51 protein-coding genes (2 of these 51 cut by a window edge) are annotated in these 57,440 nt (G+C 60.6%); 30 read left to right on the forward strand and 21 right to left on the reverse strand.

The genetic code is table 11. The features are described from left to right. Both BN4575_RS00505 and BN4575_RS00510 read left to right on the forward strand, forming a co-directional pair. Positions 1 to 184 carry the 3' end of a hypothetical protein gene (locus BN4575_RS00505; protein WP_068976705.1) on the forward strand. It extends 1,160 nt beyond the left edge of the window, so 184 of the gene's 1,344 nt are visible here — the last part of the coding sequence; its start codon lies beyond the left edge, outside the window; it ends in the stop codon at positions 182 to 184. Next, a complete protein-coding gene (locus BN4575_RS00510; RefSeq protein WP_068976706.1) occupies positions 181 to 522 on the forward strand; it encodes an RT0821/Lpp0805 family surface protein in 342 nt (113 codons plus the stop codon). Before BN4575_RS00505 ends, BN4575_RS00510 begins: the two co-directional genes overlap by 4 nt. A gap of 86 nt (positions 523 to 608) precedes the next feature. Here the strand turns inward: BN4575_RS00510 and BN4575_RS00515 are convergent, their stop codons facing one another. Further along, positions 609 to 2,324, reverse strand: coding sequence for an NAD-dependent malic enzyme (locus tag BN4575_RS00515; RefSeq protein WP_068976707.1), 1,716 nt, complete (start codon positions 2,322 to 2,324; stop codon positions 609 to 611). Positions 2,325 to 2,600: 276 nt separating this feature from the next. Here BN4575_RS00515 and BN4575_RS00520 point away from each other — a divergent pair, with 276 nt between their 5' ends. After that, the gene (locus BN4575_RS00520; protein WP_068976708.1) at positions 2,601 to 3,365 is read left to right on the forward strand and encodes a substrate-binding periplasmic protein; all 765 of its coding nucleotides are present in this window, start codon (positions 2,601 to 2,603) and stop codon (positions 3,363 to 3,365) included. Positions 3,366 to 3,449: 84 nt separating this feature from the next. Here BN4575_RS00520 and BN4575_RS00525 read toward each other — a convergent pair whose 3' ends face one another. Next, positions 3,450 to 3,860: a DNA breaking-rejoining protein gene (locus BN4575_RS00525; protein ID WP_068976709.1), complete on the reverse strand. Its 411-nt coding sequence runs from the start codon at positions 3,858 to 3,860 to the stop codon at positions 3,450 to 3,452. Between the two features lie 201 nt (positions 3,861 to 4,061). Between BN4575_RS00525 and BN4575_RS00530 the strand changes: the two genes are divergently transcribed. Next, complete coding sequence (locus BN4575_RS00530) at positions 4,062 to 5,192, forward strand: hybrid sensor histidine kinase/response regulator (protein ID WP_068976897.1); 1,131 nt, start codon at positions 4,062 to 4,064, stop codon at positions 5,190 to 5,192. Between the two features lie 96 nt (positions 5,193 to 5,288). Here BN4575_RS00530 and BN4575_RS00535 read toward each other — a convergent pair whose 3' ends face one another. The 10 genes from BN4575_RS00535 to BN4575_RS21580 form a co-directional block, all read right to left on the reverse strand. Beyond that, complete coding sequence (locus BN4575_RS00535) at positions 5,289 to 6,260, reverse strand: formate dehydrogenase subunit gamma (protein WP_068976710.1); 972 nt, start codon at positions 6,258 to 6,260, stop codon at positions 5,289 to 5,291. After that, positions 6,257 to 6,880 (reverse strand): formate dehydrogenase FDH3 subunit beta, encoded by a 624-nt coding sequence (gene fdh3B / locus BN4575_RS00540; protein ID WP_042020245.1) that lies wholly within the window; start codon positions 6,878 to 6,880, stop codon positions 6,257 to 6,259. Before fdh3B ends, BN4575_RS00535 begins: the two co-directional genes overlap by 4 nt. A 4-nt stretch (positions 6,881 to 6,884) precedes the next feature. After that, positions 6,885 to 9,761, reverse strand: a complete 2,877-nt coding sequence (locus BN4575_RS00545) for a formate dehydrogenase subunit alpha (protein ID WP_068976711.1) — start codon at positions 9,759 to 9,761, stop codon at positions 6,885 to 6,887. 23 nt (positions 9,762 to 9,784) lie between these two features. After that, complete coding sequence (locus BN4575_RS00550) at positions 9,785 to 9,988, reverse strand: transcriptional initiation protein Tat (RefSeq protein ID WP_021229865.1); 204 nt, start codon at positions 9,986 to 9,988, stop codon at positions 9,785 to 9,787. A gap of 131 nt (positions 9,989 to 10,119) precedes the next feature. Further along, entirely contained in the window at positions 10,120 to 10,737 is a 618-nt protein-coding gene (locus tag BN4575_RS00555; RefSeq protein ID WP_068976712.1) for a TorD/DmsD family molecular chaperone, read from the reverse strand. 10 nt (positions 10,738 to 10,747) lie between these two features. Then, a complete protein-coding gene (locus tag BN4575_RS00560; protein ID WP_068976713.1) occupies positions 10,748 to 12,493 on the reverse strand; it encodes a 4Fe-4S dicluster domain-containing protein in 1,746 nt (581 codons plus the stop codon). Between the two features lie 103 nt (positions 12,494 to 12,596). Next, positions 12,597 to 13,190: a DUF3306 domain-containing protein gene (locus BN4575_RS00565; RefSeq protein WP_068976714.1), complete on the reverse strand. Its 594-nt coding sequence runs from the start codon at positions 13,188 to 13,190 to the stop codon at positions 12,597 to 12,599. Further along, positions 13,183 to 13,785, reverse strand: a complete 603-nt coding sequence (locus tag BN4575_RS00570) for a DUF3305 domain-containing protein (protein WP_068976715.1) — start codon at positions 13,783 to 13,785, stop codon at positions 13,183 to 13,185. Before BN4575_RS00570 ends, BN4575_RS00565 begins: the two co-directional genes overlap by 8 nt. 546 nt (positions 13,786 to 14,331) lie before the next feature. Further along, positions 14,332 to 14,700 carry a hypothetical protein gene (locus BN4575_RS00575; protein WP_068976716.1) on the reverse strand — a complete coding sequence of 123 codons (369 nt, stop codon included), beginning with the start codon at positions 14,698 to 14,700 and terminating at the stop codon, positions 14,332 to 14,334. A gap of 2 nt (positions 14,701 to 14,702) precedes the next feature. Then, positions 14,703 to 15,149: a hypothetical protein gene (locus BN4575_RS21580; protein ID WP_141689678.1), complete on the reverse strand. Its 447-nt coding sequence runs from the start codon at positions 15,147 to 15,149 to the stop codon at positions 14,703 to 14,705. Between the two features lie 280 nt (positions 15,150 to 15,429). Here BN4575_RS21580 and BN4575_RS00580 point away from each other — a divergent pair, with 280 nt between their 5' ends. Together BN4575_RS00580 and BN4575_RS00585 are read left to right on the forward strand one after the other, a co-directional pair. After that, positions 15,430 to 16,287: a formate dehydrogenase accessory sulfurtransferase FdhD gene (locus BN4575_RS00580; RefSeq protein ID WP_068976717.1), complete on the forward strand. Its 858-nt coding sequence runs from the start codon at positions 15,430 to 15,432 to the stop codon at positions 16,285 to 16,287. 89 nt (positions 16,288 to 16,376) lie between these two features. After that, a complete protein-coding gene (locus tag BN4575_RS00585; protein ID WP_013723539.1) occupies positions 16,377 to 17,243 on the forward strand; it encodes a helix-turn-helix transcriptional regulator in 867 nt (288 codons plus the stop codon). Between the two features lie 80 nt (positions 17,244 to 17,323). Here BN4575_RS00585 and BN4575_RS00590 read toward each other — a convergent pair whose 3' ends face one another. Both BN4575_RS00590 and BN4575_RS00595 read right to left on the reverse strand, forming a co-directional pair. Further along, on the reverse strand, positions 17,324 to 19,426 hold the full coding sequence (locus tag BN4575_RS00590; protein WP_083220971.1) for a sensor histidine kinase: 2,103 nt from the start codon (positions 19,424 to 19,426) through the stop codon (positions 17,324 to 17,326). 25 nt (positions 19,427 to 19,451) lie between these two features. Next, positions 19,452 to 20,807 (reverse strand): sigma-54-dependent transcriptional regulator, encoded by a 1,356-nt coding sequence (locus tag BN4575_RS00595; RefSeq protein WP_068976718.1) that lies wholly within the window; start codon positions 20,805 to 20,807, stop codon positions 19,452 to 19,454. Between the two features lie 255 nt (positions 20,808 to 21,062). Here BN4575_RS00595 and BN4575_RS00600 point away from each other — a divergent pair, with 255 nt between their 5' ends. The 6 genes from BN4575_RS00600 to BN4575_RS00625 all read left to right on the forward strand — a co-directional run bounded on the left by BN4575_RS00600 (position 21,063) and on the right by BN4575_RS00625 (position 26,908). Beyond that, positions 21,063 to 21,905, forward strand: coding sequence for a substrate-binding domain-containing protein (locus BN4575_RS00600; protein WP_068976719.1), 843 nt, complete (start codon positions 21,063 to 21,065; stop codon positions 21,903 to 21,905). Between the two features lie 64 nt (positions 21,906 to 21,969). Then, positions 21,970 to 22,671 (forward strand): ABC transporter permease, encoded by a 702-nt coding sequence (locus BN4575_RS00605; RefSeq protein WP_005347674.1) that lies wholly within the window; start codon positions 21,970 to 21,972, stop codon positions 22,669 to 22,671. Positions 22,672 to 22,705: 34 nt separating this feature from the next. Continuing rightward, on the forward strand, positions 22,706 to 23,401 hold the full coding sequence (locus tag BN4575_RS00610) for an energy-coupling factor ABC transporter ATP-binding protein (protein WP_042020232.1): 696 nt from the start codon (positions 22,706 to 22,708) through the stop codon (positions 23,399 to 23,401). Next, a complete protein-coding gene (mobA, locus tag BN4575_RS00615) occupies positions 23,373 to 24,017 on the forward strand; it encodes a molybdenum cofactor guanylyltransferase MobA (protein ID WP_068976720.1) in 645 nt (214 codons plus the stop codon). Before BN4575_RS00610 ends, mobA begins: the two co-directional genes overlap by 29 nt. Beyond that, a complete protein-coding gene (locus BN4575_RS00620; protein WP_068976721.1) occupies positions 24,014 to 25,774 on the forward strand; it encodes a bifunctional molybdopterin-guanine dinucleotide biosynthesis adaptor protein MobB/molybdopterin molybdotransferase MoeA in 1,761 nt (586 codons plus the stop codon). The genes mobA and BN4575_RS00620 overlap by 4 nt, the downstream gene beginning before the upstream one ends. A 75-nt stretch (positions 25,775 to 25,849) precedes the next feature. Beyond that, on the forward strand, positions 25,850 to 26,908 hold the full coding sequence (locus BN4575_RS00625) for an FUSC family protein (RefSeq protein ID WP_042020228.1): 1,059 nt from the start codon (positions 25,850 to 25,852) through the stop codon (positions 26,906 to 26,908). Between the two features lie 64 nt (positions 26,909 to 26,972). Here the strand turns inward: BN4575_RS00625 and BN4575_RS00630 are convergent, their stop codons facing one another. Continuing rightward, on the reverse strand, positions 26,973 to 27,515 hold the full coding sequence (locus tag BN4575_RS00630) for a DUF3332 domain-containing protein (RefSeq protein ID WP_042020227.1): 543 nt from the start codon (positions 27,513 to 27,515) through the stop codon (positions 26,973 to 26,975). Between the two features lie 181 nt (positions 27,516 to 27,696). After that, entirely contained in the window at positions 27,697 to 28,998 is a 1,302-nt protein-coding gene (locus tag BN4575_RS00635; protein WP_068976722.1) for a methyl-accepting chemotaxis protein, read from the reverse strand. Positions 28,999 to 29,489: 491 nt separating this feature from the next. On the opposite strand from BN4575_RS00635, the gene BN4575_RS00640 reads away from it, so the two are divergent. The 13 genes from BN4575_RS00640 (at position 29,490) to BN4575_RS00700 (ending at position 43,645) form a co-directional block, all read left to right on the forward strand. Beyond that, the gene (locus BN4575_RS00640) at positions 29,490 to 31,397 is read left to right on the forward strand and encodes a PTS fructose transporter subunit IIABC (protein WP_068976723.1); all 1,908 of its coding nucleotides are present in this window, start codon (positions 29,490 to 29,492) and stop codon (positions 31,395 to 31,397) included. 566 nt (positions 31,398 to 31,963) lie between these two features. Continuing rightward, positions 31,964 to 33,370, forward strand: a complete 1,407-nt coding sequence (uhpT, locus tag BN4575_RS00645) for a hexose-6-phosphate:phosphate antiporter (protein WP_042020224.1) — start codon at positions 31,964 to 31,966, stop codon at positions 33,368 to 33,370. Between the two features lie 218 nt (positions 33,371 to 33,588). After that, positions 33,589 to 33,894: a PTS fructose transporter subunit IIB gene (locus BN4575_RS00650; RefSeq protein ID WP_068976724.1), complete on the forward strand. Its 306-nt coding sequence runs from the start codon at positions 33,589 to 33,591 to the stop codon at positions 33,892 to 33,894. Then, the gene (locus BN4575_RS00655) at positions 33,894 to 34,661 is read left to right on the forward strand and encodes a PTS sugar transporter subunit IIA (RefSeq protein WP_068976725.1); all 768 of its coding nucleotides are present in this window, start codon (positions 33,894 to 33,896) and stop codon (positions 34,659 to 34,661) included. The genes BN4575_RS00650 and BN4575_RS00655 overlap by 1 nt, the downstream gene beginning before the upstream one ends. A gap of 104 nt (positions 34,662 to 34,765) precedes the next feature. Continuing rightward, the gene (gene rluE / locus BN4575_RS00660) at positions 34,766 to 35,689 is read left to right on the forward strand and encodes a 23S rRNA pseudouridine(2457) synthase RluE (RefSeq protein ID WP_068976726.1); all 924 of its coding nucleotides are present in this window, start codon (positions 34,766 to 34,768) and stop codon (positions 35,687 to 35,689) included. Then, positions 35,689 to 36,180 carry an NUDIX hydrolase gene (locus BN4575_RS00665; protein WP_068976727.1) on the forward strand — a complete coding sequence of 164 codons (492 nt, stop codon included), beginning with the start codon at positions 35,689 to 35,691 and terminating at the stop codon, positions 36,178 to 36,180. The genes rluE and BN4575_RS00665 overlap by 1 nt, the downstream gene beginning before the upstream one ends. A 157-nt stretch (positions 36,181 to 36,337) precedes the next feature. Then, positions 36,338 to 37,444, forward strand: a complete 1,107-nt coding sequence (mnmA, locus tag BN4575_RS00670) for a tRNA 2-thiouridine(34) synthase MnmA (protein WP_068976728.1) — start codon at positions 36,338 to 36,340, stop codon at positions 37,442 to 37,444. 23 nt (positions 37,445 to 37,467) lie between these two features. Continuing rightward, on the forward strand, positions 37,468 to 38,082 hold the full coding sequence (gene hflD / locus BN4575_RS00675) for a high frequency lysogenization protein HflD (RefSeq protein ID WP_005334622.1): 615 nt from the start codon (positions 37,468 to 37,470) through the stop codon (positions 38,080 to 38,082). 129 nt (positions 38,083 to 38,211) lie between these two features. Continuing rightward, positions 38,212 to 39,582, forward strand: coding sequence for an adenylosuccinate lyase (gene purB / locus BN4575_RS00680; RefSeq protein ID WP_068976729.1), 1,371 nt, complete (start codon positions 38,212 to 38,214; stop codon positions 39,580 to 39,582). A 165-nt stretch (positions 39,583 to 39,747) separates the two neighbouring features. Beyond that, the gene (locus BN4575_RS00685; RefSeq protein WP_042020215.1) at positions 39,748 to 40,878 is read left to right on the forward strand and encodes a ribosomal protein uL16 3-hydroxylase; all 1,131 of its coding nucleotides are present in this window, start codon (positions 39,748 to 39,750) and stop codon (positions 40,876 to 40,878) included. A 184-nt stretch (positions 40,879 to 41,062) separates the two neighbouring features. Next, complete coding sequence (locus BN4575_RS00690; protein ID WP_068976730.1) at positions 41,063 to 41,476, forward strand: hypothetical protein; 414 nt, start codon at positions 41,063 to 41,065, stop codon at positions 41,474 to 41,476. Positions 41,477 to 41,840: 364 nt separating this feature from the next. Beyond that, on the forward strand, positions 41,841 to 42,299 hold the full coding sequence (locus BN4575_RS21585) for a hypothetical protein (RefSeq protein WP_141689679.1): 459 nt from the start codon (positions 41,841 to 41,843) through the stop codon (positions 42,297 to 42,299). Further along, positions 42,299 to 43,645, forward strand: coding sequence for an APC family permease (locus BN4575_RS00700; RefSeq protein WP_068976732.1), 1,347 nt, complete (start codon positions 42,299 to 42,301; stop codon positions 43,643 to 43,645). The genes BN4575_RS21585 and BN4575_RS00700 overlap by 1 nt, the downstream gene beginning before the upstream one ends. Positions 43,646 to 43,764: 119 nt before the next feature. Here the strand turns inward: BN4575_RS00700 and BN4575_RS00705 are convergent, their stop codons facing one another. The 3 genes from BN4575_RS00705 to BN4575_RS00715 all read right to left on the reverse strand — a co-directional run bounded on the left by BN4575_RS00705 (position 43,765) and on the right by BN4575_RS00715 (position 46,942). Beyond that, positions 43,765 to 44,148 (reverse strand): hypothetical protein, encoded by a 384-nt coding sequence (locus tag BN4575_RS00705; protein WP_068976733.1) that lies wholly within the window; start codon positions 44,146 to 44,148, stop codon positions 43,765 to 43,767. Between the two features lie 213 nt (positions 44,149 to 44,361). Beyond that, positions 44,362 to 45,363, reverse strand: coding sequence for a LacI family DNA-binding transcriptional regulator (locus BN4575_RS00710; RefSeq protein WP_083220972.1), 1,002 nt, complete (start codon positions 45,361 to 45,363; stop codon positions 44,362 to 44,364). 82 nt (positions 45,364 to 45,445) lie between these two features. After that, on the reverse strand, positions 45,446 to 46,942 hold the full coding sequence (locus BN4575_RS00715) for a PTS transporter subunit EIIC (protein ID WP_068976735.1): 1,497 nt from the start codon (positions 46,940 to 46,942) through the stop codon (positions 45,446 to 45,448). 399 nt (positions 46,943 to 47,341) lie between these two features. Here BN4575_RS00715 and BN4575_RS00720 point away from each other — a divergent pair, with 399 nt between their 5' ends. Together BN4575_RS00720 and BN4575_RS00725 are read left to right on the forward strand one after the other, a co-directional pair. Next, positions 47,342 to 48,490 carry a sodium:phosphate symporter gene (locus tag BN4575_RS00720; protein WP_068976736.1) on the forward strand — a complete coding sequence of 383 codons (1,149 nt, stop codon included), beginning with the start codon at positions 47,342 to 47,344 and terminating at the stop codon, positions 48,488 to 48,490. 174 nt (positions 48,491 to 48,664) lie between these two features. Then, positions 48,665 to 49,135: an FKBP-type peptidyl-prolyl cis-trans isomerase gene (locus BN4575_RS00725; RefSeq protein ID WP_068976737.1), complete on the forward strand. Its 471-nt coding sequence runs from the start codon at positions 48,665 to 48,667 to the stop codon at positions 49,133 to 49,135. Positions 49,136 to 49,199: 64 nt separating this feature from the next. Here the strand turns inward: BN4575_RS00725 and ggt are convergent, their stop codons facing one another. Further along, positions 49,200 to 50,981: a gamma-glutamyltransferase gene (ggt, locus tag BN4575_RS00730; protein ID WP_068976738.1), complete on the reverse strand. Its 1,782-nt coding sequence runs from the start codon at positions 50,979 to 50,981 to the stop codon at positions 49,200 to 49,202. A gap of 191 nt (positions 50,982 to 51,172) precedes the next feature. Then, on the reverse strand, positions 51,173 to 52,084 hold the full coding sequence (gene rdgC, locus BN4575_RS00735; RefSeq protein ID WP_068976739.1) for a recombination-associated protein RdgC: 912 nt from the start codon (positions 52,082 to 52,084) through the stop codon (positions 51,173 to 51,175). Between the two features lie 179 nt (positions 52,085 to 52,263). On the opposite strand from rdgC, the gene BN4575_RS00740 reads away from it, so the two are divergent. The 3 genes from BN4575_RS00740 to BN4575_RS00750 all read left to right on the forward strand — a co-directional run. Continuing rightward, positions 52,264 to 52,692, forward strand: coding sequence for a GNAT family N-acetyltransferase (locus BN4575_RS00740; protein WP_042061919.1), 429 nt, complete (start codon positions 52,264 to 52,266; stop codon positions 52,690 to 52,692). Positions 52,693 to 52,796: 104 nt separating this feature from the next. Next, positions 52,797 to 54,023, forward strand: coding sequence for an exonuclease SbcCD subunit D C-terminal domain-containing protein (locus BN4575_RS00745; RefSeq protein ID WP_068976740.1), 1,227 nt, complete (start codon positions 52,797 to 52,799; stop codon positions 54,021 to 54,023). Beyond that, positions 54,020 to 57,440: the 5' portion of an AAA family ATPase gene (locus BN4575_RS00750; protein ID WP_068976741.1), read on the forward strand. Its footprint extends 332 nt past the window's final position; only the first 3,421 of its 3,753 coding nucleotides appear in the window; the start codon lies at positions 54,020 to 54,022; the stop codon falls past the right edge of the window. Before BN4575_RS00745 ends, BN4575_RS00750 begins: the two co-directional genes overlap by 4 nt.

Below are 57,440 nucleotides of genomic sequence, written 5' to 3' on the forward strand. Positions count from 1 at the left end.
CGATGCCAATGGCAACAAGCTCAGGGGCGATGGCACGGTCGATGACAACGGCGTGGATGCCGTCGATGCCAACGGCAACAAACTCAGAGGCGATGGCACGGTCGATGATCGCCAGCAAGTGCTTACCGATGAGCAGGAGCGTGCCCTGCTCAACAACGGTTTTCGCCAACAGGGGCAACCATGATGCGCTATCTGTTACCACTCCTCCTGCTCGGCCTCGCTGGCTGCGCCACGGTCGACACTCCGCCGCTTTACCATCAGATGGATAAGGCCGATGTTCAACTGGCCAATCAGGCCCTCGCCCAGGCGCTGGAAACCCGCACCAAAGGGCAGAGCCTCACCTGGTTCAATCCGGCCAACCGTCACTCGGGCAGCGTCACGCCGCTGCGAACCTTCCGCCATGCCAGCGGGGAGTGGTGTCGCGACTATCGCGAGCAACTCTATATCGACAAGGCCAGCCAGCAGTGGCAGGATACCGCCTGTCGCAATCAGGACGGTCGCTGGCGGCCCTTGCGCACTTAGCGCGTGACGGGGATAAACGAAAGGGGGTAGCAGTGCTACCCCCTTGTCATTTGTGCCAACCCATTATTTTGGCAGTGGATCCGCGGTTATACCCGGCGATAGGGCAGGTAAACCGGCTCCCACATGTGGTGGAGGATATGCTGCTGCAGATCCTGACCGATCAGCGGATGGGAGGGATCCCGGCGCACTATATCTTTGAGCACCGCAGTCGCCACATGCACCGAGATGCTGCGCAGCTCGCGAATACGCGGATAAACGGCGCCTTTCGCCAGGTCCACCTCGCTCACGCATTCGGCCAGCGCAAAGGCGGCAGTAGTGAAGATATCGGGGCTTAACTCGCGAAGCTGGCTGACGATGGCCGCCAAACCCACACCGGGGAAGATAAAGACGTTGTTGCCCTGCCCGACCCGGAAATCCTGTCCCTCATAGCTCACATCCTTGAACGGACTGCCAGTGGCAACGATGGCCTTGCCCTGACTCCAGCGGTAGATATCCTCCGGTAGCGCTTCACAGTTGGCGGTCGGGTTGGAGAGCGGGAACACCATGGGGCGCTCGCAATGCTTCTGCATCAGCTGGACGTGCTCTTCCTGGAAGGCGCCGCCCGAGCCGCTGGTACCCAGCAGCACGGTAATGGGCACATGACGCAGCACATCGGCCAGATTGGCCTTGCCGGGCACCTCGGTATCCCAGCCGGCGAGCAGCAACCCCGGTTTGGCGTAACGACGTTTGTACTCGTCGAGCCCGTCCCGGTTGTCGCACACCAGCCCTTGGGTATCCAGAATGTAGATGCGATCGCGGGCCGCCTGCGGATCCATCCCCTCGCGGATCATCCCCGCGCAGATCTGATCCGCCACCCCGACCCCGCCGGCTCCGGCGCCATAGACCAGATAGTTCTGCTGGCCGAGGGTTTCACCCTTGACCTTGACCGCGCCTATGATACCGGCCAGCACCACGGCACCGGTGCCCTGAATGTCATCGTTGAATGACGGCAGCGCCTGCTGGTAACGGGCCAGATTGTTGAAGGCGTTGGATTTACTGAAGTCTTCCCACTGCAGCACAGCATTGGGGAAGTGGCGCTTGACCCCGGCGACAAACTTGTCGATGAAGTCGTCGTACTCCTTGCCGCGAATACGCTTGTGGGGCTGACCCAGATACATGGGATCATCGAGCAGTTTCTGGTTGTCGGTGCCCACATCCAGCGCGATGGGCAAGCAGCAGGCGGGGTGAATACCGGCCCCCAGGGTATAGAGAGAGAGCTTGCCGATGGGGATCCCCATGCCGCCCACCCCCTGATCGCCGATCCCCAGGATCCCCTGGCTGTCGGTCACGACTATGATGCGGATCGATTTGGCATCGATATGACGGGCCAGCGAGTCCATGTCTTCGACGTTTTTCGCGGTGATATAGAGGCCGCGCGGCTTCTGGAAACGGTGGCTGAACTCCTGACACGCCTTGCCGACGGTCGGGGTGTAAATATAGGGAGTCATCTCCTCCACATGGCGGGAGAGCAGGGCATAAAAGAGGGTTTCGTTACGATCCTGCAAGGCGCGCAGGTTCTGGTACTTCTCGATGTCGCTGCTCGCGCTCTTGAACCCTTCATAAACCCGTTCGAGCTGGGCTTCAAACGTTTGTACCTGAGGCGGCAACAAGCCATCGAGCTCGAAATCGGCACGTTCCTGTTCGGTGAAGGCAGTGCCCTTGTTGAGATTGCGATCATTCAGCAGGTTGGTACCTGTCAGTGCAACGGGGCGAAAATCCTGTCCCTGTGCATCTTTCCACAGCAGATATTGTCCGGTAGCCATAGTCATTCTCTTTGATTTACGTGAAGTTGCCATTCGGCAGGAGAGTAAGACTCATAATGAAATCAATCATATGACGTTTATTCGATCGGTTTTGTGAGCTTGGGCATACCCTGCGGCCAAAATAGGCCCCCAGCGACCCCGGCGAGACAAATATCCACAGCAAGGAATAAGACTCATGTTAGCATTGCTGGCAACCCAGCCACCCTTCACAGCATCACAGCCGGGAGTGACCCTGATGCCCTCGACTCTGCCAGCCTGCGCCCCCCTCTTCTTGCCATGCGCCTGATCCCGCTGCTTGCTCTGTGGCTGTTTCTGACCTGCCAATCGGCACTGGCCGCACCGGGCCGGGTGCTCAACATCATCGTGGGTGAATGGCCCCCTTTCGTCTCCGAGCAATCAAAACAGCACGGGCCAGTGGCCCACCTCATCAGCGATCTGTTCAAGGCGGCGGGCTATGAGGTGAAGTTCCACTTCGCCCCCTGGGGCCGGGTCTATTCGCTGGCGGCCAACAGCCAGCTCTATGACGCCACCGCCGTCTGGATGCACAAACCGGAACGGGAGCAGGATTTTCTGTTCAGCGAAGCGGTGCTACAGGAGCAGTTTGTCTTCTTCTCACTCAAAGCACGACAGCTGCAGGCCGAGCGCCTTGAGCAGATCGTCGGCATGCGGTTGGGGGGCGATATCGCCTACAGCTACGGGCCAGAACTGGACAAGATGGTGGCTGACGGCAAGGTGACTCAGCAGAAGGTCACCGACGTGAAGCAGAATTTTGGCAAGCTGCTGCGGGGGCGGATCGACCTCTATCCGCAAGAGCTGCGGGTCGGTCTGGCCGAGCTGCAGAGCCAGCTTGATCCCGCCAGCGCAGCCCTCATCACCCACAGCCAGACCCCTTTTCTGCGTAACGACAGCTTCGTGATGTTCCCGCGCAAGATGCCGGATTCGGCCAAATTGCGGGATCAGTTCAATCAGCAATTGCAGCATGCCATCGCCAGCGGGCGCTATCAGACTTACTTCGAACGGCTGGCCCGAGGCGACTATTGATCGTCTTGAGGTAAACGCGAGGGAAAAACAACAGCGGTGGCCCCTTGTAGCAGCCACCGCCGTGATGCTTGTCAGCAGCAGGCATTAACCGCTGATGCCCACCTCCAGCTTGAACGGCGTCTTGGCCTTGCTGCTTTCGGCCGCCCCCATCTGGTAGACACGAATGGTGTAGGTGCCCTTGGCGGGCAGGGTCGCCTCAAAGTTGTTCCCTTCGGTGGAGCCGATAAAGATCGCCTCCCCCTTGCTGCCTGGCGGCAGAATATTGAAATAGGGCTTGCCGGTCAGGATCACCACCATGCTCTGGCCCTTGTTGGCCGTCAGCTTGTAATCGAGGGTCTGGCGGCCCTGAATGGTGCCGTTGATGGTTGCCCCTGACTCCCCCTTCTTGAACTGCACCTGCTGGGTCTTGATCCCGTCAGCCGCCTGCACAGAGCAGGCCGATATCCCGCCCAGTAACCCGACCGACCATACCGCTGCCAATAACGCTTTGTTCATCTTCACACTCCTCTCCGTTGAAACCATGCCCGTGTACTGTCGCTCGCTTACTATTGCACATTTTCCGTGCACCGCTGGCGCACAAAAACCCGTTTGAATCACTCTCCCCTTATTTGTAAACCGATAAAGGGGATGAACCACTATGCTGAAGATTGGACCCATAGCACGGAACTGCACTGCGGTATGCCAAACAGCAACACCATGAGCAACATACTGATCGTCGATGACATGGCCTCCAATCGCTACATCCTGCGCAGCCTGCTCGAAGAGGCAGGCTATAAGGTGCGCGAAGCGACCGATGGCCAGCAGGCCGTTGATGCCGCAGCACAGGCCACGCCTGATCTGATCCTGATGGACATCAATATGCCGGTGATGGATGGCTACGAAGCGTGTCGGCGGATCCAGCAACAACAGGGGCAATGGGCACTGCCCATCATCTTTATCAGTGCCAACAGTGAAGTCAGCGCCCTTGAGCAAGCCTTTCAGGCCGGTGGCTGCGACTATGTCTCCAAGCCATTTCATCAGCTCGAAGTGCTGGCCCGGGTGCAAAACCAGCTGCGCCTCAAGGAGCTGGGGCGCCAGCAGGCCAGAGTGCAACTTTACCAAAGCCTGTTCCAGCTCACCGCAGGCATTGCCCATGAGATAAATACCCCGCTGGGGGTCGGCATTACCGCCTCAAGCCTGATCCAGGGCGCAGGCGACCTGCTGGCCAATGCAGTGAAAAGCGGCGTGCTGGGTCAACGCCTGCTCCATCAGCAACTCACCGATATCAAAGAGGGAACCGAGCTGGTTGAATCCAGCCTGCGCCGGGTTGCAGTGCTGGTCACCCGTTTCAAGGAGCTGACCCGGGATCAGACCGAGCTGGATGCCAATACCTTTTCGGTGCAGGAGAGTGTGCAGAAGCTGCTGCTGGCCTTCTTGCCCGAGCTGCAGATCGCCAAGGTCAGTTACCATCTGGACGGCAACCAGGTCACCATCACTGCCCCCGAATCCCTGTTTCTGGATCTGATCCAGGAGCTGATCAAAAACAGTCTGGATCACGCCTTTCAGGGCGCCGGAGAGCACAGTTTTACCATCCATATCGGGCAGCATGAGGGCTCACTGCTGCTCACCTACAAAGATTCCGGCCCCGGCATGCCCGCCGACAAGTTGCCACAGCTGTTTGAACCCTTCTTCACCACCCTGCGCGGCAACGCCAATCACTGCGGGTTGAGCGCCTGCCGGATCCACAATCTGGTGGAGAACAACCTGCGCGGCTCGATCAATGTCACCAGCCCCGCGGGTGAAGGGCTCTGCTACGAGATCCGCCTCCCGCTCAAACCGGCTGGCTGACACACCAAGCAGAGCAGATGAACAACAGGGGGAATGGAACAACAACAAGGGGCGCCTCAGCGCCCCTTACCTTTATGTGTTCCGTGCCATCGACGGTCAGCTTGATTTACCCGCCTTGGGCTCATCAAGGGTGTGTTTCACCTCTTCATACCAGAGGTCGTGGTGCTCCTTGGCCCAGGTCTCGTCCACCTCGCCGGTCACCATCCCCTCCAGCGCCCCTTCCAGCTGGAACAGGCCCATGTAGATATGGAAGATAAAGCCGCAGATGAGGATCAGCGCACCGACGATATGGATAAAGCTGGCCCACTCCATCTGGCGGCGCAGCTGGCCGAAGATGGGGAAGTCGAGGAACAGCCCGGTCGCCACTACGATGCCACCAAACCAGATCAGCAGCCAGAAGATCGCCTTCTCGCCGCCGTTGGAGAAACCCGCCGAGGGGTGACTGCCCTTGTGGGGGCCCAGCATGCCACCCGCCTTCATGAACCAGCGCACGTCCACCATGTTGACGATGTTGTGGCGGAACCACTTGATAAGTACCCCCATCAGGCAGAGGAAGAACAGCGGCCCCACGTAGTTGTGGAACACCTTGGCGAACCAGATCCAGTTCTCCCACACCCCGAGGCTCACCACCGGCTTGATAAAATACTTGCCGTAGATGATGGCCAGCCCCGACCCGGACAAGGTCAGAAACATGGCCGCCGTAGTCCAGTGCAGCGCCCGATCGAGCCTGCTCCAGCGCTTGAGCTTGCGCCCGGTGCGCGGCTTGGAGAGCTTGGTCTGCCCCACGACCAGGTACATCAGGCCACACATGGCCAAGGATCCAAAAATGGCGATAGCGCCGAGCGGCGACACCCACTTGGTCTTCACCTCGAACCAGAGCTGGCCCGGCACCGAGATCAGCACCCCGTGCTCCGGCGAGCGGGAGGTGGTCACCCCCTCCTGCCCATCCTTCACCGCCCGCCAGTAATCGGCGCCAGCAAAGCCGACAGCCTCTTGCTCGGCATCGGCGAAACTTGCAGTACTCACCAGCAGCAGGGCAGCAAACAGGGCCATTAGCCAGGTTTTCATGCTGCCCCTCCCTTGCCCGCCTTGCTGGCATCATGGAACAGCTCATCGCCGTTACCCCAGGCCGCATCCTTGGCCCCGCGATAGGCAACCCGCTCACGGAAGATGTCGGAGATCACCTGCGCATCCCCCGCCAGCAACGCCTTGGTGGAGCAGAGCTCGGCACACATCGGCAGCTTGCCCTCGGCGATGCGGTTGGCACCGTACTTCTGGCGCTCCGCCTCGCTGTGATCTTCTTCCGGGCCACCGGCGCAGAAGGTGCACTTGTCCATCTTGCCGCGATCGCCAAAGGCAGCAGTTTTCGGGAACTGGGGGGCACCGAACGGGCAGGCAAACAGGCAGTAGCCACAACCGATGCAGAGATCCTTGTTGTGCAGCACTATGCCGTCGTCGGTGTGATAGAAGCAGTCGGCCGGGCAGACCGCCATGCAGGGGGCATCGGTGCAATGCATGCAGGCGACCGAGATGGAGGTCTCCCCCGGTAGGCCGTCGTTGAGGGTCACCACCCGGCGGCGCTGGATGCCCCACTCGAGGGCATCATCGTTCTCGTTCTTGCACGCCGTCACACAGCCGTTGCACTCGATGCAGCGCTTGGTGTCACACATGAATTTCATTCTGGCCATGGGGTCAGGCTCCTACATTGCGAAAACGGCACAGGGTGACCTTGGTCTCCTGCATCTGGGTGACAGGGTCATAACCATAGGTGGTGACTATGTTGACCGACTCCCCCAGCACATAAGGGTCAGACCCTTCCGGATACTTGGATCGCAGATCCTTGCCCTCGAAGTGGCCGCCGAAGTGGAACGGCATAAAGGCGAGCCCCGGCTTGACCCTCGGGGTCACCAGCGCCTTCACCTTGACCCGGCCCCCTTCCGGCCCCTCGACCCACACATCCTGACCATCCTGCACGCCGACATCGTTGGCATCCGCCGGGTTGATCTCGACGAACATCTCCTGCTGCAGCTCGGCGAGCCAGGGGTTGGAGCGGGTCTCGTCGCCGCCTCCCTCGTATTCGACCAGACGGCCGGAGGTGAGGATGATCGGGAACGCCTTGCTGACGTCCTTCTCCTGCACCGAGGCGTACTGGGTCGGCAGGCGCCACAGGCTCTTCGAATCAGGCCAGGTGGCGTAGTCAGCCAGCAGATCCCGGCGCGGGGTGTAGAGCGGCTCGCGGTGCTTGGGCACCTGATCCGGGAAGGTCCACACCACGCAGCGCGCCTTGGCGTTGCCGTAAGGGACGAAGCCATGCTTGATGGCGACGCGCTGGATGCCGCCAGAGAGATCGGTCTTCCAGTTCTTGCCCTCGGCCTCCTTCTTCTCGGCCTCGGTCAGCTCATCCCACCAGCCGAGCTGTTTCATCAGATCGGCAGTGATCTCGGGATAGCCATCCTCCACCTCGCTCCCCTTGGGCCAGGAGTCCTCGGCGAGCAGTGAGACGCCCTGATACTCGATGCCGAAACGGGCACGAAACCCCCCGCCCCCTTCCGACACCGGAATGCTGGTGTCGTAGAGGATGTGGCTGCCGGGATGTTTCATCTCCGGGGTGCCCCAGCAGGGCCAGGGCAGACCGTACACTTCGCCACTGACCGGGCCGCCCTCGGCCTTGAGGTTGGTCTTATGGAAGGTGTGCCAGTTCTGCTGGTGCGCCTTGAGCCGCTCCGGGCTCTGGCCTGTGTAGCCCACGCTCCACATGCCGCGGTTGTATTCGCGGGTGATGTCTTCCAGCAGTGGCTGGTTGTTCTCCACCTTGATGTGCTTGAACAGCTCATCAGCAAAGCCGAGCTTCTTGCTCAGGAGATACATGATCTCGTGGTCGACCTTGGATTCGAACAGGGGTTCTATCACCTTGTCGCGCCACTGCATGGAACGGTTGGTGGCGGTGACGGACCCATAGGTCTCGAACTGGGTGGTGGCCGGCAGCAGGTAGACGCCGTCGGTGCGATCGTTCATCACCGAGGCGACGGTGGGGTACGGGTCGACAATCACCATCATGTCGAGTTTTTGCATCGCCTTCTTCATCTCGGGGCCGCGAGTCTGGGAGTTGACCGCATGGCCCCAGTAGAACATGGCGCGGATGTTGGAGCCCTGCTCGATGAGATCGGCGTTCTCCAGCACACCATCCACCCAGCGAGAGACCGGAATGCCGTTGTTGTTCATCGGCAGTTTGCCGTTGTAGGCCTTGTTGTCGAAACGCGCCTTGATCCACTCGTAATCGACATCCCACACCCGGGCCCAGTGCTTCCAGGAGCCCTCTTCCAGCCCGTAGTAGCCGGGCAGGGAGTCGGAGGTGACGCCAAAGTCGGTGGCACCCTGCACGTTGTCGTGACCACGGAAGATGTTGGTGCCCGCCCCGCTCTTGCCCACGTTGCCGAGGGCCAGTTCGAGGATGCAATAAGCGCGGGTGTTGTTGTTGCCGGTGGTGTGCTGGGTACCGCCCATGCACCAGACCACGCAGCCGGGGCGGTTGTCGGCCAGCAGCTTGGCGGCATCGTGCACTTGCTGTTCATTGAGGCCGGTCACCCGCTCCACTTCCGCCGGAGTCCAGCGCGCCACCTCTTTTTGCACCTCGTCCATGCCATAGACGCGGGTGCGGATGAACTCTTTATCTTCCCAGCCGTGCTTGAAGATGTGCCAGAGCATGCCCCAGATAAAGGCGACGTCGGTGCCCGGACGCAGTGAGAGGTACATGTCCGCCTTGGCGGCAGTGCGGGTGCGGCGCGGGTCGACCACCAGGATCTTGCAGCCGTTGCGCTCTTTGGCCAGCAGGATGTGCTGCATGGCGACCGGGTGGGCCTCCGCCGGGTTGGAGCCGATAAACATGAGCGACTTGCTGTTGTGCATGTCGTTCAGGCTGTTGGTCATGGCGCCGTAGCCCCAGGTGTTGGCTACGCCAGCCACCGTGGTGGAGTGGCAGATGCGCGCCTGGTGATCCACGTTGTTGGTGCCCCACAGGGACGCCATCTTGCGAAACAGGTAGGCCTGCTCGTTGGAGTGCTTGGCAGAGCCGAGCCAGTAGACGCTGTCGGGGCCGGACTCCTTGCGAAGGCGCAGCACTTCATTGCCCACCTCTTCGATGGCCTGATCCCAGCTGATGCGCTGCCACTTGCCACCCACCAGCTTCATCGGGTACTTGAGGCGACGCTCGCCGTGGCCGTGCTCGCGCAGGGCCGCCCCCTTGGCACAGTGACCGCCAAGGTTGAAGGGGTGATCAAACGCTGGCTCCTGACCGGTCCAGACGCCGTTTTGCACCTCGGCATAGACGCCGCAGCCCACCGAGCAGTGGGAGCAGATGGTGCGCTTCACCTCGACCGGCACATCAGCGGCCACGGTTTTGGCCTCGGCCCGCTGCATCATGGCAGGGGCCAGCCAACCGGCGGCCACGGCGCCACCGGCCACCAGACCGGAGTTGACCATAAAGGCACGGCGGGTCAGCCCCTGACCGCGAATGGCCTCATTGCCCTGCTCGCCCACCTGGGGCTGCTCGGCACGTTTTGTCAGTTTCATGAGTTCTCCTTCACTGATCCGGCTCAGTCAGTGCCGCGCAGGGTGCGATAAAAGTCGTGAACATGGGGGGTCTCCCGGTAGCCCTTGTCAGGCTCGGTGTCGTGGGTCAGCACCTCTTTGCCCACCACCCGACCGGTGGCACCGGCCAGTACGCCTATGGTGGCGACCACGCCAACTCCCTTGATCAGATTGCGGCGGGACGGGTCTTTCAGCTTTTCATCGCTCATTCTTGTGACCTCTGTTTTTGTACTTGCCGGCGCCTGCGCGCCAGCTTCGCGTCCAATGGGATATCTCATCTGCTCGTTTTGTTATGCGCAGAACTTGTTATGCACAGCGTGTTATGCACAGATAGGGGCGTTCAGCCCGTCACCACGCAGGCGCCAAACGGCAGGCGCAATTCGTTTTCCAGCTTGAAGAAATCTTCGGCAAGGGCACCGACCGCCCGGTAGAAGCAGCCCCCTTTCGCCTGTTGCTGATCGCGGCAACAGGCAAGTACCCAGGGGGCAAGGTGGCGTTCATAGAAGCGATTACGCTCCGGGTGCTGCTCACCAATCAATGCCGCCATCACCTCACAGAGGGCGGCCAGATGATCTTCCGGCTCGCACACCCCGCTCTGGCGCTCGAAGCCGAGGGACTGCAGGTCTGCGCGCAGCACCGCCAGCGGCAGCTCCATCAATGAGCCGGTGAGATACCAGGAGGCAAACGGCACGATCTCCCCGCGCCCCAGCCCGATAAAGAGATCCTGATACTCCTCGGCAAGCTCGTTTTCGTGGTGGCTACTCGCCGCCAGCTGTACCAGCCCCAGCCCTCTGGCAAAGAGGCCCGGCATCGGCTGCAACCCTTGCAGCCAGGCGAGCTGTTCGCCTCGGGGAGCGGCGCGCCAGAGGCTTGCCAGCAGGCCGTAGAGATCGGCGCTGCTCTGTTCCAATTCGGTCATGGTCAGTTCGCCTGCGTTGTCATTGAGTTGTTGATTCATCACAGGCCTCTCACACCTTGAGCTGGGAGACGGGATCCGCCGCCAGCGCCGCAAACACATCCTTGACCCGGCAATCCTCACACATCAGCAGCCGCTGGGCGGCCTCGTTCTGGAAGTGGGAGTGACCGGCCAGTTTTTGCTGGATGCGGCGGATCATCGAGGCGGGCGCGAACGGCTTGCCACAGCGAATGCAGCAGGCGGCCTCTTCGGCTTTCAGGCTCTGCACGGCGCGGCGCGCTTCGGGCACGGGTTGCAGGCGGGGCGCCATCACGATGGCCTGCTCGGGGCACGCCTTTTCGCACATGCCGCACTGGATGCAATCCTGCTCGATAAAGTTGAGGCCCGGCGTGTGCCCCACCGCATGCAGGGCACGGCTCGGACAGACAGCCACGCAGCCCATGCAGAGGGTGCAGTCAGACTCTTTCAGTTCCACACTGCCGTATGGGGCACCGTGGGGCACCGCCAGCGGCTCGCGGCTCCCCTCGTTGGCCTGCCAGAGGGCATCGAAGGCGGCAAACAGGTTCTCCCGCTTGTCCCCCTTGAGCGGCTTGTCCAGCAGGGCAACGGCTGGCTCACAGGAAATCGGCTTATCTTGTTCGGCATCGCCGTTAAACAAGGCGATGCGATCGGCAGCAAGACCGGCGCCCGCCAGCAGCACGGCAGCGCTCGCCAGTTCCCGCTCAACCAATGCCCGCACGCTGGCGGGGGCATCGTCACCGAGCGCAATGCGCACCGCGCTGGCGCCATAGGCGAGGGCGGCAAACCAGCTCTCGATGCCTAAACTCGCGCTCTCCTCCACCCAGACCGGCAGCCAGTTGGCGGGCAAGCGGGTGAGTTCGACCTCCCCCCACTCGCGCTCGTTTTCACCAGCGATGAGCAGCTGCGGCGCGTCGCCCCCCGCCTCCCGATAGTGCTTGAGCAGGCGGAACAGGTAGTCTCCACTGGTGTTGGCATCGGGCTGGTGATAGGCGATGGCGCCGGTCGGACAGGCTGAGGCACAGCTGCCGAAGCCCTGACAGAGATGGGGATCGATCTGGATACGACCATTGATGGGCTTGAGGGCATCGGTCGGGCAGACATCGAGGCAGCGGCTGCAACCGGGCACGCCGCGGGCGGTGAAGGCGCAGGCCTCGGGGTCGAGACGAAAATAGCGCGGCTTGTCGAAGATGCCGGTCAGCGCACAGAGCTCGGCAAGCCGTTCGGCCAGCCCCTCGTCATCGAAGAGATGCAGATAGCCAACCGGCGGGCGCTCCAGCGCAAAGAGCGGGGCGCGGCCCAGATCGGCCACCAGATCGAAGCGCTGCTCGCGTGGCTGTTCACTGACAACAGTCGCTTGTTGTGGAAAGCAGAGCGCCGCCAGGTTAACCCGCTCACCCTGACCATTGAGGCCGGTGAGCTGGAACTGGCCGAGATACCCTGTCAGGCTCGGCTCGCGCAGGGTCAGAGCCGCGAGGGATGCGGTGGCATCAAAGATAGCTTCGAGATCCGCCGCCTCGGCATCGTGGACCGCTTCGATCACCAGCAGAGTCGGCTTCACCCCGGCAGGCAGCAGGTTGGCAGCACGGCGAATGCGATCTTCCGGGCCGACCAGCAGCAGGCGCCCCTGACTCTGGTAAGAGACAGTGGCCGGGATCAGGTTGTCGGTCTTGACCGTATGCTGCAGGGCATCGGCGCGAGCGCGCGTGTTATGCGCGGCCGCCCCCGCCCCATGGGCAAGATTGGAGGCCAGATTTGGCAATGTTTGTTCAGTGCTCACATACGCTCCTGTGCGCGCCACCTCATGGGATGGGCGCTTGTTGGTAAGCCGAGAGAGCAAGAGGCGAGCCAACTCCCCCGGAAATAAAGTGACTGACAGGGAGTCAGGATCCTGAGGGTTCCATTCCCCCACCTTTGGTTGGGACATTTTGTCCACCATAGGAAACCAAAATGTCCCGATCGTCGGTGTGGGTTTGAGAATGGTTATCAGCCAGCTCGTCGGCGGCAGGTTCGCTGGCAACCGCCAGCGGTTCAGCGGATCCGTTGGCCGGGTTGGCCGATTCGCTCTCCGGGGCGATCACCTGATCCACCAGCCAGTTGCGCAGCCCGGCGGTCAGGGCTGCGGGCAGCAATTCGGGCTGGCTAAAATCCTGGGTGTAGTCGTCGAGCCCATCCGGTTTATGGCTGCGAAACATGGCCCGTAGCGCCTCCTTGTCGGGGAGTTTGGCCTTGCCCGGCTGGGCTGTTGTTAGCGGCGGTTCGCCACTCTCGGCCCCCTCAACGGCAAGAGGTTCACAGCTCCCCTTGTCAGTGCTGACTACGGGGCTATCCAGCGATATATCTGGAGTTTCAGCTTCGCCACTGCCTTCGATGGGGGCGGCAACCGCCTCGGGAATGGCCTCTTCCCGTGGCTGCAATACCTGATGCTTGCGCGCCTCACTCTTGCGAGACGACCAGCGTTTGAGGAACTCACTCATGGGCGCTGTTTCCGGCCTTGTTTACGGCACAGGTTCCGGCGTCACTGCCACGCTCGCGGCCATCGGAGCCAGTGGCTTTAACTGCGCCGCAGTTGGCTTGATCTAACGTATCTCTTGATGTCGCTACAGCCGTATCGAGGCCCAGCTGATCCTGCGCCCGTCCCTTGCCCTTCTTGCCCTTGCGGCGGGCCTCCAGCAGCTCGCCGTGGCGGCCGATAAAGGCCTCCACCCAGGCCTGCAGCGCCTCGGGCAGCGGGCAGGAGAGCACCTGCCGCTCGCCATCCATATAGGCAGCGGCCACAGTCTGGCTCAGGGTCAGGCCGTCGGCCACAAAGCCATTGTCCACGCGGCTTCCGGTGACAAAGAGGCGGGGCGAGCCGGAGCTCAGATTGAAGCGATAATCCCCCCGCTCATCGCGAAACAGGGTAAGAGGCAGCGCACCGGCAGCCTCGGGCTCGGCGGGATGGAGCGCCGCAATCTCGAAACGGCGGCTCTGCCAGCGGCCAACCTGGCTGTCGATGGACTTTAACTCCAGTTGCAGCCAGCGCTGCGGGGAGAGGGGTTTGGTTATCTCTTGCACTGTCACGGCTCCCATCAAAAGGTCTCGGCCGGGCCGCTCTCTCCCGTGAACCACCCCGCTCGGGGCGGATCAAGGCGGGAGATTTATGGCGGCCACGGCCATCAATGGGATAAGACATAGCAAGAGTGGGGCCAAGGCAGGTTTGGTGGTGGATGGGGGCTTTGCTGCGGGTGGCGCGGGCGTAGGTTGGTGCTGAGCGCAGCGAAGCCCAACATGCGGCGTAAAACCCATCAACCTGTGCTGGAGCAAGGGGATGGCAATAATCGAATAAGCCTGAATTATACGATTATTACCTTGATAAGGATATTCGCTATAAACGTTAGGCTCACTTCGTGTAGGTTGGTGCAGAGCGCAGCGAAGCCCAACATGTAAAGAAGAACCAATTTTCCCACATACCAATCCAGCTAGATGTTGGCAATAACCAAGTGGCCAGATGATTGCCTACATCAACAAGATCACCCGGTAAACGTTGGGTTTCACTTCGTTCAGTACCAACCTACGATTCAGCCCAACATACGATATTAGTGAGATGAGCATAAAAACACCACCTCACTAATATTGTTAATTTAGAAGGTCATCAAAAATATCATTCAATCCTGATGCTTGCTCTCTAGCAAGGTTGAACAGACTTAGTAACATAGGTGTATATTCATTGGACTCCCAGACAACCCTGTCATCGTCATCAACAATACAAAAACCTATACTCTCAGACCAATAAAATTCATGTTCATCATAAAAGCTCTTCGTTCTTAGGTCAAAAACACCTAAATACTTACCTTTATATTCAGTTTTCAGAAACAAAGGTACAGACTGTTCCGTATCGTGGGTTAGTGCCCTAGGAGCATCACACACCTGCCATGTTATGTTTCCTTTCTTAGTCTCATCAATCAACTTTGTAACTAATTGTATTGTTTTATTTTCGTGATTCATTTTTAATCCCACCTCGAATCTTTGGCTAACTCTCGTAGTGATGTGACCAGACCACTCAACTCAGAATACAATTCAAACGCCGAATCTTTACTTAATTCTGAGATAGAACTTTTAAAAAAAAAGTACTTTCTAGGTTGAAGTTGATCAAGATATTTTTTTACTTTTTTTCTTTCATCTTCAGGCAATTTATTCATTATGTTGCCAAGTAATGCCTTTGCATGAGAAAAACTTTCCAATGCTGGTTTTTTATCTTCATCCCATGCCTTTATTTGACTTGAAACCAGAGAGGTAACTTTGGCTAATTCTTTATTTATCTCAGGGAGTCTAGCTCTGCGCAGAAATGAATGTTTGATATGTCTTGCCTCATAGAATAAAAAGCCAGTAACAACAAGACCAATTACTGAAGCTGCTGACCCTAACTTGTTTATATCTGTTAGCCATTCCAGCATCTAATACATCCCTCACATATATAAAAAACATTTACTATAGCTCAACAGCGATGTTATTTTCCACATCTGATGCTTTACATATTACAAGTTTAACCTACTTAATTTTCAAAAAAAAGATAGACATCTTATTCTTTATCATTAAATGAGAGCTCTCCTATAGTTTTTTATCCCTGAAAAACATATGTTCAGTTCACTGTCACTAATGCAAAGCCACCTTAACATGGAACAAAACTTGCTGTGTCCCTCCCCTTAGATCCCGGCAACCGGTCGCGAGGGGCCCATGACACCTACCTTTATCAAAAGCAATGCTGCCGCCCAGCTCACCATGGCCGTCGAGGTGATGGATGAACAGGGCACAATGAACACCCGCCAAATCGCCTGTGAGCGGCCACTGACGGTCTACCTCAACTGGAAGGAGATAGTAACCCTGATGACGCTGGGGGCCCGCCCCGAGGCGCTGGTGCTGGGTTATCTGAAAAATCAGGGCTTTATCGAGGATATTTCGGCCATCGAGTCGGTGATCGTCGACTGGGAGAGCGAGGCCGCCGCCGTGGTGAGCAGCCAGCAGGCCGAAGATCTCGACAAATCGCTGGAGAAGAAGACGGTCACCTCCGGCTGCGGTCAGGGCACCATGTATGGCAGCGTGATGAAGAAGCTCGAAGGGGTGGTCTTGGCGGCGCCCGAGCTTAAACAGAGCACCCTCTACGCCCTGCTCAAGGCGCTGTCGGCCCATAACGAAACCTACAAGATGGCCGGTGCCGTCCATGGCTGCGCCATCTGTCGCGGCGCGGAGATCCTCTCCTTTGTCGAGGATGTGGGGCGCCACAATGCGGTGGATACTCTAGCGGGCGAGCTCTGGATGAGCGGCGAAAGTGGCAGCGATAAAATCTTCTACACCACAGGGCGGCTCACCTCGGAGATGGTGATCAAGGTGGCGCAGATGGGCATTCCGGTGCTGCTGTCGCGCTCAGGCGTCACCCAGATGGGGCTGGATTTGGCCCGCCAGCTCGGCATCACCATGATTGCCCGCGCCAAGGGGCGTCACTTCGAGGTCTTTAGCGGCCACGGCCAGCTGGTGCTGGACGAGAGGCCGCCGGTGCTGGCCAGCAGCCCCTCGGGTCGGGGACAACAAGAGTAAGCCATGAACGAGTTGATGAGTGCCAAGCAGATCGCTCTGTATCTCGACCACGCCACCAAAGAGGTCAAGAACAAGCCATGAATGAATTTATGAACGTGAAGCAGGTGGCGGAATACCTCGATCTCAACGAGAAGAAGGTCTACCAGCTTGCCAACGAGGCGCGTATCCCCGCCACCAAGGCGACCGGCAAGTGGCTGTTTCCCCGCTCCCTGCTCGACCGCTGGCTGCTCGGCAGCTGCCACGAGGGGGTGATGAACGACCGGCTGCTGCTGGCGGGCTCAGATGACGTGCTGCTGCACTACGCCAGCAGCCGTTTGGCCCAGCAGCTCGGCACCCAGGCACTGGTGGGCTACACCCCGTGCGGTACCCGTCAGGGGCTGGCGATGCTGGCACGCGGCCATGTGGATCTCTGCGCCATCCACTGGGGGCAGGCCGAGGAGGCGCACCTGCGCCACCCGGCGCTGGTGCAGCAGTATCAGGGCCACCGGCAATGGGTGATCGTTCATGGATTCAGGCGGGTGCAGGGGCTGGTACTGCGCCAGGGGCTGCAACCCAAGGAGGCGAAAGAGGCGCTCGACTGGCGCTGGGCCATGCGTCAGGAGGGGGCCGGCAGCCAGCGCGCCCTGCAGGAGTGGCTGCAAACCCAGGGGGAGTCGCTGACCCGGCTGGAGCGCACCCTCGAGGTCAACAGCGAGCGGGAACTGGCCGCCGCCATCAGCCGCGGCGATGCGGATGTCGGGCCCGGCGCCCAGAGCACCGCCACCGAGTTTGGCCTCGGCTTTATGCCCTTGTCGCAGGAGTGCTTCGATCTGGTGATGCCGCAGGGGGTCTTCTTTCGCACCCTGCTGCAACAGCTGATCGGCTGGCTGCAATCCCCCGAGGGACGCGAGCTGGCGGCCCGCCTCGGCGGCTATGACCTGACCCAGAGCGGCAAGCTGGTGTGGAGCCCGCAGTAAATAACCACTCACCCACAGACAAAACAGCCCGCCAACCATGTTGACGGGCTGTTTTTATCACGGGCCTTTTTATAACAGCATCAATCGCTTGTCTCACGCCCCTCGGCATTGAGGGCGATGCGCCACCCTTCCAGTTTCGCGGGCTCGCTGCCGCTGGGCAGCAGGGCGTGGCTGCGCAGCCGCACGGTAAAGCAGCTCCCCTGCCCCGGGGTGGAGTCCACCAAGAGCTCCCCACCCCAGCGACTGATGATGCGGTGGCTCAGGGCCAGCCCCAGCCCGGTGCCGGTAGCGCGGGTGGTGAAGAAGGGGTCGAAGATCTTGTCGATAATCGCCGCCTCGATGCCGCTGCCGTTATCGATCACCCGCACCTCGGCCCCGCGCAACTGACCCAGTTCATCGACCCAGTCGCGGCTCTCGACCCGGATCTCCCCCTGCTCCCCCAGCGCGTGACTGGCATTGACCAAGAGGTTGATCAGCACCTGCAACAGCTGCTGGCGATCCGCCTCGATGGGCTGCTGGGCCCTGAGATCGGCCACCAGCTCCACCTGCTGCTGGCGCAGGGCGGAACGCACCAGAGTCAGGCTCTCCTCAATGATGGGGTTGAGGTGCTGCCACACAGGCTCTGTCTCGTAATCGCCAGGGCGAGAGTATTGCAGCAAGCTGCGGGTGATGGCACGAATGCGCTCGATCTGGGCCAGCACCAGCGCCAGCTCCTCGCTGACCGGCTCGGCCGCCTCCCCCAGCTCCAGCTTCATCAGCTCCACATTGCCGAGGATCACCGCCAGCGGGTTGTTGATCTCATGGGCCACCCCGGCCGAGAGCTCGCCAAGGGCCGCCAGCTTCTCGCTGATGAGCAGCTGCTGGCGCGCCTCGGTCAGCATATGAATATGATCTTCCAGCTCGGCAGTCTTGAGCTCGAGGCTTTGGGTGCGCTCGGCCACCTTCTGCTCCAGCTCGTCGGCGCTGCGGGCCATCTGCTGCTGATGCGCTTCTTGCCTGTCCAGCATGGCGTCGAACTGGCGACCGAGCTGGGCCAGCTCGTGGTCGGGGTCGAGGGCCAGCGGGCCGATGCGAGCCGACTCCCCGGCCTGCACCTGCCGCACCACCTTGTGCATCCGCTCGATGGGGGAGAAGAGATCCCGCGCGCCGCGATAGACCAGCAGGCCGGAGAGCAGCAACAGCAGCACTACGCCGGAGCCCAGCTCCACCAGATTGGTGAGGTAGGTGCGGATAATGGGCCACTCGAGAAAGCCCACATAGAGCATGCCGAGCCGCTCGCCCTTGGCTCCCAGCAGCGGCTCGTAACCCGAGACATACCAGGCGTCGTGAACGAAGGCGCGGTCAACCCACATCTCCCCCCGCCCCAGCACCTGTTCGCGCACTGGCGGCGAAACCCGGGTGCCCACCGCCCGCCCCACCTGACGGCTACTGCTGACCGGTACGTTGGTGCTCACCCGCAAATCGTCGAGAAACAGGGTAACGGTGCCGACACTGCCATCCGGCAGGGTGTTTTTGGCAAACACCTGCCCCTTGAGCTCATCCACCAGCCGGGTGCTGCCGTTGACAAGCTCGCCCCCCTCCAGCACGGCCCAAAGGGAGCCGTCGCGGCCCATCACAGGGGTCAGCGACAGGCTGATCAGCCCCCGGTCCTCCACCACCCTGGTGCCATCCCGTTGCCACAGCACGGCCCGCTTGGCCAGTTGCGGGGAGAGGGCGAGCATCTCCTGCTGCGACCAGACCACGAAGTGACTGACGCTGCGTCCGGCCGTGAGGGCGGCACGCGCCTGCGCCGTCAGCTGATCCAGCTCGGGGCCACGGCGCAAGCGCAGAAAGTCGAGGCCGTAATTGGCCGCCAGCGGCATCACCCAATCCTGCAGCTGATCCGGCGATTCCCGCAGTCGCAGCTGAAAGGCCCAGGCATCGCGCAGATGCTCCAGATGTTCGGTCTGGCGCTGCTGCTGCACCGTGATGGCATGGTGGGCCACCCCGAGATCGCTGCGCACCGTGGTGAGCAGGTTCTGCCAGCTGTAGGTGAGGGTCCAGTAGAGGGTGAGCGCGATCATGCCCGCCAGGGTGAGCATGATGGGCACCGAGGTGAGCAGCAGCAGACGCCAGCGCACTTTGGTGCGCACGCAGCGGGGCAGCAGGGCGCGCATGCAGCGAGAGAGCAGGGTCTGTTTCATCGCCACCCCATCCGATCAACCTTCCTCATTCGATGGCCCACTCCTTGAATTTGCGCTCCAGGGTCTTGCGCGCCACCCCGAGCACCCGGGAGGCAGCCGACTTGTTGCCATCATGGCTGGCTACCACTTGCAGGATGTGGGCCTTCTCCACCTCCGCCAGCGGCCACGCCAGCGGATAACCCTCCTCGCTCGCCTCCTGTTCGGCGGGTTTGCTGCTCAGCCAGTAATCGGCGGGGGGCTTGCCCAGCAGCAGGCAGCGTTCAATGAGGTTGCGCAGCTCGCGCACGTTGCCGGGCCATGGATAGGCCTGCATCGCCACCACATCCTCGTGGGTCCAGCTTAAGGATCCCATCCCCATCTCGGCGGTGAGCTGGCGGGTAAAGTGGTGCACCAGCGCGGGGATGTCGTCGACGCGCTCCCGCAGCGGCGCCACCGGCAGCGCCACCACGTTGAGGCGATAGAAGAGATCTTCGCGAAAGCGGCCCGCCTCTACTTCGGCTTTGAGGTTGCGGTTGGTGGCGGCGACGATGCGCACATCCACCGCCAGCTCGCGCTCGGCACCGACCGGGCGAATGGCTTTTTGCTCCAGCACCCGCAGCAGGGAGGATTGCATGGCCAGCGGCATTTCGCCGATCTCGTCGAGAAACAGGGTGCCCTGATGGGCAACCCGAAACAGGCCGTCACGCCCCTTGCGGGCACCGGTAAATGCCCCTTGTACGTGGCCGAACAGCTCGCTTTCCAGCAGTTCGGGGGCAATGGAGGCGCAGTTGAGAGGCACAAAGGCCCCCATCCGGCCAGAGAGTTGATGCAGGGCGCGGGCCACCAGCTCCTTGCCGGTGCCGGACTCCCCCTCCACCAGCACGGCGGCATTGGAGGGAGCCACTCTGGCGATGAGCGTCTTGAGCTCGCGGGTCTTGGCACTGTCGCCAATCAGGGTGGGGGGGAACAGCTTGCTCACCTCCCGGCGCAGCAGCAGGTTCTCCCGCTCCATCTGGCGGCGCTCGATGACTCTGTCCACCGCCTGCACCATCTGATCCAGATTGAAGGGCTTGAGGATAAAGTCGCTAGCGCCGAGGCGCAGCGCCTTGAGGGCGGTATCCATGTCGCCAAAACCGGTCATGAAGATGATGTCGCTGCGACGGGTAGCGGGGTCGATGGCCTCGTGCCACTCGATGCCGGAGCGCCCCGGCAGCCGGATGTCGGCGATGATAAGGTCGAAGTGAAGGCGGCAGCGCAGGGCTTCCGCCTCCTCCACGCTGGCGGCAGTCTCAATCTGGGCAAAACGCTTGGCCAGCGCCTTGGCCAGAAAGCTGCGCATGCCGGGCTCATCGTCAACGATAAGCAGGGAGAGGGCAGACCAGCGGCTGGGAGGGAGTGTCATGGAAAAAAGTACCTCGGATGCACGTACGGTCGGTGAATGTCCCGATAACCGGAACCTTAGTGGGACATTTTGTCCTTACCGTATCAAAAGCACCAACACCAATTATTAAAAGCGATAACAAGCTCACCTAATTGATTCTAATAAGCTTATGTTTTTAAAAGGCAAACCGTGAATGCAGCGGCAAAGGAACAGTTTGGCACCCTGCTTGCTTACTCTTGCCCTCTCCTCATCCACCCTGAAAAAAGTTGCATCACGATGACGATAAAAACCAACCTCAAACGTTTTGCCCTCTCCCTCGCCGCCAGCCTGCTGATCGCCGGTGCTGCCCATGCCGAAGCGGATACTAATGCCACAAAAGCGCCGATCCGCCTCGCCACCACCACCAGCACCGAGCAGTCCGGTCTGCTGGGCTGGTTGCTGCCCCAGTTCACCAAGGAGACCGGTTATCCGGTGCAGGTGATGGCGGCCGGTACCGGCCAGAGCCTGAAGATGGGTGAGAATGGCGACGCGGATCTGGTGATGACCCACGCCCCCTCTGCCGAGAAGAAGTTCGTCGATGCGGGCTTTGGCATCGAGCCGGTGCACCTGATGTACAACGACTTCGTCATCGTCGGCCCGGCCAAAGATCCGGCGGGTCTCGGCAAACTGCACGACGCAGCCAAGGGGCTGCAAGCCATCAAGGAGCAGGGCCAGACCTTTATCTCCCGCGGTGACGAGTCCGGCACCCACATCAAAGAGAAGACCCTGTGGCAGGCGGCTGACGTCAAACCCGAGTTTGCCGGTTACAAGTCCATCGGCCAGGGGATGGGGCCGACCCTGACCATGGCCTCGGAGCTCGGTGCCTACACCCTGACCGACCGCGGCACCTGGCTCGCCTACCAGAGCAAGCTGGATCTCGCCGTGCTGCTGGAGGGTGACAAGCGCCTGTTCAACCCCTATCAGGTGATCCTGGTCAACCCCAAGCGCTACCCGGACCTCAACACCGAAGGGGCCCGCACCCTGAAAAACTGGCTGGTCTCAGAGCATGGCCAGAAGTTGATCGGTGACTTCAAGGTGGCGGGTCAAGCGCTGTTTGTAGCGGATGCCAACGGGAAATAATGGCAACCCTGACCCCTGCGATGACCTTGATGGCCCTCCCCCGGTTCGCTGAGGGAGGTGCCTGATGCCGACCCTGCTCGACACTACGTTGGCTGCCCTCGCCCTGCTGTTCAGTGGTGACACCGAACTGTGGCAGGTGGTGGGGGTCTCCTTCTCCGTCTCCTGCATCGCCCTGCTGCTGGTGCTGCTGCCCGCCTTGCTGCTGGGCTTTGCCCTGGCCTATCTGCCGCTGCCCGGCCGCTGGCTCTGGCTCTCCTGCATCAATACCCTGCAATCGGTGCCGACCGTGGTGATTGGCCTCTTGCTCTACATGCTGCTGTCGCGGGCCGGCCCCTTTGGCGACTGGAAGCTGCTCTTTACCCAGCAGGCGATGGTGGTAGGGCAGATGCTGATCGCCTTTCCGGTGATCGCCACCATGGCTCACGCGGCGTTTGTCCAGAGCGACCGGCGCGCCTGGGAGACCGCCCTGACCCTGGGGGTCTCCTGGCCCAAGGCGCTGATCGGCCTGATGCACGAGTGCCGCTTTGGCCTGCTGGCCGCCATCATCGGCGCCTTCAGCCGTATCGTCACCGAGGTGGGCTGCTCCATGATGGTGGGGGGCAATATCCTGCACTTTACCCGCAATATCCCCACCGCCATCGCGCTGGAGACCCAGAAAGGGGCCTTCACCCAAGGGGTGGCGCTCGGCATAGTGCTGCTCACCCTCGCCCTCTTGCTCAACCTGCTGCTGACAGCGTGTCGCGGCCACAGCTATCTGAAGAACTGACCATGCCCCCACTGTGTATCAACAGGAGTACCCCATGGCCCTGACCGCCCAGCAACTCACCATGCGCTTTGGCGAACGCCAGCTGTTCGAGATTGACCGGCTCGCCATCGCACCGGGGGATGCCATCTGGCTGCACGGGGCCAACGGGGTGGGCAAGACGACTTTGCTCAAGATCCTGGCGGGGCTGCTCGCCCCCACCCGTGGCCACACCAATCTGCCGGGGCGCTGGCAACGGCGGCTCAACCGGCTGCTCAAGCGGGATCTCGGGCCGGGCCGGGTCACCTATCTGCACCAGACCCCCTATCTGTTCGATCGCACCGTGCACGACAACGTGGCCTGGGCGCTGGATAAACAGCTTGGCAGCGAGATCCGGGTGTTCGAGGCGCTGCGCCGGGTCGAGCTGGAGGGGCTGGCGCGGGAGCACATCAGCATTTTGTCCGGTGGCGAACGGCAACGGCTGGCGATGGCCCGCGCCTGGGCGCTGCAACCGGCCTTTCTGCTGATGGATGAGCCCACCGCCAATCTGGACACACATTCGGTTGCCCTGATGGCCGCATTGGCGCAAGATCTGCGGGAACATGGCAGCGGCCTTGTCGTCATCAGCCACCAGAGCAATGCATTGACCGACCTGTGCGAGCGGCAATGGACCCTCGCCCGTGGCCAGCTGCAAGAGACGACCCCTTTAAAAATCATCGAGCGACATGACTTCAAAAAGCGACAGCCACTCTGATCCCGTTGCCGTATCAGCAGTGATCCTGGCAGGAGGCCGCGCCACCCGGATGGGGGGCGAAGACAAGGGATGGGTAGCACTGGCGGGACGCCCCCTAATCGACCATGTGCTGGCGCGCCTGCGCCCCCAGGTGGATGAGGTGCTGATCAACGCCAACCGCAGTCAGCCCCGCTATCAGGCGCTGGCCCCGGTCATCAGCGATGACAACAACGACTATCTCGGCCCGCTGGCGGGCATGCAGGCTGGCCTTGCCGCCGCCCGTCACGACTGGGTGCTGTTCGTCCCCTGCGATGGCCCCGCCCTGCCGCTGGATCTGATGAGCCGCTTTCGCGCCGCCCTGACCCCAGAGACCGAGCTGGTGGTGGCCCACGACGGCGACTGGCTGCAACCCGTGGTGGCCCTGCTGCACAAATCCCTGCTCCCCTCCCTCACCGCCGCGCTGGCCGAGGGTGAGCGCAAAATCGATGTCTGGTTTGCCCGCCACAATATGGCGGTGGTGAGCTTTGCCGATCAGCCGGATGCCTTTATCAATCTCAACAGCCCTGCCGAGCTGGCCGCCTACGAGGCCCGCCTGCTTGCCCCGGCTATCGACCCCCAACAAGGAGTCACCTCATGACCACGGCTCCCACTCTTCCCCTGCTCGGCTTCGCCGCCTGGAGCGGCACCGGCAAGACCACCTTGCTGGAACAGTTGATCCCCCTGCTGGTGGATCGCGGCCTGCGCATCGGGGTGCTCAAGCACGCCCATCACGACTTTGACATCGACCAGCCGGGCAAGGACAGTTACCGCCTGCGCAAGGCGGGTGCCCAGCAGATGATGGTGGCCTCCCGTCGCCGCCATGCGCGCATTACTGAAACAACGCACGGCGAAACGGAACTGGCCGAAGCCGACTTTCGCCAGCTACTGGCCAGCTTCGATCAAACCAGCCTCGATCTGCTGCTGGTGGAGGGGTTCAAGCACGAGCACTTCCCGAAAATCGAGCTGCACCGCGCCGAAATTGGCAAACCGCTGCTCTTCCCCGACGACAGGGACATCATAGCGCTGGCCAGCGATCAGACTGTAGAGACAAGCCTGCCGCAACTCGATATCAACGATCTGGCGGCCATTGCCGACTTCGTCTGCCGCTGGCTTGACGGCTGCCAGAGCAAGGAGCCGGAGGCGGGCAAGGGATTTCTCTCGGTCGAAGCGGCCCGCAACGCCATTCTGGCAGCCCTCACCCCGAGCAACGCCTGCATCGATAAACCGCTGGCCCAGTGCCACGGCGCCGTGCTGGCCACCGATCTGGTGAGCCCCATCAATGTGCCCCCCCACGCCAACTCGGCAATGGATGGCATTGGCCTGCGCAGCGACGACCTCGCCGCCGGTCGCTGGCAACTGGTGGGGGAAGTGCTGGCGGGCCAGCAGCGCCATGAGCCGGTGCTGGCCGATCAGGCGGTGCAGATCATGACCGGCGCCCCGCTGCCCCCCGGTGTGGATACCGTGGTGATGCGGGAAGAGACGCTGATTGAAGGTGAGTGGGTCACCGTCACCGCCCCAATCCGGGCAGGGCAGAATGTGCGCCTCGCCGGGGAAGATCTTGCCAAGGGTGCGGTCGCCATCCCGGCCGGTACCTGGCTTGGCGCCCCCCAGCTGGGGCTGGCAGCATCCCTCGGTCAGGCCACGCTCAGCGTGCGTACCCCGCTGAAAGTGGCGCTGTTCAGTACCGGTGACGAGGTGCAGGCACCGGGCGAGCAGCTCGCCCCCGGCCATATCTTCGACAGCAACCGCTTCACTCTGATGGCCCTGATCCGCGCCGCTGGTTGCGAGGTGATGGACCTTGGTATCATTCCCGATGACAAGAGCATCCTGCGCCAGCAGCTGGAGCAGGCCGCCGCCAGCGCCGATCTGGTGCTGAGCTCGGGCGGGGTCTCGGTGGGTAACGCCGACTTTATCAAGCTGGTGCTGGCAGAGCTCGGCCAGATCGATTTCTGGCGCATCCAGATGCGGCCGGGCCGCCCGCTCGCCTTTGGCAAGCTGGGGCAGACCCCCTTCTTCGGCCTGCCGGGCAATCCGGTGGCGGCGATGATCTGCGTGCTGCAATTTGTCGAGCCCGCCATCGCCCGTCTGCAGGGCAAGCGGTGGCAGCCGCTGCGCCTGTCGGCACTGGCGGACGAGAAGATGAAGAGCCGCCTGGGGCGCACCGAGTTTCTGCGCGGCATCTTCCATCAAGATCGCAACGGCCAGCTGCGGGTGCGCACCACAGGGCCGCAGGGCTCGGGCATTCTCAGCTCCATGAGCGATGCCAACTGCCTGATCGAAATCGTGCCGGACCAACCCGGCATCGCCATTGGCGAGCGAGTCTGGATCCACCCCTTGCAAGGACGACTGGCCTGATACCCGCACGGGGCGTCGGCCGGATACACGGCGCCCCGTCACACACCTGATCGGCAACCTGATACGAGGCAAACTGTGCGTCTTGATGCCCCTCTCTCCCGACTCGATCTGCTGGTCTATGGCCACTACCGGATCGTCCATGGCCTGCGCATTGCGCTCGCCTTTATGCTCACCTTTCTGCTGACCCGCGAACTGCAACTGCCGGAGAGCACCTGGCCGCTGATCACATTAGTGGTGGTGATGGGGCCCATCTCGTTTTGGGGCAATGTGCTCTCCCGTGCCCTGCAGCGGGTGGTGGGCACCATCTTCGGCGCCGGTTGCGGGGTGGTGGCACTTTATCTGGAGATCTACTCCATGCCGCTCACCCTGATCTGGTGTGGTTGCATCATGTTCCTCTGCGGCTATCTGGCCCTCGGCAAGCGCCCCTATGTGGGGCTGCTGATCGGTATCACCCTTGGCATCACCATGGGAGCCATGCCGGGGGACATAAAGATGGCGCTGTGGCGCAGTGCTGATGTGATCCTCGGCTCCCTGCTGGCGCTGCTCTTTTGCAGCATCTATCCCCAGCGCGCCTACAGCCACTGGCGGCTGCAACTGCACCAGATCCTGCAACAGTCGGGGCGGCTCTATCACACCCACCTCTCCCCCAATGTGCTGGAGCGGCCGCGGCTCAAACACAATCTCTCCCAGCTGCTGGCCCAGACCGGCAAACTGCGGGCACTGCTGGCCCCCGCGGCCAAGGAGAGTCGCCACAGTATCTCGCTGTTTGATGCGGTGCAGGTCACCATGCGCAACACCCTCTGTACCCTGGAGATGCTGGCCAACACCTACTGGAACGATCGCCAGAGTCACTTCCTGATGCAGAGCACCCGCGAGCTGCACACTTGCCATCAGGCCACCGAGGAGGTGATCAGCCAGCTCGCCCTGATGATGCAAACCGGCGACGGGCGCGGCGCGGATGCCGCCATCGCCCGCCTGCAGGAGGTGGCGATGCAGGTGTCGCTGCCCCCCAACACCGAGGCGGCCATTAATGGCTACCTCTGGCTCAACGTCCAGCTGACCGAGCAGCTCACCCACCTGCGCCGCCTGCTGGGGCTGATCCTCACCCCGCCCCATCGCAAGCAGCCGGACTAGACCCAATGCAAAACGCCCCGCAGTTGCGGGGCGTTTTGAGTACCAACCTGAAGATCTCAGCCGTTTACGCGGCGGTGCGGATCTGCTCAAGTTGATCCTGAGTCATGGTAGAGACCAGCTGACCATCGAAATAGATATCCAGCATCTCACCACGCTTCTCGCCGCGCATCATGCCGATGCTGCCATCCAGATAATGCAGCTTCATTTCGGCGCTTTGTGCGTTGGGATAGCTGATTTCGACTTCGCGCACACCCTGCGGCAGCATGGCCAACGGCACCTTTTTAAGGGCCGGGTCCAGATGCTGGTTCACCTTGATCACCGAGTTGGCACGCATGTCGACCAGCGCTGGCGACTTGCCAGTGATGACGTTTTTGCCAGTCCAGAATTCGATGGTATTGAATACGAACAGATCGCCGGTAGCCGCCAGACCATAGACAGGGGCGAGCAACACGAAAACCCCGGCACGGCCGTAGCGGTTATCCACCACGCTCAGGTTGCCCTTGGTGACCATGCCAGAAAGCCCCATCTGCCCCATACAGCCGCCCAGACCCATGCTCGCGACCATAACCAGCAGGGCCATTGCCCGCCCTTTCTGTTGTAATGCCATCTTGTTCTGTTCCTGCTCCAAAATTAATGAGGCGGCAAGCCTAATCAAGAGGTCAAACCAGAACAATTCACAATGGAGGGACGATACAGGAGGGGTTCAGATTCACATATCAAGTGCACAAGAAATAAGCACCGATGGAGTGATAATCCCAACGGTGCCTTTACTCGACAACCAATACCACTCAAGAATCTATGGCCAAGTTGGATACGGTTTCGGTGACACTGATGGCCCCCTGCTCAATCTGGGCCATCACACTGCTCACCTCGCTAATCTGCTCCTTGCCACGTAATGCTCTACTGGCCACTTCATCGATATTGCTGGTGATATGGGCGGTCAACTCGCGGTTTTTCTGCACCACTGCGGCAATCTCGCCGGTAGAGAGCGAGGTGCGAGCCGCCAGTTGCCGTACTTCGTCGGCCACCACCGCAAAACCACGGCCCTGATCTCCGGCCCGCGCGGCTTCAATGGCCGCATTCAGTGCCAACAGGTTGGTCTGCTCTGCAATGCTGCTAATGGTGGAAACGATCGCCTCTATGCTTTTTGACTGCTCATTTAACTGACCAATCAAAGCTGAGGTTTTGCTTACCTGCTCCGAAATAGCACTCGAGAGAGCGACCGAGGCATTGAGCAGATCAGAACCGGTCGATGCAGCTTGGGTGGTCTCTTTAGAAATAGTGTGAGCGATACGGGCCGCTTCACTGACCGCCTGGGCCCGTTTGATCCGTTCCGTCACGTCACTGGCAAACTTGACCACTTTGATCACCTTGCCCGACTCATCCTTGATGGGGTTATAGGTTGCCTCCAGCCAGAGCTCGTTACCATGACTGTCCCGGCGTAAAAAGAGACCCGATTTGAGCTGACCATGGGCCAAATCCTCCCAAAAATGGGGCTGTTCCCGATAAAAACTGTCGTCACAAAACAGCTTGTGATGCTGTCCTTTGAGTTGTGATAACGAGTAACCAACGCAGGAGAGGAAATTCTGATTGGCAGTGATGATGTCACCTTTGGGGGTGAATTCGATAATGGCCAGAGAACGGTCGAGGGCTGAGGCGATGGCTTTCTGACGGCTGAGCTGGATGTAACTCTCGGTGATATCAGCGGCAATCTTGACCACTTTGATCACCTTGCCATCAACCTTGACCGGGAAGTAGGTCGCCTCTAGCCACAACTCTCGCCCCTGCTTATCAAAACGCTGATAAATGCCGCTGTGGGTCTCGCCATGGTCCAGTTGCTGCCAAAACTGCGAGTAAGAGGTCGACTGCCCATAGTGGGCGTCGCAAAACATCCGATGGTGTTTGCCAACCACCTCCTGCTCGCTATAACCCACCACACTTAAAAACAGCGGATTAGCCTCGAGGATAACCCCTTGCGGGGTAAAACTGATGGTTGCCACCCCCTTTTTGACGGCATCAATAAAGGAGTGGGCCTGGGCCAACTGCGTTTGACATGCGAGTAATTCTGCTTTGATTTTAAAATTAAACATCAGCCCAGCCTCCGGTAGATACCTGCAATTAGGTTACGTCTGTACCGATTTTAGACGAAAAATCTGATAGATAGCGCTTACCACTTCCCCCCGGCCAGCAGGCGCATAAAAATCCTAATCACGTCGAAAAAAAACAGGGGTTAGCGTGATGAAGATCACACTACTTTATTCTGGTTCACCACATAAAAATCCATCACCAGATAGGGATTAATTTATTGATATTACCCATAACAAACCTCCACCCATGCCACAAAAAGCCTCAATCATTTGTTTTTAAAAAGAAAAGTAAATACCGCCTGAAAATAGCGAGTCCTGCCTGAAAACGGGATCTTCATCACATCGTGTTTTGCTGCGCACAAAAATCCAGTGATTGGCATATTTGTCCGATAGGGCGAGGGCGGACGAACCGCGATAATAGCCAGGTCATTTTTATCCAGTACGTCGATACGTACTCACGCATAGCTTCCGTCACCGGAAGCGGGGAGAGCGCCATGATCACCACCTTGATCAATGAACATCTGATCAACCTCGATTTGAAAGCGACGCGAAAGGAAGAGGTCTTCACCGAGATGGCCCGCCTGCTGGCATCGCAAGGCAGGGTCAGCGACGAGCAGGCCTTTATCAAGGATCTGTGGGCCCGCGAAGAGCTGGGTAACACAGGTTTTGAGGAGGGCGTGGCCCTGCCCCACGCCAAGAGCGCGGCGGTGAGCAACCCGGCGGTCGCCATCGGCATCAGCCGCAACGGCATCGAGTACGGCGCCGAAGATGGCAAGCCGTCCCACCTCTTTTTCATGATTGCCTCCCCCGATGGTGGCGCCAATCACCATATCGAGGTGCTGGCCGAGCTCTCCGGCAAGCTGATCGAAGAGGGCTTTATCGCCAAACTGCTGGCGGCCAAAACCCCGGCCGACGCGCTGGCGCTGCTGCTGGCCAAGAAAGAGGAGCAGAGTGCAGCCCCGACCACCAGCAAAGGCTTCATCATCGGTGTCACTGGCTGCCCCGCCGGTATCGCTCACACCTATCTGGCGGCCGAATCGCTGGAGCGCGCTGCCCGCGAGCTGGGTTATGAGGTGAAGGTGGAGACCAACGGCTCCATCGGCGTCAAGAACAGCCCGACCGCGGACGAGATTGCCCGCGCCACCGCCATCGTGGTCGCCTGTGACAAGCAGGTGGACATGGCCCGCTTCGCTGGCAAGCCGCTGATCAAAACCGGCGTGAAGGCCCCCATCAAGGATGGCAAGGGTCTGATCGAGCAGGCACTGAAAGCCCCCGCCTATGTTGCTGGCAAAGAAGATAAAAAGGGTGAAGAGAAGAGCTCGGGCGGCAGTTCCGATCTCTATCGCTACCTGATGAACGGCGTCTCCCACATGATCCCGTTCGTGGTGACCGGCGGTCTGTTGATTGCGCTGGCACTGGCCATCGGCGGCAACCCGACCCCGAGCGGCATGCAGATCCCGGAAGGGAGCATGTGGAACCAGATCCTCAACGTGGGCGTAGCCGCCTTTACCCTGATGATCCCCATTCTGGCGGGCTATATCGCCTACGCCATCGGTGATCGTCCGGCGCTGGCCCCTGGCTTTATCGGCGGCTGGATCGCCAACAACGGCAGCTTCTACGGCGCTGACGCCGGAACCGGCTTTATCGGTGCCATCATCGCGGGCCTGTTGGTCGGTTATCTGGTGCGCTGGATTGCCACCCGTCACTACCACAAGATGGTGCAGCCGCTGGTGCCGATCCTGATCGCCCCCATCGTCGGTTCCCTGTTTATCGCTGCGGTCTTTATCTTCATCATCGGCGCCCCGATTGCCGACATGATGACAGGCCTCAACGCCATGCTGCTCTCCATGAGCGGCGGCAGTCTGGTGCTGCTGGGCATCGTGCTGGGGGGTATGGCTGGCTTTGATATGGGTGGCCCGGTCAACAAAGTGGCCTTCCTGTTCTCCGTCGGTATGATTGCCTCCGGTCAGACCCAGTTTATGGGTGCCATGGCTTGCGCCATCCCGGCTGCGCCCCTTGGCATGTCGCTGGCTACCGTGCTCGGTCGCAAGCTGGGTATCTTCGATGCCTCTGAAATCGAAGCGGGCAAAGCCGCCGGTGCCATGGGTCTGGTGGGGATCTCCGAAGGGGCGATTCCGTTCGCCGCCCGTGATCCGCTGGCCGTCATCCCGGCCAACATTCTGGGCAGCATGACCGCTGCGGTGATGGCCTTCCTGTTTGGCATCACCAACAGCGTCGCCCACGGTGGCCCCATCGTGGCCCTGCTGGGTGCGGTCAACAAGCCGCTGCTGGCACTGCTCTGCATGGTCTGCGGTGCCATCGTCACCGGTGTGGTGGCGGTAGCTCTGAAAAAACTGCGGATCAAAAAGAGTGACGAGGTGACCCTGGCCAAAGCGGCCTGAGTCCCCCCGCGCAATCACTACTCGTAACGCATAACAGGAGGCCACCCCACGGGGTGGCCTCTTGGTTTCTCACGGCGGCTGGCGGCCAGCTTTCCCCTGCTCCGCCCCCACGAAACAGGGGTCGATGACCCCGCCTACCTCGCTTCTCGCTTCGCCCTCCTCTCCTTGTGTCTCTCCCTCACGCCTCGCAACCAAGGGCTCGCACGGCGCAGCAAACTGGCTGACATGGCAGCACTTTGGCGTTCACTGTGTGATGTTTCTCACGCTTTTTCCGCGAAAGCGCAAAAACTAGGAAATTTTCCTAGTGCCACTAGGGATGGCTCTCAAGCCATTTTCTGCCCCTCTGATTAGAGTCACCTCACCTGATGTCGTGACCCGCACCACGATGGGCAACCAGCCCCATCATCCCGTGCCGGGCCCGGGTTTATATGGATGGAGAGTCGGCCGCAGCACCAACTGGCAGGATCTGACTTTCGGTTCCCCTTCCGTGGCGTGACCTCAAACAATTTATCTACAAATGAGGGGCGCGGCGGAAATACCGTCTATCTCGCAGAGGATGAACGAAGATGTTGAAATTGCTCCAACAGGTCCGGGTTCCGACCCTCGACCTGCCGGTCGAAGCCCGGCGCAAGCTCTGGTTCAAGCCTTTTATGCAATCCTATCTGGTTGTATTTATTGGCTACCTGACCATGTATCTGATCCGCAAGAACTTCAACATTGCGCAAAATGACATGATCCAGGAGTACGGTCTGTCGATGACCGAGCTTGGCATGATCGGCCTTGGTTTCTCCATCACCTACGGGGTGGGCAAGACAGTCGTCTCCTACTACGCCGATGGCAAGAACACCAAGCAGTTCCTGCCGCTGATGCTGATCCTCTCCGCCCTCTGCATGCTGGGCTTCAGTGCCAGCATGGGTGGCACAGGTTTTAGCCTCTACCTGATGATCTTCTTCTACGCAGCCAGTGGTTTCTTCCAAAGCTGTGGTGGCTCTTGCAGCTACTCCACCATCACCAAGTGGACCCCTCGCAACAAGCGCGGCACTTACCTCGGCATGTGGAACCTCTCCCACAACGTGGGCGGTGCCGGTGCGGCCGGTGTGGCGCTGTTCGGTGCCAACTACCTGTTTGATGGCAATGTGCTCGGCATGTTTATCTTCCCGTCCATCATCGCGCTGATCGTCGGCTTTATCGGCCTGCGTTTTGGTAGCGATTCACCGGAAGCCTATGGTCTGGGCAAGGTGGAAGAGCTGTTTGACGAAGTGGCGAGCGAAGAAGATATCGCCACCGAAGAGCAGCAGCTGACCAAGGGGCAGATCTTCGTGAAGTACGTGCTGCTGAACAAAGTGATCTGGCTGCTCTGCTTTGCCAACATCTTCCTCTACGTGGTGCGCATCGGTATCGACCAGTGGTCCACCGTCTACGCTCACCAGGAGCTGGGCTTCTCCAAAGAGGTGGCGATTCAGGGCTTTACCTTCTTTGAAGTGGGCGCACTGGTCGGCACCCTGATGTGGGGTTATCTCTCCGATCTGGCCAATGGCCGTCGTGGTCTGGTGGCTTGCGTCGCCTTGGCGCTGATCATTGCCACCCTGGGTCTCTATCAGCACGCCACTACCCCATTCATGTTCCTGGGTTCGCTGTTCTTGCTGGGCTTCCTGGTGTTTGGTCCGCAGCTGCTGATCGGCGTTGCCGCCGTGGGCTTCGTCCCCAAACAGGGCATCAGCGTAGCCGATGGGGTCAAGGGCACCTTTGCTTATCTGATCGGTGACAGCTTCGCCAAACTGGGTCTGGGCATGATCGCCGATGGTACCCCCATCTTCGGTCTGACTGGCTGGGCAGGCACCTTCGCCGCCCTCGACATGGCTGCTGCCGCCTGTCTGGTGCTGATGGCCTGTGTGGCCGTGGCCGAAGAGCGCAAGATCCGCCGTATCAAGCGCGAGCTGAAAGCCGCAGCGCTGGCCGGCCAGACCGCCTGATCCCCTGCAGATTGTCGTTGATTGTTCAGGGCCACCCACACGGGTGGCCCTTGTTGTTTGGCGCAACCAGACACCCGATGGGCCCGACATGAGCCTGCGCTGCCGCTCAAGGGGCAGGCATATCCCCATCAAGATCCCACTTTTCGTATGGACTTTTGGTAAAGCCAGCCCGCCAGCGCTATCTTGTTGCTCCCACTTGCCTGCATCACAGATATCTGATGAAGATCGTTGCCATCACCGCTTGCCCGACCGGTATTGCCCATACCTATATGGCTGCCGATGCCCTGCAAAAAGCAGCCACCACCCTGGGGCTCAAGATCAAGGTCGAAACTCAAGGCGCCATGGGCATGGAGAACATGCTGACCGCCCGCGATATTGCCAGCGCTGATCTGGTGCTGATTGCCTCCGATATCGAGATTGAGCAGAAAGATCGCTTTCTCGGCTGCGCCATTCATCAGGTGACCCTGGAAACCGTGCTGCTGGATGCCATGGGCGTACTCAAGGGATTGCCGATCCCGGTCTGATGCTAACCCGTGAAATCACCTTCTACTGCCAGCAGGGGTTGAGCATCACCCAGGCCAAGCAGTTGAACCGGCTGGCGGGGATGTTCAAATCCACCATCCGCTGCGCCAACCTCACCCGGCGCCAGACCGTTGCCGCCAGCAACCAGCTCTCCCTGTTGACCCTCGCCACCCAGCCCGGCGATCTCTGCCAGTTGCAAATTGAAGGGTGCGATGCCGAACTGGCCCACATGGCCTTTACCTGCTGGTGCGGGGAGCTGGGTCAACCGCTGGTGCGCCCGCGCACCGCCGCGCTGGCGGAGTTGCGACTGACCAACGCTCTGCCCGACTACCATTTTGCCCTGCGCCAGCTGGCCTACAGCCCCGAACCGCTGACCAAAGCCGAAGCGCTCGAGCATCTGATCGATCTGCTGCCCGCCGAGCTGGTCAGCAACAGAGCCGCGCTGGAGGAGGCGATCAGTCGGCGCGAGCAGGTCTCGGCCACCATCATCCGCCCCGGCCTTGCCATGCCTCATGTATTGAGCGAAGGGATCAGCCAGCCAGCGCTGACTCTGCTCAATTGCAAGGAGCCCATTGAGTGGGGCTCTCAAATCGGGCCGGTGCAGACCGTTATTCTGCTGGCGGTGCCGGTTGGTAGCGGACGGGAGACCCTGCGCCCCCTCACCCGACTGGCGCAGGCGATGATCGACGATGTGGTCAGCCACGCCCTTTTGCAGGCAGGCTCGGCCCCCGCCCGTCAGGCTATCGTCGTCGAGAGCCTGTTAAGCTAGGCGAATTGGCTCTGGGCGCTGCTTGCTGTAACGCCAGCCATTCATCCTGCCCTCAGCACCCTGTGGTACACTCGCTGCCATCGTCTGTCTGAAGTGTGTATCCGATGAAATCTCCCCGCTCCCGTCTCTCTGTCAACCGTACGCCGCGCGATAACGCCCCGCGCACGGCGGCCAAACCAGCCGCACCCCGCCATGTTTCCCCCCGCAAACCGGAGCTGGCACCGGCGGATCGCAAGCTGTTGCTGCTAAACAAGCCCTACATGGTGCTCTGCCAGTTCACCGACGAGGCGGGCCGCGAGACCCTCAAGGATTACATCAAAGAGCCCGGCATCTATGCCGCAGGGCGGCTCGATCGCGACAGCGAGGGGCTGCTGCTGCTCACCAACGATGGCAAGCTGCAGGCGCGCCTCACCCAGCCGGGGGAGAAGACCCCCAAGACCTACTGGGTGCAGGTAGAAGGCATTCCGAGCGAGGAGAAACTGGCCGCCCTGCGCACCGGGGTGGAGCTCAACGACGGTATGACCCTGCCCGCCGGGGCGCGCATCATGGATGAACCTGCGGTGTGGCCGCGCAATCCGCCCATTCGCGAGCGCAAGGAGATCCCCACCAGCTGGCTGGAGATCAAAATCATCGAGGGACGCAACCGGCAGGTGCGGCGGATGACCGCCCATATCGGCCACCCCACCTTGCGCCTTATTCGCTACGCCATCGGCGACTGGACCCTGGATGGTCTGGCCCCCGGCGAGAGCCGCAGCCTGCCCGTACCCGAGCTGGTGCCGAGCTCCAGCAGCCGCCCGCGTCCCTCCTCATCCCGTTCAGGCGCTCATACCGCCAAACCGGCCAAACCGGCAGGGGATGCGCCACGGCGGGCCAGCCAGCCGAGACGGGACGAGCGCCCCCGCAGCACTCACCCAACCGAGCGTTCAACTTCAAACCCGACCGGCGGCAAACCCCGCAGCAGCGGGCGAGGAACGGCACGTAGGCCCGCCCGTGCGGGCAATCCCGATAGCAACGACAAGGAGTCATGATGAGCAATCAGGCAGAGCAATCAGCCACCAGCCACGCCCGCATGGAGGCGCGCCTGACGGTCGCCGCCCTGGTGCAGTGGCAGGGGCGCTTTCTGGTGGTGGAAGAGGAGATAAAAGGCCAGCGCCGTTTCAACCAACCCGCCGGCCATGTGGAGCCGGGGGAAAACCTGCTTGAAGCGGCTTGCCGCGAGCTCAAAGAGGAGACGGGTCTGACCGCCACGCCGACCGCCTGGCTTGGTACCTATCTCTTCAAACCGGCTGACAGTGAGGCCACCTTTGTACGGACTGCATTGATTTTCGACCTTGAAAAAGCACCCGGTCAGCACCATCCAGAGGATCCTGACGGCGATGTGCTGGCTTGTCACTGGCTCACCCTGGAGGAGATCGCCGAGTGCAAACCAGCCCTGCGCAGCCCGCTGGTATGGCAGTGCATTCAGGACTATCTGGCTGGCACCCGCCTGCCGCTGTCGGCGCTCAAGGCCTTTATTTGAGGCCATTTGACACTCTTTTACGGCCGAGCTGGCCAATAACAGAAAAACGATTTCCTGCTATCAGGCTCCTGATGGGAACGACAGCATGGAGATGTGACCGGGGGCGCAAAACTCTGGTAGAATACGCCCCGTTTAAACGAACTGGTAACTTCGACTAATGACAGACAACAGCCAAATCAAGGTGATCGTCGGCATGTCCGGCGGCGTGGATTCTTCCGTCTCGGCCTACCTGCTCCAGCAGCAGGGCTATCAGGTCGAAGGCTTGTTCATGAAGAACTGGGAAGAAGACGACACGGACGAGTACTGCTCTGCCGCCCAGGATTTGGCTGATGCCAAGGCCGTCTGCGACAAGCTGGGGATGAAACTCCACACCATCAACTTCGCTGCCGAGTACTGGGACAACGTGTTCGAGCACTTCCTCGAAGAGTACAAGGCTGGCCGCACGCCGAACCCGGATATCCTGTGTAACAAGGAGATCAAGTTCAAGGCGTTCCTCGAATTTGCCGCCGAAGAGCTGGGTGCCACCTACATCGCCACCGGCCACTATGTGCGCCGTGACGACAGCACCGGCCACCCGCGCCTGCTGCGCGGTCTCGATACCAACAAGGATCAGAGCTACTTCCTCTATACCCTGAGCGAGAAGCAAGTGGGTCAGAGCCTGTTCCCGGTTGGCGATCTGGAGAAGCCCGAGGTGCGCCGCATCGCCGAGCAGCTGGATCTCATTACCGCCAAGAAGAAAGACTCCACCGGCATCTGCTTTATCGGCGAGCGCAAGTTCAAGGACTTCCTGGCCAAGTTCCTGCCCGCCCAGCCCGGTAAAATCGAGACCGTGGATGGCAAGGTGATCGGCGAGCATCAGGGTCTGATGTATCACACCCTGGGCCAGCGCAAGGGGCTCGGTATCGGTGGTCGAAAGGATGCCACCGAAGAGGCCTGGTATGTGGTCGACAAAGAGGTCGAGCGCAACGTGCTGGTGGTGGCGCAGGGCGAGCATCCCCGCCTCTACTCCGATGGCCTGATTGCAAGCCAGTTGCACTGGGTGGATCGCACTCCCATTCGCGAACCGCGTCGCTGCACCGTCAAGACCCGCTACCGTCAGCAGGATATCCCCTGCCTGATCCAGCCCATCGACGATCTGACCATCCGGGTCATCTTCGACGAGAAGCAGGCTGCGGTGACCCCGGGCCAGTCCGCCGTCTTCTACGACGGGGAAGTGTGTCTGGGCGGCGGCATCATCGAACAACGTTTCAGCCATCCGGTTTGAATCCTTAACAGAAGGCAGCAGACGTGAGCGATAAATTCCAAGACAGAACAATGGCCTTTGCCGGCATCTGCCAGGCCGCGTATCTGGTGCAGAAGGTGGCCCGAGACGGCAGCTGTGACGAGGCCGCCCTGCGCGAGAGCCTCTCCAGCATTCTGGTGACCAACCCGAGCCAGCCGCTCGAGGTGTTCAACAACACCCATCTGGCCATTCGCGACGGCTACCGCGCGCTGGTCGAGCAGCTGGGTGCCGACGGCAGCCAGAAGAATGCCGAGCTGACCCGCTATGTGGTGAGCCTGATTGCGCTGGAGCGCAAGCTGGCCAAGCGCAAGGACATTCTCAATATGCTGGGTGAGCGGATCAGCCAGATTGGCCGCCAGCAACAGCACTTCGATCTGCTCGACGAGCAGATTTTGGCCAACATGGCGAGCATCTACAGCGATCTTATCAGCCCCATCGGGCCACGCATCCAGGTGGCGGGTACCCCGCTGTTCCTGCAGCAACCGCTGGTGCAGCACAAGGTGCGCGCCCTGCTGCTGGCGGGCATTCGTGCCTGCGTGCTGTGGCGTCAGCTCGGTGGCAGCCGCACCCAGATCATCTTCGCTCGCAAGAAGATGGTGGAGCTGGCCAAACGTTACTAATCATCGGCTCGCGCGCGGGCAAGCGAGGTCGACATCAGGGTGAACAGCCGCACATCAGCCTTGATGACAACTCAGCCCCACGCGCGAGTGGATATGGATCCCCCACACAAATCATCAGGAGTTCACCCCATGGAGCTGTCCGCGCTGACTGCTGTTTCCCCGATTGACGGTCGTTATGGCGACAAGGCCGATGCCCTGCGCCCTATCTTCTCCGAATTCGGCCTGCTGCGTTTTCGCGTCGAAGTCGAGGTGCGCTGGTTGCAAAAACTGGCCAGCCACGCCGGGATCCCGGAAGTCCCTGCCCTGAGCGCGGCCGCCCACGCCCTGCTCGACGGCATCGTCAGCAACTTCAACGAGAGTGACGCCGCCCGCATCAAACAGATCGAGCGCACCACCAACCATGATGTGAAAGCGGTGGAGTACTTCCTCAAAGAGAAAGTCGAAGTGAACCCGGAGCTGGCGGCTGTCAGCGAATTTATCCACTTCGCCTGCACCTCGGAAGACATCAACAACAACTCCCACGGTCTGATGCTGAAAACTGCCCGCGAAGAGGTCATCAAGCCTTATTGCGAAAAGCTGATCAGCGAGCTCAAGCGTCTGGCTCACGAGTACCGTGACATGCCGCTGCTCTCCCGCACCCACGGCCAGCCGGCGACCCCGAGCACCATGGGCAAGGAGATGGCCAACGTCGCCTACCGTCTGGAGCGCCAGTTCAAGCAGATCATGGCGGTGGAGATCCTCGGTAAGATCAATGGTGCGGTCGGCAACTACAACGCCCACATCAGCGCCTACCCGGATGTGGACTGGCACCAGTTCTCCGAGGAGTTCGTAACCTCCCTCGGCCTGACCTGGAACCCCTACACCACCCAGATCGAGCCGCACGACTACATTGCCGAGCTGTTCGACGCCATGGCCCGCTTCAACACCATCCTGATCGATTTTGACCGCGATGTGTGGGGTTACATTTCACTGGGTCACTTCAAGCAGCGCACCATCGCGGGGGAAATTGGCTCCTCCACCATGCCGCACAAGGTCAACCCCATCGACTTCGAAAACTCCGAAGGCAATCTGGGTCTGGCCAACGCCGTGTTCCAGCATCTGGCGAGCAAGCTGCCCATCTCCCGCTGGCAGCGTGATCTGACCGACTCAACCGTGCTGCGCAACCTGGGTGTGGCGGTGGGCTATTCGCTGATCGCCTATCAGGCGACCCTCAAGGGTATCTCCAAGCTGGAAGCCAACAGCGATGCCATGGCCGCTGACCTGAACGCCAACTGGGAAGTGCTGGCCGAACCGATCCAGACCGTGATGCGCCGCTACGGCATCGAGAAGCCCTACGAGAAGCTCAAAGAGCTGACCCGTGGTCGCCGCGTCGATGCCGAAGGGATGCGTACCTTTATCGACACCCTCGAACTGCCAGAAGCAGTGAAGGTGGAGCTGAAGAAGCTGACCCCGGCCAACTACATTGGTGACGCCCAGCGTCTGGTTGACCTGCTGAAATAAGCGGATAAGTAACACGACCGGGGCCCTGTGCATGATCTGCAACAGGGCCCCGGTTATTTTATGTGGCACCCTATACACCCTTTGCAAGAGGGCTTGCCCGAGGTCGGCAGCCGCCTCTGGCAAGACCTCTCTTACCCTTTGTCGAACCCTTTGACGAGAAGATCTATGTACGAACTCAATCTGGATATCGCTCACTTCCTTGAGCACTACTGGCAGAAGCGCCCGCTCCTTATCAAGGGCGGCTTCAAAGACTTTCAGGATCCCATCAGCCCGGACGAGCTGGCAGGTCTGGCCATGGAAGAGGTGGTAGAATCCCGCCTGGTCACCCGTTTTGATGGCAAGTGGGATGCTGCCCACGGCCCCTTCGAATCCTACGACCATCTGGGCGAAGAGAACTGGACCATTCTGGTACAGGCTTGCAACCATTGGGCGCCCGAGGTGAACGAACTGGCGGTGCCGTTCCAGTTCATCCCCGGCTGGCGGCTGGATGATGTGATGGTGAGCTTCTCCACCCCGCACGCGGGTGTCGGCCCCCACATCGATCACTACGATGTGTTTATCACCCAGGGTCTGGGCAAGCGTCACTGGCGGGTTGGCGATGCGCTGCCACTGAACGAATTTGCTGCCCACGCCGCCCTGCTGCACTGCGAGCCCTTCGAGGCGATCATCGACGTCATCATGGAGCCGGGCGATATCCTCTACATTCCGCCAGGATTCCCCCACGAAGGCTACGCCATCGAGCCCTCCATGAACTTCTCGGTCGGTTTCCGCGCGCCGGACGCCAAGGCGCTGATCTCCTCCTTTGCCGATCACCTGATCGACAACGAGGTGCGTACCGAGCGTTACAGCGACCCGGACCTCAAGCCCCGTGCCCGTCACGGCGAGATCCAGTCCCATGAACTGCACCGTCTGCGCGAGCTGATGCAGCAGGCCCTCGATGACGAGACCCTGTTCAAGGAGTGGTTCGGCGCCATGATCTCCGAGGCCAAGCACGATCTGGACGTCAATCCGGTCGAGCCGGACTACAGCGCCGAGGAAGTGGCCGATCTGCTGACCCAGGGCGAGCCTGCTATCAAGGTACCGGGCCTGCGCAGCGTCTGGTTCAGCGGCGAGAGCCAGCAGTGCTATATCGACGGCGAAGCCTGGACCCTGCCGAGCGAGGATGCAGCTGCCATCTCCCTGCTGTGTGATAAAGACATCATCACTCAGGCTGATATGGTCGAGCTGGCCGATCAGGCCGGCTTCCTGCAACTGCTGACCCGTCTGGTCAATCGCGGTTACTGGTTCTTTAGCTGATCAGGCTGTGGTTGAACCATATGAACGGCGCCTTTTGGCGCCTTTTTTATTGCTCCGCCACTGTTCAATTAACAATCTATTCGCGAAGCTGAACCTACTCTTGATGGACCGGCAAGTGGTGCTTTGTTGAACGAAACCGGCCACGTATCATGCGGCCGTTCCTGTTCAGAAGAGAAGAGCCCCCATGCAGATCACCTCCCAGCCCATGCCACTGCCCGATTACAGCAAATACCCCTCCTACCCCGATGTGACACCCGAGCAGATCAATAAAGCCCGCAATGAAGCGCTGGCCAAAAAGGATGAGGTGAAGGCGCAGAGCGAGGAACAGGCAACCGCCCGCAGAACCATGGCCGTCTCCTACACCGCCCACCAGCAGGATAAAGCGGCGATAAATCGTTACTTGCAAGCGAGCGGACAAGAGACCGGCGACAGCGCTGCCCCGAGCACCAGCGATATCTATCAGACCGCACATCGCTACCAGCGCCAGCAGAACGTGAGCGACTATCTGCAATTCCAGCAGAGCCCCCTCGGTCAACAGATGGGTAGTATGGTTGGTGAAGAAAAACGCAAAGGCTCCCAGCTGGATATCATGGCCTGATACGAGAGACAGCCAGCATCGCCGACTTGAATGGCCATGCTCCGCTCAGCTCAGATCAGCTCTCCATGACCAGCCATGGGTTTATCGCGACTCCCGAAGAGCCGGCAGGCTCTTTGGGTTTGTCTCAAAGTGTGATTTATTTCAAATAACAGCCCGTTGCGCCGTCTCGTTATTAGCTGGTTTTGGCAGAAGCATGCCATACGCGCAGTCACTAATGTGACTAACTATTCAGGTTTCTTATCCGCCCTTTATCCCCCTTGGCTGACCCTGCCCGACCACTCGATAACGGGACTCATATATCAGGGGATCATGGCAAATATGATCCGGATCAATATTCAGGCGTAATGCACCCTGCAGCGACGATTTGCCGGTTTTTCACCCCCTCTCTGACCATCCTGTTTTTACCCCAAAAAGAGCCGCAAGGCGCACCGGCAGCCACAGCGGGATAGTGATCACTTACCTGCCACCCCTTTATGCAAATAAATGCGTTTTAGCGCCTTTAATTGCTTGTCAAGGGGGCATCACGAATGCAAAATACGCCGCCAATAAAGGACCGATGTTCACTGCGACATCGGTTTTTGTATTTTTGAAGTGCAGTACAAACCCACCACAAGAGGCCGGAATATTTCCGGAAGTGATATTCGAGATTGCCAAACAATCTCCCGACGTTGAGAGGATAACCATGGGGCGTTTTAATGCTTTCCTGCCGGTACAGCCCGGTATGCGCCACCCCGGCGCCCTTGATGTACAGGTGTGCGAATCCATCGTATCCCTGCGCTCGTTGCAAGCACGTGCTGCGGCACTGATTGAGGAGAAAGCGTAATGGCATCGCAAAACGCCAAGCTGCTCAAGACCCTTACCCTGACACAAGTGATTGTGATGGGTCTGGCCTATCTGACCCCCATGGCTGTGTTCGACACCTTCGCCATCGTCGGTGACATCACCGATGGCCGGGTCGCCACCGCCTATCTACTGGCACTGGGTGGCATCCTGCTCACCGCCCTCAGCTATGGTCATCTGGTACGCAAGTTCCCTTCTGCGGGTTCTGCCTACACCTATGCCCAGAAAGTATTCAACCCCTACGTCGGTTTCATGGTCGGCTGGTCATCCCTGCTCGACTACATGTTCATGCCGATGATCAACATTCTGCTGGCCAAGATCTATTTGACCGCCATGTTCCCGGGCGTCGAGCCCTGGATCTTCATCTTCGGTCTGGTGACCGTGATGACCTTGCTGAACCTGCGCGGCATCAATCTGGTGGCCAACTTCAACGGGCTAATCGTGGTGATCCAGCTCGCCATCATCACCCTCTTCATCGGCCTGATGGCATGGGGTATTTATCATGGTGAGGGCGCTGGCACCCTGATGAGCAGCCGTCCGTTCCACGTCGAGTCAGCCCAGATGGTGCCGCTCTTTACCGGTGCGACCATCCTTTGCTTCTCGTTCCTCGGCTTTGACGGTCTGAGCTCCCTCTCCGAAGAGACCCCGAACGCTGGCAAGGTGATCCCCAAGGCGATCGTGCTGACGGCCCTGATCGGCGGCATCATCTTCGTCGTGGTCTCCTACTGCCTGCAGCTCTACTTCCCGAGCCTCTCCCGCTTCCAGCATCCGGATGCGGTACTGCCGGAGATCGCCCTCTACGTTGGCGGCACCTTCTTCCAGTCCGTGGTACTGGTCTGCACCACAGTCGCGGTACTGGCCTCCGGCATGGCGGCTCACGCCGGTGTCTCGCGCATCCTCTACGTGATGGGTCGTGACCGGATGATCCCGGAGCGGGTGTTTGGCTACATCCACCCGAAATACCGCACCCCGGCCATCAACGTGTTGATGGTGGGCGGTCTGGCCCTCTCCGCCGTGTCGTTTGATCTGGATACCGCGCTGGCGCTGGTCAACTTCGGGGCGCTGGTAGCGTTCAGCTTCGTCAACCTGTCGGTGATCGGTCAGTTCTGGGTACGCGAGAAGCGCAACAAGACCATCAAGGATCACGTTGTCTTCCTGCTGCTGCCGCTGCTCGGCGCTGCCACCATCGGCGCCCTGTGGATCAACCTGGAGCAGAGCTCCCTCGAGCTGGGTCTGATCTGGGCCGGTCTGGGTGTGACCTATCTGTTCCTGCGTCTGGCGGTGTTCCGCATCCCGTTCCGTCAGTACGAGGAAGCGGCTGACGCCTGATCCCGCGCGGATAACGGATACACAGAAGGGGAGCCATGGCTCCCCTTCTGTTATTTCACCGGCGCTATCTCACCGAGTGACTGCCCTTACTCGCTACAGCGCGTAAGGGGAGAGTGTGATCAACTCTTGTTGATCACCGCAGTTGCTGCCGCCTTGAGCGGATCATTGGCAACCGCTTTAACATCCTTGTTCACTTGCTTGAGCTGATCTTGGGCCTTGTCGGCCTGACGCTGGGTCGATTTAACGTCATCACGGGCACCCTGCACGCTGTCGCTCGCCTTGTCACGCAGATCGGCGGTGCCATTTTTCAGCTCATCCTTCGCCTTCTCTTTTTGCTGACGCATCAGCATCTCGGTATCACAACGCCCCTTGACGCCGACGGAGGCACCCATCGCCTCGTTCTTCAGCGCTTTGTCCAGATTACAATCCGGCTGCAGCACTGACTTGGCCTGCACACCGACCGACAACAACCCGAGGGAAAGAGAGAGAACCCATGCTCGCATCACGCTTATTACTCCACGACTAAAAAGAAACGCCGCAGCATAGCGTCCCGTACCGGGATCACAAGCCTTATTGTGCCGATAGCCCCCGGGCGACCGGATAATCGTCGATATCCGTCATTCTGTGTCACCGCAGCCAAGGCCAACTCAAACACCCATCCACAATCTCACTCAACGTGCAAACGAGCCAGGTACAGCGAGGTTTCAGCACAATCCTCAGCAGATCAGATCCCCGGCAAAGGTGCCGTGCGGCTGAGGGGAGCCCGTCTCGATGCGTTTGATGAGCTGACGCACCGCCTGATGGGTCATTGCCTCCAGCGGCAGCAAAACGTATGAGAGATCCATTACCGAACTGGAGAGTCGATCAACTTCCTGAAAGCAGGCCACATATTTCTGCTGAGCCAGAATAAAATCCTTACCGATCCCATACCCTAGCTTGAGGATGCACTGGGCAGCGAGCATGGCCGCCGCGGGTGTATGACAGATCAGAGCCGAAATACCGTTATCCGAACGCAGGACCGACTCCAGCCGCTGACGTTGGCCAACCAGATCCGTATCCGAGGTGATGATATGGGCCTTTCGCTCCGGTATACCGCGCTCCCGATAGGCTGCACGATAACCCGCCGCGCGTTCGTTAAAGACGGTATCGCCGGGTTCACCACCAAACAGCAGGGTCGTAACGTGCCCCATGTCGAGCAGGAAGCGGGTCAGGGTTAAACCATCGCTGTAGTGATCACAGACGATGATATCGCTCATCCCCTCTCCGCCCTGGCTGGCAATGACCTGATACGGCAGATCCGCAGAGGCCAACTGCTGCGCCATCGCCTCATCAAACTGCCCCGCCGCCACCAGCAGCACCCCCGCCACATGCTGCACCTTGAATTCATTGAGCGCTAAACCAAGCGAGTCTGCTTGAAACAGAGCTGTCTTGACCATGACGGTAAAGCCCTTTTTTTCAAGCGACTGAATAAGGCTCTTGAGGATTTTGATGGAAAAATCGCTCTCGAGCTGATCAAACAGCAACCCGACCAGGTTGCTCTTCTGGCTGCGCAGGTTGGCGGCAGACTGGTTGTAAATGTAGCCAAGCTCGCCAATGGAGTGCTGTACCCTCTCTATCGTCGCAGGCGAGATATGCCCTTTTTTGCGCAGCACCAGCGAGACGGTCGACACCGAGACTCCGGCTGCCTTCGCCACATCCACGATACTTACTTTTGCCACAATGAGATCCCGTACGAGCCCGAACGCTGGCTACCTTAACAAAACGAAACCGGGCCCTCAACGCAGGAGGGCCCGGATGATATCAAGCGCTCAGCGACTCCATCGCTTTGGCAATAAACTGGGCGCGTGCCCCGAAGACAAGCTGAATTCCCTCATCCCCGACAAAGACGACACCTCTCGCGCCCAGGGATTTCAGCCCTTCCTTGTCGACCAGTTCACCACTGCCCACCTCAAGACGCAGACGGGTAATACACGCACCGACCTGACGAATATTCTCCACACCACCGATCAGCTGCGCGATGTCACTTGCCAGCTCCTGATCAGATTTCCCTTCGATACTATTGACCACCGCCACTCGACCCGGCGTTTTGACATCAAAATGACGGATTACATAACGGAAGGTGAGATAGTAAATGCACGCCATCGGAATGCCTACCACAAACACCATCAGGAAATTGGTCTCGAACCCGTTGAGACCCGGCAAAATACCAAATGAGATGTAGTCAATCAGCCCTGCCGAGAAGGACTTAGCAATGTGGGCATGCAACAGATACATGCTCATATAGGCGACCCCTGCCATCAGGGCATTGAAGACATAGAGGATCGGTGCCACGAAGATAAAGGTGAACTCCACCGGCTCAGTGATCCCGGTCAGGAAGCTGGTCAATGCCGCCGAAAAGAGGATACCGGCCGCAATTTTGCGATTTTTAGTATAAGCCTCGTGATACATGGCCAGACACGCCGCTGGCAGCGCACACAGCATCAGCGGGAACTCCCCCTGCATAAACTTGCCCGCATTATGATAGGTATCTGTGCTGAAACTGGTCACCCCGTCTTCAAGCATCTTGAACCAGATGGTCTGATCACCGTGGATCACCTGGCCTGCGTTCGATGTGTACTCACCAAAGGTGTACCAGAACGAGGGGTACCAGACATGGTGCAATCCAAGGGGGATCAAGGCGCGCTCAACCGTACCGAATATAAAGGTCGACAGTGCCTGGTTGTCACCGTTCACTAGCAGAGAGAGCGCATCAATACCGGATTGTACGTACCCCCACACCCAGGGCAGCAGCAGACCCAGCGCGAAGGACAGAAAAGCGGTAGCGATCGCCACAAAGCGTTTCCCGGAAAAAAAACCCAAAAATTCAGGCAGTTGCATAGTATGGAAACGGTTGTAGCACCACGCAGCCAAGATACCTGATATGAGACCGCCGAAAACCCCCATCTGCAGGGTGGGGATCCCGATAACCATGGCGTAACGGCCGCCGGATGCTGCCATCTCCGGTGTAATACCGAGCAGAGTGCTGATAGTGGTATTGATAATCAGCATGGATACCGCCGCAGAAAGTGCGGCAATCCCGGACTCTGCCGCCAACCCCACCGCCGAACCAATCGCAAACAGCAGCGGCAGGTTATCAAAAATAACCCCGCCAGCACGCATCATCAGTGGCATGTCGAATCGGGACCCGAATGCCAGCAACAGTCCTGCCGCAGGCAACAACGAAATGGGCAACATCAGGGCTCGCCCAATCATCGATAGCTTGGCGAACGCCATCCTGACCCTGTTCAGTAATTCCATACTCTGCTTCTGATGTGCTGACACATATCTGTTGGTGTGGGAGGTAATTCGGTGAGTGCACAACTTTAGTGCAACGTTCTACTATAACGTTCTACCCAAAGCAGATGGATGACAACCCACACGTCTGACATTTGTGATTAAAATCACAGGACACTCAAGAGCCTCACACTGTTCCACCAGCCAAGATGCAAAAATCCTGTACCGAACTTACGAATTGCCAAACTCAAATGACAACCAAATGCTCAGGTATCCCACTGGTTATATCCCCTCTATTCGGGCAATGCGTGCGTCATAAAACCATCATAAAAGTGTCACTTTGTCATATTTCTGTCATTTACCACTGCTTAAATGCGCGGGTCATCAACTACCCAAGACGGAACGACCGTCCCAAGAGGCTTTATGCAACACCATCACGCTTTGTCACAGCCGCCCGCGACCCGCGCCCTGTTCAACTGGATGAGTGTCATCGTACTGGTCTACCTGATCCTGGTCGCCGTGGGCGCCATCTCCCACGGTTTCAAAGATTTCTCCGGCGGCGCCGAGGGCGCAGCCCAGATCTTCGCCTTTGCCAACAACCCCTTTGTCGCCCTGCTGCTCGGTATTCTGGCCACCGCGCTGGTGCAATCCTCCAGCACCGTCACCTCGGTGATCGTCGGTCTGGTGGCTGGCGGCCTGCCCATCGGCATGGCCATCCCCATGGTGATGGGGGCCAACCTCGGTACCACCATCACCAATACCATCGTCTCCATGGGCCATATCCGGGATCGCGACGAGTTCCGCCGCGCCTTCGCCGCCGCCACCGTACACGACTTCTTCAACCTGCTGGCGGTGTTCATCTTCCTGCCGCTGGAGCTGATGTTCGGTCTGCTGCAACAGAGCGCCGAGTGGCTGGCCAACCTGCTGGTAGGCTCCGCCAACATGTCGATGAAGGGGATGGATTTCATGAAGCCGCTGACCGCACCGGCCCAGCAGCTGATCGACAGCGCCGTCGCCTTCCTGCCGGGCAAGGGTGCCGCCATCGCCACCATCGTCATCGGTATCCTGCTGATCCTCGCCTGCGTCACTTGGCTCGGCAAAGTGCTGCAGCAAGTGCTGGTTGGCCGTGCCAAAGAGCTGTTGCACAAGGCGCTGGGCCGTGGCCCGCTGACTGGCATCACCTCGGGTGCGCTGGTGACCATCATGGTGCAGTCCTCCTCCACCACCACCAGCCTGATGATCCCGCTGGCCGGCGGCGGCGTGTTCAGCACCCGCCAGCTCTACCCCTTCACGCTGGGGGCCAATATCGGCACCACCATCACCGCCCTGCTGGCTGCCACCGCCATCAGCGGAGCCGGTGCCCAGCTGGCCCTGACCATAGCGCTGGTACACGTGCTGTTCAACGTCTTCGCCGTGGTACTCATCTATGGCATCCCCTTGCTGCGTGACCTGCCGGTACGCGCCGCCGAGGGGCTGGCCCGGGTAGGCAGCGAGAACAAGCTGCTGGCACTGGGTTATGTGGCGGGTCTCTTCTTCGCCCTGCCCGCCCTGATGATGGTGGCTGCCAAGTAAGCGCTGGCGCCATGACAAGGGGCGAGTCACCGACTCGCCCCTTTTTACGTCTGCGTCACCCTGCTTTGCCTGCCCGCTCACATCCTCCCGCCCTGTGGCTCGCCATCAGAGGCGGTGCGCGATAAGATGGCGCCTTTATTGCACTTTTTACATTTCATGGAACAGGAAAAACCGATGAAATTCATACTGATCGCGCTGCTCATTGCCGGTGTGGCCTACTACTTCTACTCCAGCAGCAACAACAAAAAGCTGGCGGCCGACAACGTGCGAATTGGCGCCGAGTTCCTCGCCAGCAACAAGGACAAACCGCTGGTGACCACCACCGCCTCCGGCCTGCAGTACGAAGTGCTGATCCCGGGTACCGGCACCGTTCACCCCACCGCCACCAGCAAGGTGAAGGTGCACTACGAGGGCAAGCTGCTGGACGGCACCGTCTTTGACAGCTCGGTCGCCCGTGGCGAGCCCATCGAGTTTGGCCTCAATCAGGTGATTTCCGGCTGGACCGAAGGGGTACAGCTGATGGTGGAAGGTGAGAAGACCCGTTTCTACATCCCCGCCAACCTCGCCTACGGCGACCGCGCCGCGGGCAAAATCCCGCCGGGATCTGTGCTGATCTTTGACGTAGAGCTGCTGGGTATCCAGTAAGCACGCCGTCACACGCCATCAACAAGAAGGCCAGCATGATGCTGGCCTTCTTGCTATGGGAACCTCACTCCCCCTTGGCGATCCCTTCCCGACGCGGATCCGCTGCGCCAAACCAGCCACCAGCGTTGCGCTCAACCCCCTGCAAGCCAGAGGTCTGCTCGTTCAGCACCACCTCGTGCCCCCTCGCCTTCAATCCCTCGACCACCGACATGGGAGTGCGTCCCGCCTCCAGCTCGGTGGGGCCGTTGCGGCTGCCAAAGTTGGGCAGGTTGATGGCCTGTTGCAGGTTTAAGCCCCAATCCTGAGTGCCGAGCAGGGTCTTGCCCACGTAGTTGATGATGGCGGAGCCCCCCGGCGAGCCCAGCGTCATGGTCAGCTCGCCGCTTGGCTTGTCAAACACCAGCAGCGGTGACATGGAGGAACGGGGCCGCTTGCCCGGCTCCACCCGGTTTGCCACCGGCAGACCGGCAGCGTCCACCGAGGTGAAGGAAAAATCGGTGAGCTGGTTGTTGAGCAGGTAGCCGTTGACCATCTGGCGCGACCCGAAACCATCCTCGATGGAGCTGGTCATGGAAATCGCCATCCCCGCCTGGTCGACGATCGAGACATGGCTGGTGGAGGGCAACTCTGGGGTCGCATCCTTGCCGCGAGCCAGCGCCAGTGGCGGCGTACCGGGCTTGGCAATCCCCATGGAGTGCTCACTGATAAGCTTGCCCCGCTCGGCCAGATAGCCCTTGTCCAGCAGCCCCTTCACCGGCACGCTGACAAAATCGCTGTCGGCGACGTACTGGTTGCGATCGGCGAAGGCCAGGCGCGCCGCTTCGCTGTAGAGGTGGATGGCCTCGCTGGAGGCAGACAATCCCCCCTCCTTGGTGGTGATCGGCTTGAGGGCCGCCATATCGCGGCTCTCCAGCATGCCGAAGAGCTGGCCGAGTGCCAGGGTGCCGGACGAGGGAGTGGGAAAGCCGCAGATCTTGCTCTGGCGATAGTCAAAGCAGAGGCCATCCCGCAGTTTGGCCTGATAGCTGGCCAGATCGGTGGCCGCCAGAACCCCGGGATTAGTGGGATGTTGGCGTACCTTGGCCACCATGGCATCCGCCAGCGGCCCCTGATAGAAGGCATCCGCCCCCCCTGTTGCCAGAGTGCGCAATACCTTGGCCAGCGCCGGGTTGGTCAACCGTGAGCCCGCAGGTCTGGGGCTGCCATCAGCCTGATAGAAGTAGGCACGGGCATCCGGGTCGCGGGCCAGATAGGGATCCTTGGCCAGCAATGTGGCCAGCCGTGGGCTTATCACAAATCCTTGTTCTGCCAGGGTGATGGCAGGCTCGAACAGCGCAGCCCAGGGCAGCTTGCCATAACGCTGATGGGCCAGCGCCAGGGCGCGCAGGGTACCGGGAACGCCGACCGAGCGGCCCCCTACCACCCCGTCATAAAACGCCAGCGGCTTGCCATCTTGCATAAACAGCTGGTCAGTGGCGGCGGCCGGCGCCGTCTCGCGACCATCCACCGCGATCACCTTGCGGCCATCCCACACCAGCAGCAGTGAACCACCGCCGATCCCGGAGGATTGCGGTTCTACCAACGTCAATACCAGCTGCACCGCAATGGCGGCATCGACGGCACTGCCACCGGCCTTGATGATCTGGTAGCCCGCATCCACCGCCAGCGGGTTGGCCGCCGCCACCATGAAGTCATGGCCCTGCCAGCCCTGTTTGTCGGTCCAGCCACTGGCAGCTTCCGGCGCGATCAGGGTTTGGGCTGGCGGGGTGTAGTGAAAGCCGTTGTCACTGGCACAACCGGCCAGCAGGGCAAGGGCGACAGCCAGCCCCAGAGGTTTGCACAACATGACACTCTCCTTGTCTGTTTTATGACCACGAAGAGGGACTATGTCACGATTGGCACTGATAGCTCAAGTTATTGAACAAGATCAATATCTTACTCATCTATCAATAATGGTTATCCGCAATAGACATAAAAAAACCGCCCGAAGGCGGTTTTTACGATGGGATGGCAGAGGCCAAACAGGCGCAAGTCCGGTTAGATGGACTGCTCCTCGCCACCCAGGGCGGCAAACAGCGCCGGGATAAACTGGGCCAGCTCAGAGGTGACCAGTGCGAAGTCGGCATCCAGACGGGCGGCCGGATCTTCGCTGGTCACGTCGTCGTTCTGCTCACGCAGCTCTTCGCTGAATTTCAGGCGCTTGATGGAGAGATCATCCCCCAGCACAAAGCTGATGGTCTCGCCCCAGTTGAGGGCCAGCTTGGTCACCAACTTGTCGTTGGCCAGGTGGTTTTTGATCTCTTCACTCATCAGATCCTGCTGTTTGCAGCGGATGATGCCGCCGTGCTCCATAGCACTGCGCAGCTCGGCTTCATCTTCCAGCGTGAAGGTAGATGGCAGGTTCCCCTCGTTCAGCCACTCGGTCATGGTGATCTCGGGCGGGTTCTTGAGGGCCACCGGTACCACCGGCAGGGAGCCGATGGATTTGCGCAGCAGCGCCAGCAGATCATCTGCCTTCTTGGCAGAACCTGCGTCTACCACCATCAAATTGTCGGCCGGATTGATCCAGGCGAAGGTCTGGCTAGTACGACTGAAGGCACGGGGCAGCAAGGTGTGGAGGATCTCCTCCTTGAGCGCTTCCTTCTCTTTCTTCTTGAGGGCGCGTCCCTGTTCGAACTCGATCGCCTCTACCTTCTCGGCCAGCATCTCCTTGACCACGGTACCGGGCAGCATCTTCTCCTCTTTGCGTGCGCAGATGAGGATGTGGCCGGAGGCAGAGTGGGTCAGGGTTGAGCCGAATTTGCCAAGGGGCTTGACCCACCCGAAACGGGAGATGTCCTGACTGCCGCAAGGGGTGAAGGCACAGGCTTCCAGCTGGGTTTCCAGCTGATCCACGGTCAGGTCAAAGGGGCGGGTAAAGCGATAAATCTGCAGGTTTTTAAACCACATGGCGTCCTCGGTCTCTAGATTGTCCGGCGGGCATTGTACTAGAGAGGCGCTTTGTGATCAGCCAATCATTCTCGCTAAATAAAGGGCGATCAACCTCACAGGGTCTCATTTATAACACCTGAGCCCTTGCCAAGTTCCCCTAGACTGCGAGAGTGCCAGTTGTTAACAAGGATGAAATTATGTTACGGCCAAGTCGCCCGGAAGACATGGAAGAGGTCGTTGAAATCTGGCTGCTGGCCTCCCTGCAGGCCCACGATTTCGTCGATGCCTCCTGCTGGTGGCAGGCCCAGGAGGATCTGCGTACCCGCTATCTCGATCGCGCCGCCATCTGGGTGTTCGAGGAGCGCGGCGATCTGCTCGGCTTTATGGCGCTGGTGGACAACTACCTCGCCGCCCTCTTTGTGCGCCCCGACCGTCAGGGCCGCGGTGTTGGTCACGCCCTGCTGCAGGAGGCGAAGCGTCAGGGGGCGTCGCTCCACGCCCGGGTCTTCGTCGAGAACGATCAGGCGGTGCGTTTCTATCGCCGCCACGGTTTTGTCATCGAGGCCGAGGAGTCCGATCCCCTCACCGGCCACCCCCAATACCGGATGTGCTGCGAACCGGCCTGAATCCAAAGCCAGCCCCCTGTTTTACTTGAAAAAAGCACGGGGCATCCTCATCTTGTCTCCATCGGGTGCCGCGGGCACCATCCCTGCAACCGGGCTGCTTTCCAATGAAAATCCTCCATACCGCCGACTGGCACCTTGGCCATCAACTTCATGGTCATGACCGCCGTTTTGAACACGATGCCTTTCTCGACTGGCTGAGCGACACCCTCAAGGCGCGCGAGATCGACGCCCTGCTGGTGGCGGGCGATCTGTTTGATACTGCCAATCCCCCTGCCAGCGCCTGGCAACAGCTCTACCGCTTTCTGGCCAGACTGCGCGCCGAGATGCCCCACCTCAACATGGTGCTGATCGGCGGCAACCACGACTCTCCCTCCAAGCTCGATGCTCCCCACGAGCTGCTGCGCGCCTTTGATCTGCATCTGGTGGGCAGCATCAGCCGCGACAGTGAGGGCAAGCTCGAGACCGACCGCCTGCTGGTACCGCTGCAAGACAAGGAGGGCAAGATTGCTGCCTGGTGCGCCGCCGTGCCGTTCCTGCGCAGCAGCGATCTGCGGGTGGAGCCGTTGGAAGAAGGTCAGGACAGGCTGATCGAAGGGGTTCGGCAAGTCTACGCAGAAGTGTTGGCCGAGGGGCGCGACCGCTGCGGGGCGGATCTGCCGCTGATCGCCATGGGCCACGCCTATCTGGCGGCAGGCCAGCTCTCGGAACTGTCAGAGCGGCGGGTGCTCGGCGGCAACCAGCACGCCCTGCCCGCCGAACTCTTTGCCGGTGCAGACTACACGGCACTCGGCCACCTCCATCTGGCCCAGAGCCCGGCCGAGGGGGTGTACTACAGCGGCTCGCCGCTGCCGCTGTCGCTTGCCGAAGCGAACTACAACCATCAGGTGCTGGAAGTGACCTTTGCAGGGGGTAAACTGGCCGGGCTGGAGCGGATCCCGGTCCCCCGCGCGGTGGAGATGATCCGCCTACCCCAGAGCCCCCTCGACGACGCGCTCAACGCCATCGCATCGCTCGAGCTGCCTGCTTGTCCACAAGAGGCACAACCCTTCCTCGAAGTGCGGCTGCTGCTGCCCAAGCCCGAGGCCCGCATCCGCGAACGGATTCTGGCGGCCATCGCCGACAAACCGGTGCGTCTGGCCCGCATCAGCACCCAGTATCAGGGTTCGGGGGAAGGGCTGGCCGATGGCCGCGAGCGGCGCAGGCTCGATGAGCTCTCCCCCACCGAGGTGTTTCGCCTCTGCTATCAGCGCCAGTTTGAAGGGGAGCCCGAAGCACAACTGGTCGCCTCGTTTGAAGAGATCCTGGAGCAGGTGAAGGAGTCTAACCAATGAAAATCTTGTCTCTGTCAGGGGAGAATCTGGCCAGTCTGACCGGCCCCTTCACCATCGACTTTACCAAGGGGGCGCTCGGCGCCGCCGGTCTGTTTGCCATCACCGGCAATACCGGCGCCGGCAAGAGCACATTGCTCGACGCCATTTGTCTCGCCCTCTACGACGAGATGCCGCGCTTTATCGCCAATCGCAAGAACGTGGCCGAAGTAGGCCGCATGGATGACGAGGAGAAGCTCAAGGCCAACGACGTGCGCGGCATCCTCAGTCGTGGTCACGCCAGCGGCTTTGCCGAGGTGCAGTTTCGCGGCTGCGATGGCCGCATCTGGCTAGCCCGCTGGGCGGTGCGGCGCGCCCGCAACCGCTCGGAGGGGCGTTTTCAGGCACAGGAGCGCACCCTGACCGACGTCGAGTCGGGGCAGGTTTTCTCCGGCAGCAAGCGGGAGCTGCAGGATCGCATAGACGAGCTGGTGGGCCTCTCCTGGGAGCAGTTCCGCCGCGCGGTGATCCTGCCACAGGGGGAATTTGCCGCCTTCCTCAAATCGGACGCCAACGAGCGCTCCGCCCTGCTCGAACGGATGACCGGTACCGAACTCTACTCCGTCATCTCCATCCAGACCTATGAACGGGCGCGGGAAGAGCAGCAGAAGCTGGCGACCATTGCCCAGCGCCTCGGCGACGTGGCGCTGATGGACGAGGCCACCCGCGAACAGTGGGTGAACCTGCAGATAAGCCTCTCCACCACCCTCAAACATGAACAGCAGCAACAACAGCTGATGCAGGATCTGCGCGACCTCAACAGCCGCATTGCCGCCCAGTTGCAGGGCTGCGCCGAGGGACAGGCGGCGCTCGATGCCACCCTGCAAGCCCACGGCGCCGCCGCCCCCGAGCGCGACGAGTTTGCCCGCGCCGAACAGGCTCAGGTGGCCCGCGCCGATCACGACGAACTGGCCCGCCTCACTCTGGAAGTGCAGCAGCAGGAGAAGGTGATCGCCGAGCTGGGGCCGGAGCTGGCCAAGCTCGAGGAGCAGACCCAGCAGAGTGCCCTCACCGAGCAGCAGCTGCTGGCGGAGAAGATCGCCGCCGAGCGGGAGTGGGGCGCCCTGCAACCCGAACTCAAACGGGCACAGGAGCTCGATACCCGCATCCGGGAAAAAGTGCAGCAGTTGCAGAAGATCCAGCAGGAGGGGGCGCAGGAGCGGGAAGTCCAGCTCACCCTCGAGCAGGGCTGGCGCGAGCAGAGCAAACAGGTAGAACTGCTCAAGCAGCAACACCAGCAATGGGGGCTCTGGCTCGAAGAGCACAAGGGGCTGGCCCCGGTGGCCCGCCAGTGGCAGCCCCTGCTCACCGCCGTGCAGGATTGGGCCGAGGATGCCGACAAGCTGCAACAGCTGCTCACCCTGCGGGATCACCAGCTGCACACCCTGCAGCAGTTGCAACGCCAGCTGGAACAGGGCCAGCAGAAGCGCGACTACTGGCAACAGGAGCAGGCGCGGCTACAACAGCAACAAAACGAGCTGCAGGAGCAGCAGTGGGAGAGCCGTCTCGCCAAGGCGCAGGAGCAGTGGCAGCAGCAGACCGAACAGCTGGGCCAGCTGCGCCAACTGCTGGAGCTGGCCGATTATGGCCGCAACCACGGCGAGCAGCATGGCCGCTTGCAGCAGGAGATTGCCCAGCTGGAGCAGGCGCTCAGCAAACTCGCCACCCTCAGCGAAGAGCTGGCGCCAGCCCGCGAGCGGCTCGCCCTGCAGCGGGATGAGGCGCGCCACGCGCTGGAGCAGTCCCGCGCCATCGCCAGCTTCGAGCAGTATCGCCACATCCTGAGCGATGACGAACCTTGCCCGCTGTGTGGCGCCAAGGAGCATCCCTACAGCCAGAGCCAGCCGCAGGTGGCGGGGATCCTGGGTCAGCTGGCGGAGCGGGCCCGCAGTCTGGAACTGGAGTGGGAGCGGCTCAACCATCAATACATTCAGTGCGAGAGCGAGCGTCAAGAGCTGGCCCGTCAGCTGGCGGTGCGCCAGCAACATCTGCCGGAGCTGGAAGCCCGCGCCGAGCAGCTGACCCAACGCTGGCAACAGCTGGGGGGCGATACCCTGCTCGGCCATCCGCTGCCGCTACGCCAGAGCCCCATTGAGTGGAACGAGCTGATGAGCACCCTGCTCGGCCGTGGCCAGGCGCTGGAGCAGGGGCTGGCCCACAGCCAGCAGCTGCTGCGTCAGGCCCAGCTTGGTCAACAACAGCTGCAAGGGGTGCGTCAGCAACTTAGCCAACTGGCTGCCCAGCACCAGCAGTTTGACCAGCAGTGGCAGGAGGCCGACCGCCAGCGCATCGCGCTGGAAGGGGAAGTGAAGGGGATGGGTGAGCAGGAGGCGACCCTGCGCCAGCGCCTTGAGCAAGGCGCCCACCGCCTCGACGAGCAGATGGGCGGCCAACCGTGGCGCCAGTGGCTCGGCAGCCAGCAGTGGCACGAGTGGCAGCGGGCCTGCGAAGCCTGGCTGCACGGCCAGAGCGAGTGGGAGCGGCTGGCCAGCGAGATCGCCAGCCTCACCCCAGCCCTGAGCGCCCAGGAGGCACGCCTGCAAACCCAGCGCGAGCTGCTGCACAAGCTGGAACGGGACTACAAGGAGCATGATCAGCAGCGGCAGGGGCTGCTCACCAGCCGCAGCGGTTGTCTCGGCGGTGAGGAGATCCCGCTGGTCGAAAGCCGCTGGCAACAGCGACTGCAACAGCTCGCCAGCGAACTGGAGCTGATGCAAAGCGGTGCCCGCGTTGTGCGGGAGCGGCAGACCGAGCTCAAGACCCGCCTCACCCATGTGGAGCAGGAAAAACAGACCAGCAGCCGCCGCAAACGGGAGGCGTTGGGGCGCTGGGCTGCCCACGCCAGCACCCTCGGCATCGCCGAGTATGACCTGCGCCGCCTGCTCGCCATCACCCCCGATGAGCTCAAGGCACGCCGCACCGCCCTGCAAGGGCTGGAGGATGCCCTTGGCGAGGCGCGTACCCGTCTTGCCGAGCGGCAACGGGCGCTGGCGCTGGAGGAGAGCAAGCGGGATCGCTATCGGGAGCACCATCCCGAGCTAGCCGCCCTGCCGGATGCAGAGCTGAGCGAACAGCTGGCGGTGCTCGATGCCCGCTGCCGCGCCCTTGAAGAGCAGCTGTTCGAGTGCAAGAGCAAGCTGGCGCAAGCCGAAGCCGCCGCCCTCAAGGCGGGCAGCCTGCAACAGCAGCTGGCCGCCCAGCAGGCGGTGGCCGACCACTGGCAACAGCTGTGCGATCTGATCGGGCAAGCCAACGGCGCCAAGTTCCGCACCTTTGCCCAGAGCCTCACTCTGGAGCGCCTGCTGCTGGAAGCCAACGCCCAGCTCGCCGAGCTGTCGCCGCGCTACCGGCTGGAGCGGGTGCCCGGCACCGATCTGGCGC

The sequence above is a fragment of the Aeromonas sp. EERV15 genome (assembly GCF_900079845.1).
Classification (GTDB): Bacteria; Pseudomonadota; Gammaproteobacteria; order Enterobacterales; family Aeromonadaceae; genus Aeromonas; species Aeromonas sobria.

Bases quoted from the DNA above. Each gene is read 5' to 3' on its own strand.
- BN4575_RS00510 (WP_068976706.1), top strand. From the start codon at position 181: ATGATGCGCTATCTGTTACCACTCCTCCTGCTCGGCCTCGCTGGCTGC.
- BN4575_RS00515 (WP_068976707.1), bottom strand. From the start codon at position 2,324: ATGGCTACCGGACAATATCTGCTGTGGAAAGATGCACAGGGACAGGAT.
- BN4575_RS00520 (WP_068976708.1), top strand. From the start codon at position 2,601: ATGCGCCTGATCCCGCTGCTTGCTCTGTGGCTGTTTCTGACCTGCCAA.
- BN4575_RS00525 (WP_068976709.1), bottom strand. From the start codon at position 3,860: ATGAACAAAGCGTTATTGGCAGCGGTATGGTCGGTCGGGTTACTGGGC.
- BN4575_RS00530 (WP_068976897.1), top strand. From the start codon at position 4,062: ATGAGCAACATACTGATCGTCGATGACATGGCCTCCAATCGCTACATC.
- BN4575_RS00535 (WP_068976710.1), bottom strand. From the start codon at position 6,260: ATGAAAACCTGGCTAATGGCCCTGTTTGCTGCCCTGCTGCTGGTGAGT.
- fdh3B (WP_042020245.1), bottom strand. From the start codon at position 6,880: ATGGCCAGAATGAAATTCATGTGTGACACCAAGCGCTGCATCGAGTGC.
- BN4575_RS00545 (WP_068976711.1), bottom strand. From the start codon at position 9,761: ATGAAACTGACAAAACGTGCCGAGCAGCCCCAGGTGGGCGAGCAGGGC.
- BN4575_RS00550 (WP_021229865.1), bottom strand. From the start codon at position 9,988: ATGAGCGATGAAAAGCTGAAAGACCCGTCCCGCCGCAATCTGATCAAG.
- BN4575_RS00555 (WP_068976712.1), bottom strand. From the start codon at position 10,737: ATGAATCAACAACTCAATGACAACGCAGGCGAACTGACCATGACCGAA.
- BN4575_RS00565 (WP_068976714.1), bottom strand. From the start codon at position 13,190: ATGAGTGAGTTCCTCAAACGCTGGTCGTCTCGCAAGAGTGAGGCGCGC.
- BN4575_RS00570 (WP_068976715.1), bottom strand. From the start codon at position 13,785: ATGGGAGCCGTGACAGTGCAAGAGATAACCAAACCCCTCTCCCCGCAG.
- BN4575_RS00575 (WP_068976716.1), bottom strand. From the start codon at position 14,700: ATGAATCACGAAAATAAAACAATACAATTAGTTACAAAGTTGATTGAT.
- BN4575_RS21580 (WP_141689678.1), bottom strand. From the start codon at position 15,149: ATGCTGGAATGGCTAACAGATATAAACAAGTTAGGGTCAGCAGCTTCA.
- BN4575_RS00580 (WP_068976717.1), top strand. From the start codon at position 15,430: ATGACACCTACCTTTATCAAAAGCAATGCTGCCGCCCAGCTCACCATG.
- BN4575_RS00585 (WP_013723539.1), top strand. From the start codon at position 16,377: ATGAACGTGAAGCAGGTGGCGGAATACCTCGATCTCAACGAGAAGAAG.
- BN4575_RS00590 (WP_083220971.1), bottom strand. From the start codon at position 19,426: ATGAAACAGACCCTGCTCTCTCGCTGCATGCGCGCCCTGCTGCCCCGC.
- BN4575_RS00595 (WP_068976718.1), bottom strand. From the start codon at position 20,807: ATGACACTCCCTCCCAGCCGCTGGTCTGCCCTCTCCCTGCTTATCGTT.
- BN4575_RS00600 (WP_068976719.1), top strand. From the start codon at position 21,063: ATGACGATAAAAACCAACCTCAAACGTTTTGCCCTCTCCCTCGCCGCC.
- BN4575_RS00605 (WP_005347674.1), top strand. From the start codon at position 21,970: ATGCCGACCCTGCTCGACACTACGTTGGCTGCCCTCGCCCTGCTGTTC.
- BN4575_RS00610 (WP_042020232.1), top strand. From the start codon at position 22,706: ATGGCCCTGACCGCCCAGCAACTCACCATGCGCTTTGGCGAACGCCAG.
- mobA (WP_068976720.1), top strand. From the start codon at position 23,373: ATGACTTCAAAAAGCGACAGCCACTCTGATCCCGTTGCCGTATCAGCA.
- BN4575_RS00620 (WP_068976721.1), top strand. From the start codon at position 24,014: ATGACCACGGCTCCCACTCTTCCCCTGCTCGGCTTCGCCGCCTGGAGC.
- BN4575_RS00630 (WP_042020227.1), bottom strand. From the start codon at position 27,515: ATGGCATTACAACAGAAAGGGCGGGCAATGGCCCTGCTGGTTATGGTC.
- BN4575_RS00635 (WP_068976722.1), bottom strand. From the start codon at position 28,998: ATGTTTAATTTTAAAATCAAAGCAGAATTACTCGCATGTCAAACGCAG.
- BN4575_RS00640 (WP_068976723.1), top strand. From the start codon at position 29,490: ATGATCACCACCTTGATCAATGAACATCTGATCAACCTCGATTTGAAA.
- uhpT (WP_042020224.1), top strand. From the start codon at position 31,964: ATGTTGAAATTGCTCCAACAGGTCCGGGTTCCGACCCTCGACCTGCCG.
- BN4575_RS00650 (WP_068976724.1), top strand. From the start codon at position 33,589: ATGAAGATCGTTGCCATCACCGCTTGCCCGACCGGTATTGCCCATACC.
- BN4575_RS00655 (WP_068976725.1), top strand. From the start codon at position 33,894: ATGCTAACCCGTGAAATCACCTTCTACTGCCAGCAGGGGTTGAGCATC.
- rluE (WP_068976726.1), top strand. From the start codon at position 34,766: ATGAAATCTCCCCGCTCCCGTCTCTCTGTCAACCGTACGCCGCGCGAT.
- BN4575_RS00665 (WP_068976727.1), top strand. From the start codon at position 35,689: ATGAGCAATCAGGCAGAGCAATCAGCCACCAGCCACGCCCGCATGGAG.
- mnmA (WP_068976728.1), top strand. From the start codon at position 36,338: ATGACAGACAACAGCCAAATCAAGGTGATCGTCGGCATGTCCGGCGGC.
- purB (WP_068976729.1), top strand. From the start codon at position 38,212: ATGGAGCTGTCCGCGCTGACTGCTGTTTCCCCGATTGACGGTCGTTAT.
- BN4575_RS00685 (WP_042020215.1), top strand. From the start codon at position 39,748: ATGTACGAACTCAATCTGGATATCGCTCACTTCCTTGAGCACTACTGG.
- BN4575_RS00690 (WP_068976730.1), top strand. From the start codon at position 41,063: ATGCAGATCACCTCCCAGCCCATGCCACTGCCCGATTACAGCAAATAC.
- BN4575_RS00700 (WP_068976732.1), top strand. From the start codon at position 42,299: ATGGCATCGCAAAACGCCAAGCTGCTCAAGACCCTTACCCTGACACAA.
- BN4575_RS00705 (WP_068976733.1), bottom strand. From the start codon at position 44,148: ATGCGAGCATGGGTTCTCTCTCTTTCCCTCGGGTTGTTGTCGGTCGGT.
- BN4575_RS00715 (WP_068976735.1), bottom strand. From the start codon at position 46,942: ATGGAATTACTGAACAGGGTCAGGATGGCGTTCGCCAAGCTATCGATG.
- BN4575_RS00720 (WP_068976736.1), top strand. From the start codon at position 47,342: ATGCAACACCATCACGCTTTGTCACAGCCGCCCGCGACCCGCGCCCTG.
- BN4575_RS00725 (WP_068976737.1), top strand. From the start codon at position 48,665: ATGAAATTCATACTGATCGCGCTGCTCATTGCCGGTGTGGCCTACTAC.
- ggt (WP_068976738.1), bottom strand. From the start codon at position 50,981: ATGTTGTGCAAACCTCTGGGGCTGGCTGTCGCCCTTGCCCTGCTGGCC.
- rdgC (WP_068976739.1), bottom strand. From the start codon at position 52,084: ATGTGGTTTAAAAACCTGCAGATTTATCGCTTTACCCGCCCCTTTGAC.
- BN4575_RS00740 (WP_042061919.1), top strand. From the start codon at position 52,264: ATGTTACGGCCAAGTCGCCCGGAAGACATGGAAGAGGTCGTTGAAATC.
- BN4575_RS00745 (WP_068976740.1), top strand. From the start codon at position 52,797: ATGAAAATCCTCCATACCGCCGACTGGCACCTTGGCCATCAACTTCAT.